General features: G+C 62.4%; 47 protein-coding genes, 2 pseudogenes and 1 riboswitch (1 of these 50 only partly in view). Of the genes and pseudogenes, 27 read left to right on the top strand and 22 right to left on the bottom strand.

Features of this window, described 5'->3' with window-relative positions; genetic code table 11:
* Positions 1-404, bottom strand: partial view of an HAD family hydrolase gene (locus K6M89_RS14575; RefSeq protein ID WP_222139910.1) — the 5' portion only. Its footprint begins 307 nt before the window's first position; the window shows 404 of its 711 coding nt (coding positions 1-404); it begins with the start codon at positions 402-404; the stop codon falls past the left edge of the window.
* Between the two features lie 231 nt (positions 405-635).
* On the opposite strand from K6M89_RS14575, the gene rpiA reads away from it, so the two are divergent.
* The 3 genes from rpiA (at position 636) to K6M89_RS14560 (ending at position 2,393) form a co-directional block, all read left to right on the top strand.
* Positions 636-1,334 carry a ribose-5-phosphate isomerase RpiA gene (rpiA, locus tag K6M89_RS14570; RefSeq protein ID WP_038692596.1) on the top strand — a complete coding sequence of 233 codons (699 nt, stop codon included), beginning with the start codon at positions 636-638 and terminating at the stop codon, positions 1,332-1,334.
* Positions 1,335-1,349: 15 nt separating this feature from the next.
* Positions 1,350-1,907, top strand: coding sequence for a DUF2059 domain-containing protein (locus K6M89_RS14565; RefSeq protein WP_183837829.1), 558 nt, complete (start codon positions 1,350-1,352; stop codon positions 1,905-1,907).
* A 204-nt stretch (positions 1,908-2,111) separates the two neighbouring features.
* A complete protein-coding gene (locus K6M89_RS14560; protein ID WP_222139909.1) occupies positions 2,112-2,393 on the top strand; it encodes an acylphosphatase in 282 nt (93 codons plus the stop codon).
* A gap of 49 nt (positions 2,394-2,442) precedes the next feature.
* On the opposite strand, the gene K6M89_RS14555 is transcribed toward K6M89_RS14560, so the two are convergent.
* Positions 2,443-2,661: a hypothetical protein gene (locus tag K6M89_RS14555; protein ID WP_039620082.1), complete on the bottom strand. Its 219-nt coding sequence runs from the start codon at positions 2,659-2,661 to the stop codon at positions 2,443-2,445.
* A 231-nt stretch (positions 2,662-2,892) separates the two neighbouring features.
* Between K6M89_RS14555 and gor the strand changes: the two genes are divergently transcribed.
* Positions 2,893-4,278 (top strand): glutathione-disulfide reductase, encoded by a 1,386-nt coding sequence (gene gor / locus K6M89_RS14550; protein ID WP_222139908.1) that lies wholly within the window; start codon positions 2,893-2,895, stop codon positions 4,276-4,278.
* An 11-nt stretch (positions 4,279-4,289) separates the two neighbouring features.
* Here the strand turns inward: gor and K6M89_RS14545 are convergent, their stop codons facing one another.
* Complete coding sequence (locus K6M89_RS14545) at positions 4,290-5,573, bottom strand: pilus assembly protein TadG-related protein (RefSeq protein WP_097579834.1); 1,284 nt, start codon at positions 5,571-5,573, stop codon at positions 4,290-4,292.
* A gap of 227 nt (positions 5,574-5,800) precedes the next feature.
* On the opposite strand from K6M89_RS14545, the gene K6M89_RS14540 reads away from it, so the two are divergent.
* Entirely contained in the window at positions 5,801-7,174 is a 1,374-nt protein-coding gene (locus K6M89_RS14540) for a class II 3-deoxy-7-phosphoheptulonate synthase (RefSeq protein WP_222139907.1), read from the top strand.
* A 202-nt stretch (positions 7,175-7,376) separates the two neighbouring features.
* On the opposite strand, the gene K6M89_RS14535 is transcribed toward K6M89_RS14540, so the two are convergent.
* On the bottom strand, positions 7,377-9,212 hold the full coding sequence (locus K6M89_RS14535; protein ID WP_222139906.1) for an ABC transporter ATP-binding protein: 1,836 nt from the start codon (positions 9,210-9,212) through the stop codon (positions 7,377-7,379).
* 295 nt (positions 9,213-9,507) lie between these two features.
* On the opposite strand from K6M89_RS14535, the gene K6M89_RS14530 reads away from it, so the two are divergent.
* A complete protein-coding gene (locus K6M89_RS14530) occupies positions 9,508-9,906 on the top strand; it encodes a GFA family protein (RefSeq protein WP_222139905.1) in 399 nt (132 codons plus the stop codon).
* Here K6M89_RS14530 and K6M89_RS14525 read toward each other — a convergent pair.
* Positions 9,903-10,433 carry a DUF1003 domain-containing protein gene (locus K6M89_RS14525; RefSeq protein WP_222139904.1) on the bottom strand — a complete coding sequence of 177 codons (531 nt, stop codon included), beginning with the start codon at positions 10,431-10,433 and terminating at the stop codon, positions 9,903-9,905. The genes K6M89_RS14530 and K6M89_RS14525 overlap by 4 nt on opposite strands.
* 187 nt (positions 10,434-10,620) lie before the next feature.
* On the opposite strand from K6M89_RS14525, the gene K6M89_RS14520 reads away from it, so the two are divergent.
* From K6M89_RS14520 to K6M89_RS14510, 3 genes are all read left to right on the top strand, one after another.
* On the top strand, positions 10,621-12,300 hold the full coding sequence (locus tag K6M89_RS14520) for an NAD+ synthase (RefSeq protein ID WP_222139903.1): 1,680 nt from the start codon (positions 10,621-10,623) through the stop codon (positions 12,298-12,300).
* A gap of 64 nt (positions 12,301-12,364) precedes the next feature.
* Complete coding sequence (locus tag K6M89_RS14515; protein WP_222139902.1) at positions 12,365-13,195, top strand: TolB family protein; 831 nt, start codon at positions 12,365-12,367, stop codon at positions 13,193-13,195.
* A gap of 383 nt (positions 13,196-13,578) precedes the next feature.
* On the top strand, positions 13,579-13,980 hold the full coding sequence (locus tag K6M89_RS14510) for a hypothetical protein (RefSeq protein WP_222139901.1): 402 nt from the start codon (positions 13,579-13,581) through the stop codon (positions 13,978-13,980).
* 341 nt (positions 13,981-14,321) lie between these two features.
* Here the strand turns inward: K6M89_RS14510 and K6M89_RS14505 are convergent, their stop codons facing one another.
* Positions 14,322-15,389, bottom strand: coding sequence for a 3-deoxy-7-phosphoheptulonate synthase (locus K6M89_RS14505; protein WP_222139900.1), 1,068 nt, complete (start codon positions 15,387-15,389; stop codon positions 14,322-14,324).
* Between the two features lie 374 nt (positions 15,390-15,763).
* Positions 15,764-15,949: riboswitch (cobalamin riboswitch) on the top strand.
* Between the two features lie 42 nt (positions 15,950-15,991).
* On the opposite strand from K6M89_RS14505, the gene bluB reads away from it, so the two are divergent.
* Entirely contained in the window at positions 15,992-16,681 is a 690-nt protein-coding gene (bluB, locus tag K6M89_RS14500; protein ID WP_222139899.1) for a 5,6-dimethylbenzimidazole synthase, read from the top strand.
* A 3-nt stretch (positions 16,682-16,684) separates the two neighbouring features.
* Here bluB and K6M89_RS14495 read toward each other — a convergent pair whose 3' ends face one another.
* Positions 16,685-17,785, bottom strand: coding sequence for a DUF2865 domain-containing protein (locus tag K6M89_RS14495; RefSeq protein ID WP_222139898.1), 1,101 nt, complete (start codon positions 17,783-17,785; stop codon positions 16,685-16,687).
* A gap of 204 nt (positions 17,786-17,989) precedes the next feature.
* Positions 17,990-18,586, bottom strand: coding sequence for a demethoxyubiquinone hydroxylase family protein (locus K6M89_RS14490; RefSeq protein ID WP_222139897.1), 597 nt, complete (start codon positions 18,584-18,586; stop codon positions 17,990-17,992).
* Positions 18,587-18,754: 168 nt separating this feature from the next.
* On the opposite strand from K6M89_RS14490, the gene K6M89_RS14485 reads away from it, so the two are divergent.
* The gene (locus tag K6M89_RS14485; RefSeq protein WP_222140063.1) at positions 18,755-19,288 is read left to right on the top strand and encodes a ribonuclease H family protein; all 534 of its coding nucleotides are present in this window, start codon (positions 18,755-18,757) and stop codon (positions 19,286-19,288) included.
* A 29-nt stretch (positions 19,289-19,317) separates the two neighbouring features.
* Here K6M89_RS14485 and K6M89_RS14480 read toward each other — a convergent pair whose 3' ends face one another.
* A complete protein-coding gene (locus K6M89_RS14480; RefSeq protein ID WP_222139896.1) occupies positions 19,318-21,630 on the bottom strand; it encodes an NADP-dependent malic enzyme in 2,313 nt (770 codons plus the stop codon).
* A 223-nt stretch (positions 21,631-21,853) separates the two neighbouring features.
* Between K6M89_RS14480 and K6M89_RS14475 the strand changes: the two genes are divergently transcribed.
* Positions 21,854-23,293, top strand: a complete 1,440-nt coding sequence (locus K6M89_RS14475) for an FAD-binding oxidoreductase (RefSeq protein WP_222139895.1) — start codon at positions 21,854-21,856, stop codon at positions 23,291-23,293.
* A 37-nt stretch (positions 23,294-23,330) separates the two neighbouring features.
* Here K6M89_RS14475 and K6M89_RS14470 read toward each other — a convergent pair whose 3' ends face one another.
* Positions 23,331-24,080, bottom strand: a complete 750-nt coding sequence (locus tag K6M89_RS14470) for a histidine phosphatase family protein (protein WP_222139894.1) — start codon at positions 24,078-24,080, stop codon at positions 23,331-23,333.
* A gap of 209 nt (positions 24,081-24,289) precedes the next feature.
* Between K6M89_RS14470 and K6M89_RS14465 the strand changes: the two genes are divergently transcribed.
* Together K6M89_RS14465 and K6M89_RS14460 are read left to right on the top strand one after the other, a co-directional pair.
* A complete protein-coding gene (locus K6M89_RS14465; RefSeq protein WP_222139893.1) occupies positions 24,290-25,099 on the top strand; it encodes a UDP-2,3-diacylglucosamine diphosphatase in 810 nt (269 codons plus the stop codon).
* A gap of 175 nt (positions 25,100-25,274) precedes the next feature.
* Entirely contained in the window at positions 25,275-26,495 is a 1,221-nt protein-coding gene (locus K6M89_RS14460) for an MFS transporter (protein WP_222139892.1), read from the top strand.
* On the opposite strand, the gene dgcA is transcribed toward K6M89_RS14460, so the two are convergent.
* Positions 26,447-27,430: an N-acetyl-D-Glu racemase DgcA gene (dgcA, locus tag K6M89_RS14455; RefSeq protein WP_222139891.1), complete on the bottom strand. Its 984-nt coding sequence runs from the start codon at positions 27,428-27,430 to the stop codon at positions 26,447-26,449. The two genes, K6M89_RS14460 and dgcA, sit on opposite strands and share 49 nt — an antisense overlap.
* Positions 27,431-27,528: 98 nt before the next feature.
* On the opposite strand from dgcA, the gene K6M89_RS14450 reads away from it, so the two are divergent.
* From K6M89_RS14450 to K6M89_RS14430, 5 genes are all read left to right on the top strand, one after another.
* Positions 27,529-28,698: an ABC transporter permease gene (locus K6M89_RS14450; RefSeq protein WP_222139890.1), complete on the top strand. Its 1,170-nt coding sequence runs from the start codon at positions 27,529-27,531 to the stop codon at positions 28,696-28,698.
* Between the two features lies 1 nt (position 28,699).
* Positions 28,700-29,539, top strand: a complete 840-nt coding sequence (locus K6M89_RS14445) for an ABC transporter ATP-binding protein (RefSeq protein ID WP_097605180.1) — start codon at positions 28,700-28,702, stop codon at positions 29,537-29,539.
* Between the two features lie 9 nt (positions 29,540-29,548).
* Entirely contained in the window at positions 29,549-30,919 is a 1,371-nt protein-coding gene (locus K6M89_RS14440; protein ID WP_097605179.1) for an MlaD family protein, read from the top strand.
* Between the two features lie 25 nt (positions 30,920-30,944).
* The gene (locus tag K6M89_RS14435; RefSeq protein WP_097579854.1) at positions 30,945-31,556 is read left to right on the top strand and encodes an ABC-type transport auxiliary lipoprotein family protein; all 612 of its coding nucleotides are present in this window, start codon (positions 30,945-30,947) and stop codon (positions 31,554-31,556) included.
* Between the two features lie 117 nt (positions 31,557-31,673).
* Positions 31,674-32,927, top strand: coding sequence for a sensor domain-containing diguanylate cyclase (locus K6M89_RS14430; protein WP_222139889.1), 1,254 nt, complete (start codon positions 31,674-31,676; stop codon positions 32,925-32,927).
* A 29-nt stretch (positions 32,928-32,956) separates the two neighbouring features.
* Here the strand turns inward: K6M89_RS14430 and K6M89_RS14425 are convergent, their stop codons facing one another.
* Positions 32,957-33,832: a D-alanyl-D-alanine carboxypeptidase family protein gene (locus tag K6M89_RS14425; RefSeq protein WP_222139888.1), complete on the bottom strand. Its 876-nt coding sequence runs from the start codon at positions 33,830-33,832 to the stop codon at positions 32,957-32,959.
* Between the two features lie 347 nt (positions 33,833-34,179).
* Between K6M89_RS14425 and K6M89_RS14420 the strand changes: the two genes are divergently transcribed.
* Positions 34,180-34,698, top strand: coding sequence for a P-loop nucleotide/nucleoside kinase family protein (locus K6M89_RS14420; RefSeq protein WP_222139887.1), 519 nt, complete (start codon positions 34,180-34,182; stop codon positions 34,696-34,698).
* Between the two features lie 22 nt (positions 34,699-34,720).
* Here K6M89_RS14420 and K6M89_RS14415 read toward each other — a convergent pair whose 3' ends face one another.
* Together K6M89_RS14415 and K6M89_RS14410 are read right to left on the bottom strand one after the other, a co-directional pair.
* Entirely contained in the window at positions 34,721-35,281 is a 561-nt protein-coding gene (locus K6M89_RS14415; RefSeq protein WP_222139886.1) for a cysteine hydrolase family protein, read from the bottom strand.
* Between the two features lie 105 nt (positions 35,282-35,386).
* Positions 35,387-42,493 (bottom strand): apolipoprotein A-IV repeat region-like domain-containing protein, encoded by a 7,107-nt coding sequence (locus tag K6M89_RS14410; RefSeq protein WP_222139885.1) that lies wholly within the window; start codon positions 42,491-42,493, stop codon positions 35,387-35,389.
* A gap of 464 nt (positions 42,494-42,957) precedes the next feature.
* Between K6M89_RS14410 and K6M89_RS14405 the strand changes: the two genes are divergently transcribed.
* The gene (locus K6M89_RS14405) at positions 42,958-43,341 is read left to right on the top strand and encodes an Hpt domain-containing protein (RefSeq protein ID WP_222139884.1); all 384 of its coding nucleotides are present in this window, start codon (positions 42,958-42,960) and stop codon (positions 43,339-43,341) included.
* A gap of 287 nt (positions 43,342-43,628) precedes the next feature.
* A complete protein-coding gene (locus tag K6M89_RS14400; RefSeq protein WP_010029491.1) occupies positions 43,629-43,949 on the top strand; it encodes a 2Fe-2S iron-sulfur cluster-binding protein in 321 nt (106 codons plus the stop codon).
* Positions 43,950-44,364: 415 nt separating this feature from the next.
* On the opposite strand, the gene K6M89_RS14395 is transcribed toward K6M89_RS14400, so the two are convergent.
* Positions 44,365-44,991 (bottom strand): DUF922 domain-containing Zn-dependent protease, encoded by a 627-nt coding sequence (locus K6M89_RS14395; protein ID WP_097605171.1) that lies wholly within the window; start codon positions 44,989-44,991, stop codon positions 44,365-44,367.
* A 102-nt stretch (positions 44,992-45,093) separates the two neighbouring features.
* Here K6M89_RS14395 and folP point away from each other — a divergent pair, with 102 nt between their 5' ends.
* Genes folP through folK form a run of 3 tightly spaced genes read left to right on the top strand, consistent with a single transcriptional unit; the run spans position 45,094 to position 46,836 of the window.
* Entirely contained in the window at positions 45,094-45,963 is an 870-nt protein-coding gene (gene folP / locus K6M89_RS14390; RefSeq protein ID WP_222139883.1) for a dihydropteroate synthase, read from the top strand.
* Positions 45,960-46,325 carry a dihydroneopterin aldolase gene (gene folB / locus K6M89_RS14385; protein WP_009986496.1) on the top strand — a complete coding sequence of 122 codons (366 nt, stop codon included), beginning with the start codon at positions 45,960-45,962 and terminating at the stop codon, positions 46,323-46,325. The genes folP and folB overlap by 4 nt, the downstream gene beginning before the upstream one ends.
* The gene (folK, locus tag K6M89_RS14380) at positions 46,318-46,836 is read left to right on the top strand and encodes a 2-amino-4-hydroxy-6-hydroxymethyldihydropteridine diphosphokinase (RefSeq protein ID WP_222140062.1); all 519 of its coding nucleotides are present in this window, start codon (positions 46,318-46,320) and stop codon (positions 46,834-46,836) included. Before folB ends, folK begins: the two co-directional genes overlap by 8 nt.
* 422 nt (positions 46,837-47,258) lie before the next feature.
* Here folK and K6M89_RS14375 read toward each other — a convergent pair whose 3' ends face one another.
* The 4 genes from K6M89_RS14375 to K6M89_RS14360 all read right to left on the bottom strand — a co-directional run bounded on the left by K6M89_RS14375 (position 47,259) and on the right by K6M89_RS14360 (position 51,199).
* Positions 47,259-47,810: a hypothetical protein gene (locus K6M89_RS14375; protein ID WP_064685405.1), complete on the bottom strand. Its 552-nt coding sequence runs from the start codon at positions 47,808-47,810 to the stop codon at positions 47,259-47,261.
* Positions 47,811-48,020: 210 nt separating this feature from the next.
* Complete coding sequence (locus K6M89_RS14370; protein ID WP_222139882.1) at positions 48,021-49,100, bottom strand: YcjF family protein; 1,080 nt, start codon at positions 49,098-49,100, stop codon at positions 48,021-48,023.
* Positions 49,097-50,572, bottom strand: coding sequence for a YcjX family GTP-binding protein (locus K6M89_RS14365; RefSeq protein ID WP_222139881.1), 1,476 nt, complete (start codon positions 50,570-50,572; stop codon positions 49,097-49,099). Before K6M89_RS14365 ends, K6M89_RS14370 begins: the two co-directional genes overlap by 4 nt.
* A 132-nt stretch (positions 50,573-50,704) precedes the next feature.
* Positions 50,705-51,199 (bottom strand): SixA phosphatase family protein, encoded by a 495-nt coding sequence (locus K6M89_RS14360; protein ID WP_222139880.1) that lies wholly within the window; start codon positions 51,197-51,199, stop codon positions 50,705-50,707.
* A 276-nt stretch (positions 51,200-51,475) separates the two neighbouring features.
* Between K6M89_RS14360 and dksA the strand changes: the two genes are divergently transcribed.
* Positions 51,476-51,895, top strand: coding sequence for an RNA polymerase-binding protein DksA (gene dksA / locus K6M89_RS14355; RefSeq protein ID WP_008525884.1), 420 nt, complete (start codon positions 51,476-51,478; stop codon positions 51,893-51,895).
* Between the two features lie 201 nt (positions 51,896-52,096).
* Here the strand turns inward: dksA and K6M89_RS14350 are convergent.
* Both K6M89_RS14350 and K6M89_RS14345 read right to left on the bottom strand, forming a co-directional pair.
* A pseudogene (locus tag K6M89_RS14350) lies at positions 52,097-52,734 on the bottom strand (DUF1062 domain-containing protein).
* 408 nt (positions 52,735-53,142) lie between these two features.
* Entirely contained in the window at positions 53,143-54,171 is a 1,029-nt protein-coding gene (locus K6M89_RS14345) for a flagellar biosynthetic protein FliO (RefSeq protein ID WP_222139879.1), read from the bottom strand.
* A gap of 304 nt (positions 54,172-54,475) precedes the next feature.
* Here K6M89_RS14345 and cckA point away from each other — a divergent pair, with 304 nt between their 5' ends.
* Positions 54,476-57,079, top strand: a complete 2,604-nt coding sequence (gene cckA, locus K6M89_RS14340; protein ID WP_222139878.1) for a cell cycle histidine kinase CckA — start codon at positions 54,476-54,478, stop codon at positions 57,077-57,079.
* 214 nt (positions 57,080-57,293) lie between these two features.
* Here cckA and K6M89_RS14335 read toward each other — a convergent pair.
* A pseudogene (locus K6M89_RS14335) lies at positions 57,294-57,393 on the bottom strand (IS110 family transposase); the annotation flags it as partial.

Genomic DNA, 57,393 nt, shown 5'->3' with positions numbered 1-57,393 from the left:
GTGAGGTCGAGCTTGTCGAGCAGGCCGAATGCAAGGCTTTCCATCTTGTTGGTGCAAACGGCGAGGCGGTAGCCTGCCGCTTTCAGCCGGTCCATTGCAGCGACCAGGCCGGGATAGGGTTCGGTGTGGCCTGGCATATTGCCGGCATAATGGGCGACGAAACGTTCGACCAGCGGCGGGACGGCGTCGCTTTCGAGCGGATGGCCGCGCAGCCGGCAGGCGCGTTCGATCATCACCCGCGCGCCCTGGCCGACGAGATGGGTGAGGTCGTCATAGCTGACCGGCTCGAGGCCGAGGGCTGCGATCGTATGGTTCAGGCTTTCGACCAGGTCCGCATGGGTATCGAGAAGGGTGCCATCGAGATCGAAGACGATCAGTGCCGGGCGAACGGGGGCAGGGGTCAAGGGCTTGCCTTTTTGAGCGATGGGTCTCCGGGAAGCGACGGTTCGCGCCCGGGGACGAGGGATTGTGCCTGAGGTAGGCGATCCCGCCGCGGAAAGCAACGTCCTGTGATGGCCGGGGCGGCCTCAGGCATTTGTTTCGGCTTTTCATTTTCCGTGATGATTTTGACTTTCGTTTGCCAAGCGAGCCGTGTAAACAGCACATCCAACGCAATAAATCGGAGCTGGCGGCGCATGGATGCCCGCGAAATGAAGATTAAGGCCGCCGAGGCCGCACTCGCCCATGTCGAAGACGGGATGCGCCTCGGGATCGGGACGGGCAGCACGGCGGAAGAGTTCGTCCGGCTGCTGGCGGAAAAGGTTGCTGGCGGCTTCAGGGTCGAAGGTGTTCCGACCTCCGAACGAACCGCGCGGCTCTGTGTCGAACTCGGCGTGCCGCTGAAATCGCTTGACGAATTGCCGGCGCTCGATCTGACGGTCGACGGCGCCGACGAGGTCGATCCGGCGCTCAGATTGATCAAGGGTGGCGGCGGCGCGCTGCTGCGCGAAAAGATCGTCGCCGCCGCTTCTGAGCGGATGATCGTCATCGCCGACGAAAGCAAGCTGGTCGATACGCTCGGCGCCTACGCGCTGCCGATCGAAGTCAACCCGTTCGGTCTCGTCTCGACGCGGATGGCGATCGAGAAAGTCGCGGCCCGGCTCGGCCTTTCCGGCGAACTCAGCCTGCGCCAGTCGGGTGACGGAGAGTTTACCACGGATGGCGGCCATCACATCATCGATGCATCTTTTGGCCGCATTCCTGATGCAGAGGCGCTTTCGAGCGAGCTGAATTCCATACCCGGCGTCGTCGAACACGGGCTCTTTATCAATATGGCGGCACTTGCGATCATTGCCGGTCCTGCGGGTGCGCGCACGCTGCAGGCAAACAGATAACAGGAGCATACACTCATGATGAACATTGCAGGTCTTGGCCGTTTTGCCGCTGCGACCATCGTTCTTTCCGGGCTTGCCTTCGGCTCCGCAGTCAAGGCGCAGGAGGTTTCCGACGAGCAGCTGAAGGCCGCGCGCGCCGCTGTCACCTCGATCGGCGCCACCGCCGCCTTCGACAACATCCTGCCGGGTCTAGCCGAGCGCCTGAAGGCCGGCCTGATTCAGGATTCGCCGAACTACCAGGACGTCATCTCGTCGACGGTCGACGCGCAGGCGCTTGCGCTGGCGCCGCGCCGCGGCGATCTCGAGAAGGAAGCCGCACTTATCTATGCCAAGACCTTCACCCTCGAAGAGCTGAAGACGATCGCCGATTTCTACAATTCCGACGTCGGCAAGAAGCTGCTGCGTGACGGCCCAGTCGCCTTACGCGAGATGGGGAAGGCCGCCGATATCTGGGGGCAGGGGATTTCCCGCGATCTGGAAAAGCAGAGCAACGCCGAGCTTTCCAAGGTTATCAAGGCACCGCCGCCGGCAACCGACAGCCCGGTTGCTCCGGCACCGGCCGCCCAGCAGTAACGACTGCCCGCCAGAATTTGCGAAAGCCCGGCCTCGTCCGGGCTTTTTTGTTATGATGCGCCAGAGCATGCCGAAAAGTGTGAGCGGTTTTCGGACGACATCACGCTCTAACTCTTTAATTTAGAATGGGATTCAGATTTTTGGCCGACCGGCCTAAAATCATCCTGTTCTAGATCCTTGGCGGCGAAGGTTGGTGAGGCAGATATGTCCGAGCGTGACGAGGCTGTGCGAGTACGAATATCAGGTAAGGTCCAAGGTGTGGGTTTTCGCATGTGGACGCGCGATGAGGCGCTGCGGCTCGGGCTGACCGGCTGGGTGCGCAACGAGGCGGACGGATCCGTCGCCGCCTTGGTCGCGGGGCCGGACAATGCGATCTCGACGATGATCGAGCGTTTGAGGCGCGGGCCTGCGGGGGCGTCGGTTTCTGGCGTGGAGACGGAAGCGACCCGGCTTGAGACGATGCCGACGGATTTCCGCATCACCTGACGATAGCAGCAGTCCGGCAATGGACCGGCTGCGCGGATGCGCCTGACGCTCAGCCCCAATCCTTCGAGCTCTTGGCCAATTGCCATGCGCCTGTCTCGTCCGGCTCGACGCGCTTGTTGCCGCGGTAGAAAATCGGCAGTCCGGTTTTCTTGTCCATCGCAAAGCGGCTCGGCGTGAATTTCTCGTCTTCGTGGCCCTCGATGGCGAGATTGAGCGCCTCCTTGAATTTGCCGGCCTTGCACAGCTTGGCGAACAGAGTTTGATCCATCTTTTGCTCCGGCATCCTATTCCGTCTCAAGCAATGCCCTGCCAGCCTCCGCCGACTGGGTCAACTGTAAACGCTGACCGGATCAACCGCAGCTCAACCGTAAGGGGGACCGCTTCAGATCAAGATTCGGCAATGGAGAGCGGGAAGAGGCAGGCGCGGGGCTTTTGTTTTGATGAGGATCGCCCCTATATCAGGAACGTCCTTTCCTGCGATTCCCTTCCGGAGTTCCTCATGTCTTCCTACGACTACGACCTCTTCGTCATCGGCGGCGGTTCCGGGGGGGTGCGCGCCGCCCGGGTTGCCGCCTCGCTCGGCAAGAGGGTGGCGATCGCCGAGGAATATCGCTATGGCGGCACATGCGTCATCCGCGGCTGCGTGCCGAAGAAGCTCTTCGTCTATGCATCGCAGTTTCATGAGCATTTCGAGGATGCGGAGGGCTTTGGCTGGACCGTCGGCGAAAGCAGTTTCGACTGGAAGAAGCTGGTGGCGGCCAAGGATGCCGAGATTGCGCGGCTGGAAGGCCTCTACAAGAAGGGGCTCAGCGGCGCCAATGCCGACATCCTGGAAACACGCGCCGAACTGGTCGATGCTCATACGGTCCGGCTGATGAAAACCGGACAGACGGTGATGGCCAAGACCATCGTCATCGCCACCGGCGGAAGGCCGAACCCGCATGCGGCCCTTCCCGGTTACGAATTCTGCATCTCCTCCAACGAGGCCTTTCATCTCGAAGAGCTGCCAGAATCGATCGTGATCGCTGGCGGCGGCTATATCGCCGTCGAGTTCGCCAATATTTTCCATGGTCTCGGCGTCGAAACGACGCTGATCTATCGCGGCGCCGAAATCCTGTCGCGCTTCGACGAGGATCTGCGGCGCGGGCTGCACGAGGCGATGGTCGCCAAGGGCATACGCATTCTCTGCCACGACACGCTGCAGAAGGTCTCCAAAGGCGAGGACGGGCTCACTCTCGAGACGATGAATAATGGCACGCTGCAGGCAGGCGTCGTCCTGCTGGCGCTCGGGCGCGATCCCAACACCGAGGGCCTCGGTCTGGAGGCGGCCGGCGTCGCTGTCGACGAGCGCGGCGCCATCATCGTCGACGACTATTCCCGTACCAACATCGAAAACATCTATGCCCTCGGCGATGTCACCAACCGGGTACAGCTGACGCCGGTGGCGATCCACGAGGCAATGTGCTTCATCGAAACCGAGTACAAGAACAATCCGACGCGGCCGGACTATGAGCTGATCCCGACCGCCGTCTTCTCGCAGCCCGAGATCGGCACCGTCGGCCTCTCGGAAGAGGAGGCAGGCAAGCGTTACGGCGAACTCGAGGTTTATCGTGCCCAGTTCCGTCCGCTGAAGGCCACGCTTTCGGGGCGGGCCGAGCGGATGATCATGAAGCTGATCGTTGATGCGGCGAGCCGGAAGGTGGTCGGCGCCCACATCCTCGGCCACGATGCCGGGGAAATGGCGCAGCTGCTCGGCGTCACGCTCAAGGCCGGCTGCACCAAGGATGATTTCGACCAGACGATGGCGCTGCATCCGACGGCCGCCGAAGAGCTGGTCACCATGTATGCGCCGAGCTATCGGATTCGCGAGGGAAAGCGCATCTAAGTCCCAGTTCTTTAGCTGGTGATCCGTGGCGCGCGGATGACCTTGAGGAAAAGCGCCTTCATCGCATCGGTGATACCTTCGGTCGGCGACACCTCGAAATAGAAACCGGGCGAGGCGCATGCCTGCATTTTCGTGGGGATCTCGCTCTGGAAGGGCTTGATCCAGGTATTGTACCAACTGTTGCTCGGCAACGGCAGATAGGTGGTATAGAGCACGGCGATCTTGACCCCCCGATCCTTCAAGGGCTTGCAGAAAGAGGTGTCGATCGGCTCCTGACAGCGGCCACCGGTCGTCTTCTTGGTGCATGTGGACGGCTTGTAGCTGTCGCCGACGCCATCGGATACGAAGAACAGGATTTTTTCGGCGCTGGTGTTCGACGTGCCGTCACCGGCCGGGTCGATGATGGTGTTCATCTGCGTCATGGCGCTGTCGAAGTTGGTGATCTGGTCGTTATTGTAGTTCTGATAGGGAATGGTCATCAGATCGACCGCGTCGGTATAGTTCTTCACCTTCGTCAGGTCGGAGGTAAGGCCGGAGATCGTCGTCAGCTTGGCGTCCTCGGCCTTGGTGCCGAAAGTGTAGACGCCCATCCGGAACTGGTCGCTGCTGATGCGCTCGGTCTTGGCCGTATCGGTCAGCGCCTGGGTCGCCTGGCGCACCACGTCGATGCGCATGGCCACACCGAGGCTTTTGGCTATGGTGTAGTTGTTGGTGCTCTTGTCCTTCTGGTGGCAGGCAAAGGCGCAGCCTGTCTTGGCCTCCAGCTTTGAAACGTCGCTCGGCGTCGCGCCGACGCCCATGGAGGGCGTATTGTCGAGCAGGATATAGAAATCCATGAAGGCGGCGGTCTGGTATTCGGCAGTCGCCGTGCCGGAGATCGTAATCGAGTCCCGGCCAAAAATCTGCATGAAGGTCGTCGGCACCGTGGCGGTGAAGGAAACCTGAGAATTCAGCTTGTTGGCGGTCTTGGTGACGTCGATGCCGAGATCGACGTGAACCTCGGCCAGTTCCCCCGACACTTGGGACATGAAGATGTTGCGCGCGTCGGTCTTGCCGAGCGAGATCGTGCCGTTGCCGTTCATCGCCATCGCAGCTGCGACCGCGCCCGATTTTTCGGCGATCGAACCGACGGCGGCGGCATCGGCTGCGGCATATAGCTGGGTTCTCAGGCTCAGCGCATGGGCGAAGTCCACCGCCATGCCTGCCGTCCCGACGAGCGGCACCATCAGCAATGCCGTCATGATGCCGAAATTGCCCGAGCGGTCCGATATGAAACCGGGCGGAAGGATCGCCATGCCATGTCCCCGATGTTGAAACTCTTTCCGGTTCTACATTCAAAGTCTAAAATATGGGGAAATCGACATGGTATATGCCGGTTTAACCGGTCAATGGCCGACTGCCGCGGCCAGACGAGACGCTTTGGGCGATTGATCTTTGCAAGCCGGATCTAAAGGGCTATAAGCCGCCGGATTATCAAGGGTAGGCCGCATTCCAGGAACTGGGGCGAGAACAGGTGAGTGACATGGCAGACAATTGGACCCCGAGCAGCTGGCGGCAGAAACCGATCCTGCAGGTTCCCGAATATCCGGATGCAGCCGCTTTGGCGGCAACGGAAGCAACGCTCGCCAGTTATCCGCCGCTCGTCTTCGCCGGCGAGGCGCGCCGGCTGAAGAAGCATCTCGCCAATGTTGCCGAAGGCAACGGTTTCCTGCTGCAGGGCGGCGACTGCGCCGAGAGCTTCGCCGAACACGGCGCCGACAATATCCGCGACTTCTTCCGCGCTTTCCTGCAGATGGCCGTCGTGCTGACCTTCGGCGCGCAGCTGCCGGTCGTCAAGGTCGGCCGCATTGCCGGCCAGTTCGCCAAGCCGCGTTCGTCGAATGTCGAAAAGCAGGGCGACGTGACGCTGCCGGCCTATCGCGGCGACATCATCAACGGCATCGAATTCACCGAGGAGTCGCGCATTCCGAACCCGGAACGCCAGGCCATGGCCTATCGCCAGTCGGCCGCGACGCTCAACCTTCTGCGCGCCTTCGCGATGGGCGGTTACGCCAACCTCGAAAACGTGCATCAGTGGATGCTTGGTTTCGTCAAGGACAGCCCGCAGGGTGAGCGGTACCGCAAGCTGGCCGACCGCATCAGCGAAACCATGGATTTCATGAAGGCGATCGGCATCACCTCGGAAAACCACCCGAGCCTGCGCGAGACCGATTTCTTCACCAGCCACGAGGCGCTGCTGCTCGGCTACGAGGAGGCGCTGACCCGCGTCGATTCCACCTCGGGCGACTGGTACGCCACGTCGGGTCACATGATCTGGATCGGGGACCGTACGCGCCAGGCCGACCATGCGCATATCGAATATTGCCGCGGCATCAAGAACCCGATCGGGCTTAAGTGCGGCCCCTCGCTGCAGGCCGACGATCTTCTGCAGCTGATCGATATCCTGAATCCGGCTAACGAAGCCGGGCGGCTGACGCTGATCTGCCGTTTCGGCCATGAGAAGGTCGCCGAAAACCTGCCGCGCCTCATCCGCGCCGTGGAGCGCGAGGGGCGCAAGGTCGTCTGGTCCTGCGACCCGATGCACGGCAACACGATCACGCTCAACAACTACAAGACCCGTCCCTTCGAGCGGATCCTTTCGGAAGTCGAAAGCTTCTTCCAGATCCACCGCGCCGAAGGCACGCATCCCGGCGGCATCCACGTCGAAATGACCGGCAAGGATGTGACGGAATGCACCGGCGGCGCCCGCGCCGTCACCGCCGACGATCTGCAGGACCGCTACCACACCCATTGCGATCCGCGCCTTAACTCCGACCAGGCGCTCGAACTCGCCTTCCTGCTTGCCGAGCGCATGAAGGGCGGCCGCGACGAGAAGCGCATGGTCGCCAACGGCTGAGGCCGGTTGATATGGATGGAGAAAAGCCCGGCTCGCCCCGGGCTTTTTTGTTACAAGGCTCACCCTTCACTCGGCGTCATCCTCGGCCTTGTGCGAGGATCTACCGCGCCGGCAGCAGATCCTCGGCACAAGGCCGAGGATGACGGAGCGTGTTGATGGCTTTCCAGCCATATCGACGCTCCGATGGTCGAGATGCCAAATTTTAAATGCTGGCCTGAACACTGTGAAGGTTGGCGTAAACGCCGCCTTGCGCCATCAGATCGTCATGCGTGCCCTGTTCGACGACGCCGTCGCCCGTCAGGACCAGGATGCGGTCGGCATGGCGGACGGTCGACAGGCGATGGGCGATGACCAGGGTGGTTCGGCCGTTCGCCAGGCTCAGCAGCGCCTGCTGCACCGCCCGTTCGCTCTCGTTGTCGAGCGCGCTGGTCGCCTCGTCGAAGATCAGGATCTCAGGATCCTTGAGAAAGGCGCGGGCGATGGTAATGCGTTGGCGCTGGCCGCCCGAAAGTTTGACCCCGCGCTGGCCGATATCGGTATCATAGCCCTGGGGCAGGGCCATGATGAAGTCGTGCGCATTGGCGGCCCGGGCCGCCGCTTCCAGCTCGGCATCGCTGGCGTCGGGCCTGCCGTAGCGCAGATTTTCCGCCACGGTGCCGGCAAAAAGGTAGACATCCTGCTGCACCACCCCGACATGGCGCCGGAGCGAGGCCAGCGTCACATCGCGGATATCGGTACCGTCGATGCGGATGGCCCCCGCCTCGACATCATAGAAGCGCGGTATGAGAGCGCACAGTGTGCTCTTGCCGACGCCCGAAGGGCCGACCAGGGCAACGAACTCCCCGGGCGCGATGGTGAGCGACAGTCGCTCCAATACGCGCGGACCATCGGCCTCATAGCCGAAGTCGACGTCGGAGAAACTGATCTCGCCCCTTGGTGCCGGCATCGGCCCGGCGGCCGGCCGGTTGGTGATGTCAGGGGCGATCTCCAGGATTTCCATGGCCCTGATGAAACCGGTATAGCCCTCCTGCCAGAGCCGCACGAAATTGGCGAGCCGCTGGACGGGATCAACCAGTACGGCGACGCAGAGCAGGAAGGTCAGCATATCCGGGACGGTGAGCTGCGCCGTTAGGATGCGTAAGCCCCCGACGACGATCACCAATATGGTGACGAGCTGGGCGAAGGTTTCCGTGCCGACCGAAAACCAGGCTTCGCTGCGGTAGCCCTCCGCGCGGCTTTGCAGAAAGCGCTGGTTCTGTGCGTCGAAGCGCTGCCTTTCCAGCGCCTCGTTGGCGAAGGACTGGACGACACGGATACCTGCCAGAGCATCCTCGACCCGCTCGTTGACGGCGGCGATCTGCTGCTTGCTGGCTTCGAGCGCACGGTTCATGCGCCGGTTGAAATAGAGCGCATAAGCGATCGCGACCGGCGTGAGAAGCAGGATCATGGTCGCCAAGGGCGGGTCGATGAAGAACAGCACCAGCATGGCGCCGGCATATTTCAGCACGGCGATGGCAAGATCCTCGGGGCCGTGGTGGAAGAGTTCGCCGAGCCAGAGGGAGTCATTGGTGATGCGGCTCATCAACTGCCCGGTGCGCTGGCGATCATAGAAGCTGAAGGACAGTTTCTGGCAATGCTCGAAGAGCTCCTGCCGTACCGTCGCTTCGATACGGGCGCCCATAACGTGCCCGCGATAATCGACGAAGAAGATCGCGGCGATCTGGACTGCCAGAACGGCCAACATGACGCCGCCCATCACCAGGATCTGGGTGAAGGCCTGCGGCGCATCGGGCAGGGCCAGAAGGCGGCTGGTGACGATATTGGCGCAGAGCGGCAGGGCGACCGCCGTGCCGGCAACGAGGATAGCGCAAAGCAGATCCGCCAGCAGCAGAGGCAGATGCGGGCGGTAGTAGGAAAGAAATTTTCGCATGCGCGACCAGCGCCGGCCGCGATCAGCGGCGGGGTCGTCGAGGAAGACTGTGAGGAAGGCGTTATGGCGTCGCGCGTTTTTCCTCGCGCGGGAGAACGGAATATTCATGAGGCAGAATGTCCTTGTGGGCGATGTTTCCTTTCTGTTTGGACAGGATCGCTCTCATGACAGTCTCCCAAAGGTTGAATGAATTGAACCCGTAGTATCGCCGAGAAGCAGGATCAATTCAACTTAGTGATGCGAGGAGATCGGTCGGTGTTGTCGACAGGCAACAGCGGAAGGTCGCGCCGGCCATGCTCATGCGAAGCGAGTGTGCTTCAAGTTTTCTGATCTCTCGTTGAACGGAATGGATTTGACGCCCGCAGCGATCGGCGGCAACTTCCTGCAAAATGGAGGAGTGGTCATGACCGAACGGCATACAGGCGGCTGCCTTTGCGGCGCCGTGCGATATTCGATTGCGGGCAAGCCCGGACCCGTCGTCGGCTGCCATTGCTCGCAGTGCCGGCGGCAGACGGGATTTTATTATGCCGCGGCCAACGTACCGCGCACTGCTCTTTCGGTGCAGGGCGCCGAAGCGGTCCGCTGGTATCGATCGAGCAGTGAGGCGCAGCGCGGCTTCTGCGGGAATTGCGGCTCGGCATTGTTCTGGCAGGGCGACGAATCGCCGGAGGTTTCAGTCCTGGCCGGAAGCTTCGATGAGCCGACCGGCCTTTCCTTCAGTCACCACATTTACTGCACCGACAAAGGCGATTTCTATGAGATCACCGATGGCCTGCCGCAATATGACAGGTTTCCCATCTAGCTTCTGGCGGAAAGCGCGGCGCTGAGGCGGGCTACGTCCTCGCGCAACGCTGTCAACTCGGTCAGCACGTGCATATCGATCTTCTGATGCAGGGAAAGCACTTCGAGTTCGGCCTTGAGATTGACTTCGTAATCCTTTGCAGCCTCGAAGCGGTCGCGCTCGGCCTGGCGATTCTGCGACATCATGATGATCGGCGCCTGGATGGCGGCGAGCATCGACAGGATCAGGTTCAGGAAGACGAAGGGGTAGGGGTCGAAGGCGCGGGTCGCCAGGAGGATGGTGTTGATTATCGTCCAGACGGCGAGAAAGGCCAGGAAGGCGATGATGAAGGTCCAGGAGCCGCCGACGCGGGCGATGCCGTCGGCGACACGCGCGCCGAACGAGGTCTCGGCGGAGAAGGCGGCATTGACATCGGTCGAGATAATCTTGCGCTCGTGCGCTTTCGCAAGGACGCGCTTTTCGATGTCGCCGAGTTCATCGGCCGGCTTATCGAAATGATGGTGTACGAAGTTGGAAATATTATACATGGCCTGTTTCCGATGCCGTTTCGCTGCGCTCGCTTTCGGCGCCAGTATTCCGCTCCATCGGTAAATTGCAATGCGTGTCGGTGCCGCGTCATGCTGTGTCGACCCTTCATAAAAATTTCGTCACCGCCGGGGCCACTTTGACCGCGGACGTGTTGCGGTAACGGAAGGCCCAGGCTAAATAAATGACATGACACAGGAAAACGCTCTTTCTGATATCTTCCGCATCGCCATCGGTCAGCTCAACCCAGCGGTCGGCGATGTGACCGGCAATCTTGCCAAGGCACGCGAAGCGCGCGCCGATGCGGGGCGGGAAGGTGCGCACCTGCTCGTCCTGACCGAGCTTTTCATCTCCGGCTATCCGCCGGAAGATCTGGTGCTGAAGCCGGCCTTCATCCGCGCCTGCTGGAAGGCGGTCGAGAGCCTGGCCGCCGATACTGCCGATGGCGGGGCGGGCGTCATCATCGGTTTTCCCCGGCAGGACGAGAACGGGCGTTATAATTCCGTCGCCGTGCTCGACGGCGGCAAGGTCATCGCGGTGCGCGACAAGGTCGACCTGCCGAATTACGGCGAGTTCGATGAGAAGCGCGTCTTCCATCAGGGCGCCATGCCCGGGCCGGTCAATTTCCGCGGAGTGAGGCTCGGTATTCCGATCTGCGAGGATATCTGGGGCGACCTCGGCGTCTGCGAGACGCTGGCCGAAAGCGGCGCCGAAATCCTGCTGTCGCCGAATGGATCTCCCTACTACCGCGGCAAGGTCGACATCCGTCATCAGGTGGTGCTGAAGCAGGTGATCGAGACCGGTCTGCCGCTGATCTACGCCGCCCAGCTCGGCGGCCAGGACGAGCTCGTCTTCGACGGCGCGAGTTTCGCATTCAATGCCGACAGGTCGCTTGCCTTCCAGATGAGCGAGTTCGAGACGGCGCTTGCGGTGACGACCTGGAAGCGCGGCGAAAGCGGCTGGCACTGCGCCGAAGGGCCGATGGCGCGGATCCCCGAGGGCGAGGAGGCTGATTACCGCGCCTGCCTGCTCGGCTTTCGCGATTACGTCAACAAGAACGGCTTCAAGACGGTCGTGCTCGGCCTTTCCGGCGGCATCGACTCGGCGATCTGCGCGGCCATCGCCGTCGATGCGCTCGGCGAGGAGCGGGTGCGCACCGTCATGCTGCCCTACCGCTATACCTCGGAGGATTCGCTGAAGGACGCGGCCGATTGCGCCAAGGCGCTCGGCTGCCGCTACGACATCGTGCCGATCGATCAGCCGGTGACGGGCTTCAGCAGTGCGCTTTCCGATCTCTTCGAGGGCACGGAGAGCGGCATCACCGAGGAGAACCTGCAGAGCCGCGCACGCGGCGTCATCCTGATGGCGATCTCCAACAAGTTCGGCGCGATGGTGGTGACGACGGGCAACAAGTCGGAAATGTCGGTCGGTTACGCCACGCTCTATGGCGACATGAATGGCGGCTTCAACCCGATCAAGGACCTCTACAAGATGCAGGTCTATGCGCTGGCCCGCTGGCGCAACGAGAATGTGCCGCCGAGTGCGCTGGGGCCGTCAGGCGAGGTGATCCCGCAGAATATCATCGACAAGGCGCCGTCCGCCGAGCTGCGTCCCGACCAGAAGGACCAGGATTCGCTGCCGCCCTATCCTGTTCTCGACGATATTCTCGAATGCCTGGTGGAGAAGGAGATGGCGGTCGAGGAGATCGTCGCGCGCGGCCATGACGTCGCGACCGTTCACCGCGTCGAGCACTTGCTCTATCTCGCCGAATACAAGCGCCGGCAATCGGCGCCGGGCGTGAAGATCACCAAGAAGAATTTCGGGCGTGATCGGCGTTATCCCATCACCAACCGGTTCCGTGATCGCTGAAGCGGTCGAGATCGCTAGCACAATCGAGATCGCTGAGGCGATCGAGATGTCAGGAGGAGCATCGATGCGCAGCTCGGTCGAGATCTACAATGTAAGGACGGGCAGGGCGCGTGAGGTGTGGCAGACCGATCGGCTGGTGGAAGCGCCGAATTTTGCTCCCGACGGCTCCTATCTCCTGTTGAATGGCGACGGGCTGCTCTTCCGGCTGCCGCTCGATGGCGGCGAGGTTGTTCAGGTCGATACCGGCTTTGCCGTCAACTGCAACAATGATCACGGCATCTCGCCCGACGGCACCGAGATCGTCATCTCCGACAAGACCGAGTTCGGCAAGTCGTCGATCTATATCCTGCCGATCGAAGGCGGCACGCCGCGGCTCGTTACGGAAAACCAGCCCTCCTACTGGCACGGCTGGTCGCCGGATGGCCGCCAGCTCGCCTATTGCGGCATCCGCGACGATCTCTTCGACATCTACACGATCTCGGTCGACGGCGGTGTCGAGACACGGCTGACGCATGGCGAGGGCCGTAACGACGGGCCGGATTATTCCGCCGACGGGCAATGGATCTATTTCAATTCCAGCCGCACCGGCTTGATGCAGATCTGGCGCATTCACCCTGATGGCACCGGGCTCGAGCAGGTGACATCGGACAATCAGGGAAACTGGTTCGCCCATCCGTCGCCGACGAACGACAAGGTGCTGATCCTGTCCTACGACCCCAGCGTTTTCGACCATCCGCGCGATCTCGATGTGCGGCTGCGGCTGATGGACATGGACGGCGGCAATCTGAAGACGTTGTTCGAGCTTTTCGGCGGGCAGGGCACGATCAACGTGCCCTGCTGGTCACCAGATGGTGACGAATTTGCCTATGTGCGCTATTTCCCGGCGAGATCTTGAGAGCGGCGCACCGCCATTTTTTTATGGGGTGGTGGTGGCCTTAAGCCTGACGCAACCCTTCTGGAATAGGCATTGGCCGCGCCCTGGAGAGACGCGAAGATGCCTTCAACATTAGCCACACGGCTGCGCCTGCAGATAATTCTTGTCCTGATCCTTTGCTTCCCAGGCATGGCAGCTGCAACGGCTCCGTGCCGTGACAACACGTTGGCGAAAGCCAAGGTCGTGGTCGAGGCACGTGTGAAATCGCTCTCGCCAGCATGCCACAAGGCGCCAGATAATGATGGGGCGGTGGGGACAGTATGTTCTCTATAGGGCTTCGTCATCTGATATGGTAATGGGCCTAGATAGTTCCCGCCAATGAGGTTAAAGGAAGTTACTCGATCGTGCGCGCCGTGTTGTTCGGGACATTAGCCATCATAACCTGCTGTCCTATTTTATTCTTTGCCGTGTTTCCGGTGGAGTACCTGCGGTTGTTCGGAAAATACCAAGAGTCTCAAGCTTTAAATCAGATGGCGGTTCCCATCGCCAAATTCTATATTCAGCACGATATAAGATATGCTTGCGGTAACGAGACGTACTTCAGGAATTATAATGCCATGAGCTTTTTCGATGACCTGCCGCTTTCGCCGGAAGAGGAGCTTATGCTCCAGTTACAGGACAAGATTGCGCTCCTGTTTTTAAGTGACGTCGTTTATGACGAGAATGAATATCTCGACTCTATTCGAACCGTGACCGCTTATAATATGGTCGTCGCCTCCAAGTGCCTGCACAGGCGCACGTCGTGAAAAGCCCTCACCGGCGATCGAGCCAACATTGATGACGGGGTGGTGGGTGGCGAGATTGTACTTTAACAATCACCGTCTCAAGTTTTGACCGAACAGGAAGCTTAATTTCAATGACACCTGGCCTCCATGTGTGTTCAGTATATGGATGATGGTCGAAACGGGCTGGTTCACAAGTCCATGAGTGCCGGCGAAGACGCGGTCGAAGTGCTGGCTTCCTTATGGTCTGGTCAAACCGGAACCATGGGGCGGCTTCTGGACCGATGAGGGCCTGCATCTTTTGGACGAGGATTGACCTGTGAATGGGCGGCGGGATATCTGCCCGCCGCGCTTGATAGTGCCGCTCAGGCCGCGACGGCGGCCTTGCGACGATCGCGGACGGCGTGGGCCAGATTATCGAGCACGTCGACCGACATATCCCAGTCGATGCAGCCGTCGGTGATGGATTGGCCGTAGACCAGCGGCTTGCCGGGCAAGAGATCCTGGCGGCCGGCCACGAGGTTGCTTTCGATCATCATGCCCTTGATGTGGCGGTTACCGGCCGCGATCTGTCCGGCGACGTCCTTGACCACATGCGGCTGGTTCATCGGGTCCTTGTTGCTGTTGGCATGGCTGGCGTCGATAAGGATGCGCGGGAGAACACCGAGCTTGACGGCTTCGCTGACCACCGCCTGGACATCGGCCGCCTCATAATTCGGGCGCTTGCCGCCGCGCAGGATGATGTGGCAGTCCTCGTTGCCCTTTGTTGAGGCAATGGCCGCCTGCCCGTCCTTGGTGACGGCGGGGAAGTGATGCGGCTGCGAGGCGGCGAGGATGGCGTCGAGCGCGACGCGTGCGCCGCCATCAGGGCCGTTCTTGAAGCCGATCGGGCAGGAGAGGCCGGAGGCGAGCTGGCGATGGATCTGGCTTTCGGTCGTGCGCGCGCCGATCGCCCCCCAGGTGACGAGGTCGGCAATGTATTGCGGCGTGATCGTCTCGAGGAATTCGACGCCGGCGGGCAGGCCCATCGCATTGACGTCGAGCAGCAGGCGCCTGGCAATCCGCAACCCTTCCTCGATGCGGTAGCTGCCATCGAGATGCGGGTCGTTCATCAAACCCTTCCAGCCGACGGTGGTGCGGGGCTTTTCGAAATAGACGCGCATGACGATTTCGAGATCACCGGAGAAGCGCTGCCGCTGCTCCGCCAACCGCTCGGCATATTCGCGCGCCGCAGCAGGATCGTGGATGGAGCAGGGACCGATGACGACGATCAGGCGGTCGTCGTCTCCCGCGAGAATCTTATGGATTGCATGACGGTTGCTGGTCACCGTCTCGCTGACGGCAGCGGTTCGGGGGATTTCCGCGATGATATCTGCGGGCCTGGTCAGCGGGGTGATCTCGAGGATACGCAGATCATCAATGGTATCGGGCACGGTGTGGCTCCTGTTTGGTCATACCGTGCGGAAACAAAAAAGCCGCCAGGTAGACTAGCGGCTGTTCGGGTTGTCGTCGTCTCGAATTCAGTTACGCACGGACCCGCATCCGCTGGGAGCAGCGGTACCAATAAAATCGCGAGGCGTAGACAGAAGTGATCGACATGCGGCGTGTTTAGCGTGGCGGCCTCCTGTTGTCACGCAGAATCTACGGCCTGAAAGAGGGCTCGGGCGGCCGCAGTCTCCAATGCATTTGCGAGCGTGGTCGCGACCAGTCGCCGCCTGTGCACCGGCACGTCGAGCGGCCAAATCGCTGTTTGGCTCACGGCCTCGTCAGGCTCTGCTGCCGGAGCTTGCCCGCTAAGCGCTTTCCTGAAATAGATGCTTCGTCAGGTGCCCGCTTTCACGCGGGAGAATCGGGAATCCGGTGCAAGACCGGAACGTGCCCAACGCTGTAAGGCCGACGCTTGCCGCTTCATCATGCCACTGGCTTTTGCCGGGAAGGCGGCGGCAGACGGATGACGCCAAGTCAGAAGACCGGCCTGGCAAGATAGACCCAACCCGCGCGGACGGCGGGCGGTTGCGTTGTTGGGGATTTGACGATGCGACCCTTTGATGAGGATGCCCTGTCGGCGGCATCCGGTTTTTCTCTCGCCGAACGCGAGGCCGTGTATCACGCGATCATGACGCGACGCGACGTGCGCAGCCAGTTCCTGCCGGATCCGGTGCCGGATGATGTCGTGGCGCGGCTCTTGACGGCCGCCCATCACGCTCCCTCCGTCGGCTTCATGCAGCCGTGGAACTTCATCCTGGTGAAAAGCGAGGCCGTGCGGGCGCGGGTAAGGGATGCCTTCGCCAAGGCGAATGAGGAGGCGGCATTGATGTTTGAGGGCGAGCAGCGGCAGGCATACCGTTCCCTCAAGCTCGAAGGCATCGTCGAGGCGCCGCTCGGCATATGCGTGACCTGCGATCCCACGCGCAGCGGCAGCGTCGTTCTGGGCCGCACGCACAATCCGCGGATGGATTCCTATTCGACGGTCTGCGCCATCCAGAACCTCTGGCTCGCGGCGCGGGCCGAAGGAATCGGCATTGGCTGGGTCAGCATCTTTCGCGAAGGCGAGCTGAAAACCATTCTCGGCATACCTGATCATATCGAGGTGGTCGCCTGGCTCTGCGCCGGGTTCGTCGACCGGCTTTACGACGAGCCGGAACTCTCCGTCGAAGGCTGGCGGCAGCGGCTGCCGCTCGAGGAACTCGTCTTCCACGACGGCTGGGGACGGAGCGAGCCGTAGCGGTCACTGCTGCTGCGGCTGCGGGCCTGGTGTTGCCGGGTTGGCAAGATCGATCGAACCCTGGTCGCCCGCCAGAAACTGCGGTCCGACCTGCCGGACCCTGTTTTGCGCAGGGTCATAGGGACGCTCCGGGACTGACGGCTGGGGTGCCGTTGGCGCAGCCGCGGTATCTTTCGCCGGTGGATTGGTGCGGATCGTGGTGATCGATCCCTGCTGCGGCGGTTCGCTCAGGGCCTGCTTGCCGCGCATCTCTTCGTAATAGGCGGCGAGATTGCAGGCGCAGGCATTTTTCTCGCCCGGCGCGCGGTTCTTGTAGGCGAAGGCGTTCTGCATGGCACCGTAGGGCGTGCCGGTTACCACCGAAATCATGTTCGAGGCTTCGGTGCTCCTCACGTCTCGATAGAAAAGCTCGGTCTCGATGCCGGGACACATCTTGGCGCAGGTCTCAGCATCGCGGCCGAAATCGACCGAGGTGGTGTTCGAACTGATCGGGAAGAAGCCGCCGTCGCAGCTGCGCACGCAGATGGTGCTGACCGGCGAAAGCATCTCGGTCCTCGGCAGGCCGTAACGCGGGTCGAACTCTTCATCGTCGCCGAGCGGAATGAAGGTGTCGGCGCGCATCGCCTGTTCCTCGATGCTCGGGGCAGGGTCGTTGGCGCTGCGCTCGGACGGGGCGTAGAAATTCTCGCTGTTGCAGCCATTGCGCTCAAGAGCAGCCATCAGTTCGCGGCGCCCGCCGTTATCACCGCCGCCCTGACCGCGCAGTTCGGCGCGGCGATCCTGGAGATACCGGATATTGTCGATCATCCGGGCTTCAGCCTGCGAGAGCTCGTCGCAAAAATCGGCATTCTCCCCGCCGATCACCACCATGCTGCCCGAGGTGCAGCCGTAGCTGCGCAGGTCGTTGCGGACCTTGCGCAATTCGAGGTTCTGCTCGGCTATGGCACCGGCAAACTGGCGCGCTTCCGGACCATTGCCGTTGCCGATCGATCGCGGCAGGTCGGCCAGGCGGCCGCGCAGGTCATCGCAGATGGCACTCGTCTGCGCGGCGACGGGCGTCGCGAAGGCAAGGAGAAGCGCAAGAGACAGGTTTCGGCGTTTCACGGCGTCGTCCCGGAATGAGCAAACGGTCGATGGGTCGAATGCGACGTCACTTCGCCGCGCGTTTCCTCTTAGCGTGTTTCTCTTAATAAGCTCAGAGAAATTCTTAGCGTATTTTCGCGATCTTATCCAGCAGAGGCCCGGCGATTCGCCGGATGGACCGCGTCGCGCCAGAAGTCGCTCGCGGACAGATCCGGTCGCGGACTGTCAGGTCTGCTTCGAGCGCGCCATTTCGGCACGCATCCAGCTTGAGTCTCCCCGTGTCGAGAGCCAGATCATCAGATCGGTGAGTGCGGCGACGACGGGCAGGAGCAGTGTGTGGCTCATTCCGCGTGCTGTCTGGTTTTTCTCGGCCTCCCTGAGATGAGCCAATTCTTCCTCTTGAATGGAGGCTATAAGGCCATGCAGCTCGGGGTCACCGGCCTCCAGAAAAGCCAATTGATCCTCAAGGTGACGGTGACCGGTGCTTTCAACCGCCTCGGTACAGATCCAGACCATGTTACGTCCACCGAGGGCTGTCAGGAAACCGAGCAGGTAACCGCCGAGGCTCCAGAATGCCATGACGCGGCATGGCCTGGCCTTCCTGGACGGCATCGCGTCGCAAAACAGGCGACAATGCTTGATCTCGTCGTCTCGCATTTCGCGGAGTGCGGGAACGATGTCAGGAAACAGCCTACGGGCCATCCAGATCTGTGCGCCATAAATGCGAATTGCGCCGAATTCGCCAGCATGATTGACCTTGAGAATACGACGAACGGTTACGCTTCGATCGCATTTACCGGCATTGCTCAACGGATTGTCCATGATCCACGCTGCCCCATAGTTCCCCCTCGGCAATAGGCACCACTGCCGCTACTATCGTCAATGGTTGACACAATCGACGGGGTGCATTCCGCGTCAGGCGGCGCGCAGACCGTCGCAATTCGCGCTGGTCTGGGCGGCGGGCGCAGCAAAGGCGAGGGCGGGGCGAGAATGATAGGCATCTTCAACGAACTCCGCTCGCCTGCAACAACCGGCGGGATGCGCGAAGCTCAACACGGCCTTCACATCTTCGTGGACGGTTGCTACGAACCCGGTTCCCAGCACGGCGGCTGGGCATTTGTGGCCTATCGCGATGCGGTGGAAATCGCTTCCGGATGCGGTGGCGTCCAGGAGTCGGCCAATAATTCGATGGAATTGACTGCCGTCCTGAAGGCCGCAGTCTGGATCAATAGCGAAGCAGCCGGCGAAGCTGCGACCATCTGGTCCGATTCCGTCTATGCCGTCAAAGGCTGCAACAGCCGGCGACATATCTGGAAGAACAATGGCTGGAAGAAAAGCAGCCCGAATGGATATGCTCGAAGGCGAACGATCGACAATTCGGACCTGTGGAAGGCAGTCGATCTTCAACTATCCCAGAACCCCCTGGTGACCGTTACCTGGTGCAAAGGCCATTCTGGCATTGCCGGCAACGAACGCGCCGATGCGCTCGCGGATCAAGGGCGCCTGTCGATCCGGGCCGTCTGATACTTCTCGCCGGGTTGCGAGCAGCCGGCTTATGCCGGCTGCGATGCCTCGACGACGGCCAATGCCGCCATGTTGACTACGCCGCGGGAGGTGACGGAGGGAGCGAGGATATGGGCGGGCATGGCGGCACCGAGCAAGATCGGGCCGACATGCAGTCCATCCGTCATCGATTTGACCACGCCGAGGGTGATGTTGGCGGCGTCGAGGTTCGGGAAGACCAGCAGGTTCGCTTCGTCGTGCAGGGTCGTGTGCGGCATGACGCGCTTGCGCAGGGCTTCGGTGATGGCGCTTTCACCGTGCATTTCGCCATCGACCTCGAGATCGGGGGCGGCGTCGCGGACGAGCTGCAGGGCATTGCGCATCTTGGTGGCGCTTTCGGATTCACGCGAGCCGAAGTTGGAATGCGAGACGAGGGCAGCGCGCGGGGTGATGCCGAAACGGCGGATTTCCTCGGCCGCCAGCACCGTCGCCTCGGCGATCTCTTCGGCGCTCGGATTGAAGGTCACGTAGGTGTCGGTGAAGAAGGTGGCGCCGCGCTGCGAGATCATCAGGCTGAGCGCGGAAAAATCACGCACGTCCTTGCGCTTGCCGATGATCTGGCGCACATCACGCAGATGCTTTTCATAGCGGCCTTCGAGGCCGCAGATCAGCGCATCGGCTTCGCCGCGCCTCAGCGCGAGCGCGCCGATGACTGTCGTGTTGGTGCGCACGATGGTGCGGGCGGCTTCCGGAATGACGCCGCGGCGGCCGACAAGCGAGAAGTAGAGATCGACATATTCGCGGAAGCGCGGGTCGTCTTCCGGATTGATGACCTCGAAATCCTGTAGCGGGCGAATGCGCAGGCCGTAGCGCTTGAGCCGGGTTTCGATGACCTGCGGACGGCCGATGAGGATCGGTTTGGCCAGCCCTTCCTCAAGCAGCACCTGGGCGGCGCGCAGGACGCGCTCGTCTTCGCCTTCGGAGAAGATGACACGCTTGCGCTCGGCGGCCTTGGCCGCGGTGAAGATCGGCTTCATGACGAAGCCGGAGCGGAAGACGAAGCGGTTCAGCTGATCGAAATAGGCGTCGAAATCCTGGATCGGGCGGCGTGCGACGCCGCTCTGTTCGGCGGCTTTGGCGACGGCCGGCGCGATGCGCAGGATGAGGCGCGGATCGAAGGGCGAGGGGATCAGGTAATCCGGGCCGAAGACCGGGGTCTCGCCGGAATAGGCGCGGGCGGCGACATCGGACGGCTCTTCGCGGGCGAGTGCCGCGATGGCACGCACGGCCGCCATCTTCATTTCCTCGTTGATCGTCTCGGCGCCGCAATCGAGCGCGCCGCGGAAGATATAGGGGAAGCAGAGGACGTTGTTGACCTGATTGGCGAAATCCGAGCGGCCGGTGCAGATCATCGCATCCGGACGGGCTGCACGGGCGAGATCCGGCATGATCTCCGGCGTCGGATTGGCGAGCGCCATGATCAGCGGCTTGTCGGCCATCTGTGCCAGCAGTTCCGGCTTCAGCACGCCAGCGGCCGACAGCCCGAGAAACACATCGGCGCCGCCGATGTTTTCAGCCAGCGTGCGCGTGTCGCTCTTCTGGGCGTAGACGGCCTTCCACTCATCCATCAACTCGGTGCGGCCCTCATAGACGAGGCCTTCGAGGTCATGGACCCAGATGTTTTCGCGTTTTGCCCCGAGGGTCACCAGCAGGTTCAAGCAGGCAAGAGCGGCGGCACCCGCGCCGGATGCGACGATCTTGACGTTCTCGATCGCCTTGCCGGCCAGTTCGAGCCCGTTCAGGATCGCGGCGGCGACGATGATTGCCGTGCCGTGCTGGTCGTCGTGGAAGACCGGGATCTTCATCTTCTCGCGCAGGCGCCGCTCGACCTCGAAGCATTCCGGCGCCTTGATGTCTTCGAGATTGATGCCGCCGAAGGTCGGCTCCAGCGAGCTGACGGTCGAGACCATCTGGTCGACGCTCGCCGCGTCGATCTCGATGTCGAAAACGTCGATGCCGGCGAACTTCTTAAAGAGCACGGCTTTGCCCTCCATGACCGGCTTGGAAGCCAGCGGGCCGATATTGCCGAGGCCGAGCACGGCGGTGCCGTTGGAGATGACGGCGACGAGATTGGCGCGCGAAGTATATTCGGCCGCCATTTCAGGATTGTCGCGGATGGCAAGGCAAGGGGCGGCAACGCCCGGCGAATAGGCGAGCGCCAGATCGCGCTGGTTGCCGAGCGGCTTGGTCGCCTGGATCTCCAGCTTGCCGGGGCGGGGGTAGCGGTGGAAGAAGAGCGCCTGCTCGTCGAGATCGCCGCTCGTCAGGTTCTTGTCCGTCTTGGATTTATCCTGGTGATCCATTGCCGCCTCCGTGCACGTCTTTTTCTGGAGTTCCCTCCATACATCAATCGGATACGGGCGACAGTATGGAAATGGGGGATGGGAGAAGTTTTCGTCAGGGTGGGTGTCGGTGGCAGAGGCTGCGGCGGCCAGCTAATCCTTTTGGGGAAACTTGTTTGACAAAGGCAGCAAGCGCAAAATGCCGCCTGCGACGGTGCGGGGCGCCGGTCGCAGGGAGGAAATCATGGACAATTTGAACCTGACGACCCTGCAAAGCGGGCAGACGATGGTCAATGACGTGGCCATGGATGCGTTTGCCGCCGGATTTCGCGGCAATCTCCTGACCGGCAAGGATACGGATTACAATGAGGCGCGGGCGATCTGGAATGCGATGATCGACCGCCGGCCAGGCCTTATCGCGCGTTGCGCGGGTGCGGCCGACGTCGTACGCGCGGTGCGGTTTGCGCGCGACAACAGTCTGCTCCTGTCGGTGCGCGGCGGTGGGCACGGCATTGCCGGCAACGCCATGTGCGAAGGAGGTGTCGTCATCGATCTTTCGCCGATGAAGTCGGTGCGAGTCGATCCCGAAACGCGCCGCGCCAGGATTGAGCCGGGCGCAACGCTTGGCGACATCGATAAGGAAACGCTGGCCTTCGGCCTGGTGCTGCCGACCGGCATCAATTCGACGACCGGCATCGCGGGGCTGACGCTCGGCGGTGGTTTTGGCTGGCTCACCCGTAAATTCGGACTGACGACCGACAATCTGGTTTCGGTCGACGTAGTGACCGCCGATGGTGAGCTGGTGAGGGCGAGCGAGACGGAAAGACCGGATCTCTTCTGGGCGCTGCGGGGCGGCGGCGGCAATTTCGGCGTCGTCACCTCATTCGAATTCCAGCTCAACCCGCTCCATTCCGAAGTACTCGCCGGACTGGTCGTGCATCCTTTCGCCGATGCGGAAACGGTGCTGAGGGAGTATCGGCAGGCGCTGGACGCGGCACCCGATGAACTGACCTGCTGGGTGGTGATGCGCCAGGCGCCGCCGCTGCCGTTCCTTCCGGCCGAATGGCACGGCAAGGAGATCGTGGTGCTCGCCATGTGCTATTGCGGAGATATCGCAGCCGGCGAAAAGGCGACGGCCAGATTGCGGGCGATCGGAAAACCGATTGTCGATGTCGTCGGTCCGGTGCCGTTTACCGGCTGGCAGCAGGCATTCGATCCGCTGCTGACACCTTGCGCGCGCAATTACTGGAAGACCCAGGATTTCGCCTCCCTCTCGGATGCGGCGATCGACGTGCTGCTCAACGCTGTGCGCAAGCTGCCGGGGCCGGAATGCGAAATATTCCTCGGCCATGTCGGCGGTGCCGCCGGGCGTATTCCCACCGAAGCCACGGCATTTCCGCAGCGCAGTTCGCATTTCGTCATGAACGTGCACGCGCGCTGGCGGGAACCGGGGATGGATGCAAGCTGCATCGGCTGGGCTCGCGAGCTCTTCGAGGCAACCAAGCCGCATGCTGTGGGCACCGCCTATATCAACTTCATGCCGGAGGATGAGACGGATCGGGTCGAGATGGCTTATGGCGCCAATTATGCGCGTCTCGCTGAAATCAAGCTGCGCTATGATCCGAACAATCTGTTCCGCATGAACCAGAACGTCAAACCGATGGCGGCTGTCCGGGCTGCCTGATCGATACAGAGTCGGCGGCTGTCACAACTGAGCAGATCTACTCGCCGGGCTTTGGCGTGATCGTCACGTCGGCACCATGGGCATCGCGTAACTGGCCCTCCTGTCCCGGCTGCCGGTCGACGGCCTGGTGCAGCAGGATGGACTCGTAGCCTTGTGCGCGCGTGCCCTCGATCAGGGTGATATCGGCATTTCCGGGATTGTCGGAGCGCTCGAACCACTCGACAGGGCGGTGCAGGAAGTTCATTTCGACCGCCCGGTTGGTGACGCCGTGGCCGACGATGATGACGTTTTCATCGTCATTTTCGGCGTCTCGCATGACCGTCTGGAGGAACAGGCGAACCCGCTGGGCCACATCCGCACGGCTCTCGCCATCCGGCGGCCGTGCGTAGAATTTGCCGCTATTGCTGCGCAACCTCGCCCATTTTTCGAATTCCTCGGGAAACTTCTGTTTCCGTTCGGCGTGGTCGTAGATTTCGGTGAAGAGACCGAAATCCTGCTCACGCAGCAGATAATCCTCCCTGATATCGCCAACGACGCTTGCCGGCAGGGCTTCGAGCACGGCGTCCTTGCTCTGCCGCGTCCTCAGGAATGGCGAGTACCAGATGTGCAGCTTGCTGAGACCGGGACTCGGCGCCGCCTGCAGATAGGCGGCGATCACACCGCCGGCCTCCAGCGCCTGCCGGTAGCCCCATTGCGTCAGCGGCACGTTGTGATCGCCGAATTGGCGGTAGGCCCGTTCGTCGATGTTGCCGAGGGATTCGCCGTGGCGAACGAGAAAGAGACGCATCAGCCATCCCGCAGTGTCGGATCTGGAATCGCAGTCATCATGAACGCGCACAAGAGGCAGGGCAAGATTGTCGCTGCGCCGTGCGACGGGGCGTCCCGCCAGCACGGCTTTTGCGGGGCTTTTCCCCAGTCTGTCATCTTCCTGAAACACGAGTCTGGTTTTGGAAGGCTATATGAAAGATGGGGCATGAGCCGTAGCTCGTGATAGACATGATGGAACCCAGACATTTCCGCACGCTCTTCATTTCCGATGTCCATCTCGGCTCGAAGGCCGCGAAGGCCGACTTCCTGCTGGATTTCCTGCGCTACCACGAGGCGGATACGATCGTTCTCGTCGGCGACATCGTCGACGGCTGGCGGCTAAAGCGCAGCTGGTATTGGCCGCAGGTCTGCAACGACGTCGTCCAGAAGCTCTTGCGCAAGGCGCGCAAGGGCACGCGCGTCGTCTATATCCCCGGCAATCACGACGAGTTCCTGCGCGATTTTCCGGGCATGCATTTCGGCGGCATCGAGGTCGTCGAGCGGATGATGCATGACGGCGCCGACGGCAAGAAATACCTGATCCTGCATGGCGACGAATTCGACGTCGTCGTTCGCAATGCCCGCCTGCTCGCCTACCTCGGCGACTGGGCCTACGATACGGCGATCCGCATCAACATCCTGCTGGCGGCCGTGCGCCGCCGCCTCGGCATGCCCTACTGGTCTTTCTCGGCCTGGGCCAAGCTGCAGGTCAAGCATGCCGTCAATTTCATCGGCGAATTCGAGCGCGTCGTCGCCGAAGAGGCGCGCAAGAGCGGTGCCGACGGGGTGATCTGCGGTCATATCCACCACGCGGTAATTCAGGACATGGACGGCATCCGCTACATCAATACCGGCGACTGGGTGGAAAGCTGCACGGCGGTCGCCGAGCACGAGGACGGCACGTTCGAATTGATCACCTGGCGGACGCTCGCCAGCACCGTGCCGGCGCTGACGGCGGTCGAGCGCGAAGCGGCAGAGCTGGCGCCTCAGGCCGCCTGATTTTGCCTGTTTGATCCAGCGTTGGCGCGTCTGCGTCCGCGCAACAGAAATTTAGCCGTTCCCCCCAGGCGACAGGCCCAATTTATTTTCTAAAACGTTTCAGGAGGCTATTCTCGCAATAGTTGCCTTCCGGGTGGCGTGTTAGGACAACGTCCAGTTTCCTGCAGGTCCACCCATGATTCCCGCTCAACATTCCCCGACGGGTGAGGGAGCGCCGCCGCGCTTCCGGTTGCTCAGCGCGCTTTCCTATTGTGCGCCGCTGCTGGTCAACGGCATCGTTCTGCCGTTCTTTCCCGTCTGGCTCGCGACCCACAGCTTCAGCGATCATGAGATCGGCATCATCCTTGCCATACCGATGGTGGTCCGCGTGCTCGTGGCGCCCATCGTCGCCATGATCGCCGACCGCTTGAAGGAACGCGCCGACGTGCTGCTCTGGTCGGGCGGCCTGTCGCTGCTGACGGCGATCGCGCTCTACTGGACGACAAGTTTCTGGCCGGTGACGATCGTCTATACGCTGCAGGGTGCCTCCTTCGCGCCCTATCTGCCGGTCGTCGAATCGATCGTCATCTCCGGCGTGCGCCGCTGGGGGCTCGACTACGGGTCGATGCGTGTCTGGGGCTCGATCGCCTTCATCGTGTCGACGCTAGTCGGCGGTCAGTTGATCAGCCGGTGGGGCGGTGAGATGGTGCTGCCGGTGATGGTGTTCGGCTTTGCCATGACCGTCGTCATGGCGATCTTTTGTCCGCGCATCGGGCCGACGCGGCGGCGTGGCCAGCCGATCAACATTCCCGCCGCCACCGGCAGCGGCCTGCGCGAGCCGCATCTGCTGCTGCTTCTGATCGGCGTCGCCATCCAGCAGTCAAGCCATGCCGTGCTCAACGCTTTCTCGTCGATCTACTGGCATCAGCTGGGCTTTTCCGGCGCTGAGGTCGGTCTGCTCTGGAGCGCCGGTGTCGCTTCGGAGGTGACGGTATTCTTCCTGTCGAAGCGTCTCAACCGGCGCTTCAATGCCTGGACGCTGATCCGCTTCGGCTGCGCCGTCAGCGTCTGCCGCTGGATCCTGTTTCCCATGAACGCGGGCCTTGCCGGCTTCTTCCTGCTGCAATGCTTCCACGGCTTTACCTACGCCTTCGTGCATACCGGCGTGCAGCGGCGGATCGTAGCGACGGTGCAGGAGACGCAGGAATCCTCGGCCCAGGGCGCCTATTTCTTCTATGTCGGCATGGCGATGGCTCTGATGACCATCGCAGCAGGTTATCTCTACGCCGCAATCGGTGTCGTCAGCTTTTACGTCATGGCGCTGGTCGCGCTCTGTGGCCTCGGCCTCGTCATCTCGGCCTATTACCTTCAGCCCCAGAGGCTGCCTTCGGGCGGAAAAACCAGGGAAGCGGCGTAACGCAGGCCGGGCTCGCGGTCGCGGGCGAGCAGCAGCGGGCCGTCGAGATCGACGAAATCGGCATTCTGGGCGAGCAGCACCGCCGGCGCTATGGCAAGCGAGGTGCCGACCATGCAACCGATCATGATGGCGAAGCCGATCCGCTCGGCTTCCGTCTTCATCGCCAGGGCTTCGGTGAGGCCACCTGACTTGTCGAGCTTGATGTTGATCGCGTCATAGCGGTCGGCAAGGCTTGCGAGGTCGCCGGTATGGTGGACGCTCTCGTCGGCGCAGACGAGGAGCGGGCGGCGGATCTCGGCAAGCAAGGCGTCGCGGCCGGCCGGCAGCGGCTGCTCGACGAGCGCCACACCCGCCTCCGCGGCGATGTTGAGGTGACGCTCCAGCGCCGCTTCCGGCCAGCCTTCATTGGCATCGAGGATGATTGCGGCCTCGGGCGCGGCCGCGCGGACGGCGCGGATGCGGCTTTCATCGTCGCCGGTGCCGACCTTGACCTTCAGCAGGGCGCGGCCGGCATGTTCGCGCGCCTGGGCCGCCATCACCTCCGGTTCGCCGAGCGAGATGGTATAGGCTGTCGTCAGCGGTCTCGGATCGGCAATGCCCAGTCGAGACGCGACGCTTTGGCCCGTCTGTTTAGCTTCCAGATCCCAGAGGGCGCAATCGACGGCGTTGCGGGCAGCGCCGGGCGGCATCGCCGACAGCAGGTCGCGCCGCGAGATGCCTGCCTCGATCAGCGGACGTGCGGCTTCGATCTGGGCAAGAACGCTCTGCATCGTTTCGCCGTAGCGGCGATAGGGCACGCATTCGCCATGCCCCTCAGCCCCTTCGTCCGTCAGCGCGCAGGTGATGACCTCGGCCTGCGTCTTTGCGCCGCGCGCAATGGTGAAGGTTCCGGCAATCGGAAAGGAATTCATCTGGATATCAAGGATGCGCGGCATTATTGCTGTCCTGCGAGCATGGAAATTGCACGTTGCTTCTGTATATTGACGCGCCGGGCGACGAACCGCTTCGCGAGTCGGCACTGTCGCTGTAAGCCTTGAAAGACACAAGTATCTTGAACGCCGAGAATCGCAACGCTGCCTCGCTTGCCGTGGACGACCAGTCCGATGGTTCGGGACAGCATGTGCGTCTGAGCGGCAACTGGCGCAGCGCCTATGTGCATCTTGTGCTGCGCGATTTCGAAAAGCTCCTGCACCAGAAGTCCGGTAACCTGACGGTCGATCTGTCTGAGATCACCGATATCGATACGGCGGGCATCTGGCTGCTGTGCCGGCTGAAAAAGGAAGCGGAGGCGGCCGGGCGGACGGTCCGCTTCGAAGGCACCAATCCGCATATCGAGGAAATGCTGGCGATGTTTTCCGAGGAGCCGGCCAAACCGGAGCCGGAGCCGAAGGAGAAGGTCTCCCTGGCCGCGCGCATCCTCGCACCGATCGGCAAGATGACCTACGACGTCTGGGACAATCTCGCCGCCGCCATGTACATCCTCGGCTCGGCGGTGCGCGGCGCGCAGATGAAGTTCGGCCGCGGCAGCGGCGTTTCGCCGGCCTCGATCGTCAACCAGATCGACCATATGGGCGTTCGCGCCGTTCCGATCATCCTGCTGATGTCATTCCTGATCGGGGCGATCATCGCCCAGCAGGGCGCTTTCCAGCTGCGCTACTTCGGTGCGGAAGTCTTCGTCGTCGATCTCGTCGGCATCCTGCAATTGCGCGAAATCGGCGTGCTGCTGACCTCGATCATGATCGCCGGGCGTTCCGGCAGCGCGATCACCGCCGAAATCGGCTCGATGAAGATGCGCGAGGAGATCGACGCACTGAAGGTGATGGGCCTGAACCCGATCGGCGTGCTGATCTTCCCGCGGCTGGTGGCGCTGACCATCGCGCTGCCGCTGCTGACGGTCTTGGCGAATTTCGCCTCGCTTGCCGGCGCGGCGGCCGTCGCCTGGGGCTATTCCGGCATCACCTTCGCCAACTTCCTGGCGCGCCTGCACGAGGCAGTGACACTGTCGACCGTGCTGTCGGGCATGATCAAGGCGCCGTTCATGGCGCTCGTCATCGGTATTGTCGCCGCCGTCGAAGGATTGAAAGTCGGCGGCAGCGCCGAATCGCTCGGCCAGCACGTGACGGCCTCGGTGGTGAAGGCGATTTTCGTCGTCATCCTGATGGACGGGCTTTTTGCGATGTTCTATGCAGCGATCAACTTCTAGCATGGCGGACCGCGTGAACGAGCAAGCGATCGAAAGCGAAGGACAGGGCAGGGATGTCGTGCTTTCGGCGCGCGACGTCACCGTCGCTTTTGGCTCGAAGGTGGTGCTCGACAATCTCAACCTCAATATCTATCGCGGCGAGATCCTCGGATTCGTCGGCGCGTCGGGTACCGGCAAATCGGTGCTGATGCGCACGGTGCTGAGGCTGCTGCCGCGCCGCTCCGGCACGATCAAGATCCTCGGCCAAGACTTCGACGAACTCGACGAACCGCAGCGCAACGCGCTCGACATGCGGCTCGGCGTGCTGTTCCAGCAGGGGGCGCTGTTCTCGTCGCTGACGGTCAAGGAAAACATCCAGGTGCCGATGCGCGAATATCTCGATCTGCCGCGCTCGCTGATGGATGAACTGGCGCATCTGAAGATCCGCATGGTGGGGCTCGCGGCCGATGCCGCCGACAAATATCCGTCCGAGCTATCCGGCGGCATGATCAAGCGCGCCGCCCTTGCACGCGCCCTGGCGCTCGATCCTGAACTCGTCTTCCTGGACGAGCCGACCTCAGGTCTCGATCCGATCGGGGCGGCCGAATTCGACGAACTGATCGCCAATCTGCGCGATAGTCTGGGACTGACCGTGTATATGGTGACGCACGATCTCGACAGCCTGTTTTCGGTCTGCGACCGTATTGCTGTGCTCGGAAAGAAGCGGGTAATGGTGGAAGGCACGATCGACGACATGCTGGCCTATGACGATCCGTGGGTGCAGGCCTATTTTAGAGGCAAGCGGGCGCGGTCGATCGTGCCGCAGGACGAAGGCGCACGCCACGGCAGCAGCGGGAAGTGACCGGATAAGATGGAAACCAAAGCCAATTACACAATTGTCGGTTTTTTCACGGTGCTGGTGATCGCGGCGGCCTTCGGCTTCGTTTACTGGATGGCCGAATATGGCCGCGGCGGCCCGATGACCGAACTGATCGTGCGAATTCCCGGTTCGGCGAACGGCCTCAGCGTCGGCTCGCCGGTGCGCTTCAACGGCATCCAGATCGGCTCGGTGCAGACATTGTCGATCGATGCCGACGATCCGCAATATTCGCTGGCTTTCACCCAGGTGCGCACCGATGCGCCGATCTATCCCTCGACCAAGGCCGCCCTTGAAATCCAGGGCCTCACCGGGGCTGCCTATATCGAACTGTCGGGCGGCCGCAAGGGTGAGGAGAGCATCCTCAAACATGCGATCGAGAATAACAAACGCGCCGTCATCGTCGCCGATCAGTCGAGCGTCACCAATCTTCTCGCCACTGCCGACAAGATCCTCGACCGTGCCAACGACGCCGTCGGCGAACTTCAGGGTTTCATCGAGGATTCGCGCGCGCCGCTGACCCAGACCTTCAAGAATGCTGAGACCTTCTCGGATGCGCTTGCCAAGAATTCCGACAATATCGACGCCTTCCTGCAAAGCGTCGGCGAGCTCTCCGATACGGTGAAGGCGGTTTCGGGCCGGGTCGATTCGACGCTTCAAGCTGTGGAATCGCTGGTCAAGGCGGTGGACGCCCAGAAGATCGACCGCATCGTCTCGAATGCCGAAAGGATCACCGCCAACGTCGCCGATGCCTCGGGCGATCTCAGGGGCGCGATCCAGAAGTTCGATGAGACGGCCACCACGTTCAACGATTTCGGCAAGCAGGCGCAGGACACACTCGACCGCGTCGATATACTCGTCGCCCAGATCGATCCGGCCAAGCTCAAAGGGTCGGTCGACGATATCTCGCAGGCGACCAAGGATGCCCGCGCTGCCGTCGCCTCGATCCGCGATGTCGCCAACACGGTTTCGGGACGCCAGAAGGATATCGACCAGACGATCCAGGACGTATCGCAGCTGGCCAACAAGCTGAACTCAGCCTCGACCCGCATCGACGGCATTCTCATCAAGGTCGATGCGCTGCTCGGGACCGACAATACGCAATCGATGTTCGCACAAGCGCGCGAAACGCTGGAATCCTTCAAGAAGGTCGCCGACAATCTGAATTCGCGAATCGGGCCGATCGCCGACAATTTGCAGAAATTTTCGAGCGGCGGCTTGCGCGACGTGCAGACTCTCGTCAACGACATGCGCGGAACAGTGAACAATCTGAACGAGACGATCACCAACTTCGACCGCAACCCGCAACGCCTGATCTTCGGTGGGGACACGGTCAAGCAGTATGACGGCCGGACGCGGCGCTAACAGGGGAAGTCAGGGGTAGCCTAATATGGTCGCATCGCATCTGTTGTCGCGCCGTTCATGGATCAGGGGAACGGTGATCGCGCTGCCATTGACGGCGCTGGTCCTTTCCGGGTGCGGCACCGCGGCCAAGAACGACACCTATGATCTGTCGGGCGCCGTCGACGGCGACGGACCCGCGGCCAAATCCCGCCAGATCCTGATTGCCGGCCCGACGGCGCTGAGGTCGCTCGACAGCGAGCAGATCGTCATCCGCGTCTCGCCTTCGGAGATCCAATATCTTTCGCGGGCGCAGTGGGGCGACAAGCTGCCGCGCATCGTGCAGTCGAAACTGGTCGAGGCCTTCGAGAATTCGGGCAAGCTCGGCGGCGTTGGCTTGCCGGGGCAGGGGCTGGCGATCGACTATCAGATCGTCACCGACATCCGCTCCTTCGAGATCGATGCGTCGAGCGGCAACCAGGCGGTGGTCGAAATCTCCGTCAAGCTCCTCAACGACCGCAACGGTTCGGTGCGCGCCCAGAAGGTGTTCCGCGCCACGGCGCCGGCCGGCGGGGACAATGTTGGCTTCGTCAAGGCTCTCGACCGTGCCTTCGCCACGGTTGTTTCCGAGATCGTCAGCTGGACGCTGCGCTCGATTTGATCCGTCCGGACGGCCCATCGCGCGGAATTGCTAATTATTAACGTCGGGACGGCCGTGGTATTCAATTTTTCATAAATTCGTGCAACGCATTATAGTCCCTTTCAGGAGGAGTGCTGCATGGTGGTTGCGCGAGTATTCGGGAAATCGTCGGCAGAGGCGATCCAGCGTGAAAATGACCGCCTGGCTGCATTGCAGAGCCTCGATCTGCTCGATACCCCAAGGGATCCAGGCTTCGAGCGGATCGTGCGTCTGATAAAAGAAGTGTTTTCCGTCGACATCGGCATCGTGTCCCTGATCGACGCGCACCGGCAATGGTACAAGGCGTGCTCCGGACTTTCGGCTGACGAGGTGGCGCGCGAAGACACGTTCTGCCGCTACGTATTGGACTGCGAAAGACCGATCGTCGTGCAGGACGCCACCAAGGATTCGCGGTTTTCGCAGCATCCAGCTGTGACAGGCGAGGACCATATCCGCTTTTATGCCGGGGTGCCGCTGAGAACCAATGCCGGACACATGATCGGAACGGTATGTGCGATCGACCGGAGGCCCAGATCGTTCGGCAGCCGGGATCTCGGCATTCTCGAAGAGCTGACGGGGGCGGCAATGGATCGCATCGAGCTCTTACAGTCGGCAGCCACCGACAGCCTCACCGAGGCGATGACGCGGCGCGCTTTCAAGCAGGAGGCCGATCAACTCATTTCACTCGCTCTGCGGCACCAGCATGACCTGTCGTGTATCGTCTTCGATATCGACCATTTCAAAAAGGTCAACGATACGCACGGGCATGCTGCGGGTGACGAGGTGCTGAAGGCGGTGGCATCCACCTGCAAGACGATCCTTCGCGCCGGCGATCTGTTCGGCCGTCTCGGAGGCGAGGAATTTGCCGTCATCCTTCCACATGTCGATCGGGAAGGTGCCCTAGCCGTCGCCGAAAAACTCAGAGCTGCCATTGCTTCGAAGACGATCCGCGGTGATCATGGCGCGCTGAACGTCACAGCCAGCCTCGGAACGTCGGCGCTTTCGATTGTCAGCAAGGATATCGAGACGCTGTTGGCTCAGGCCGATGCCGCAATGTATCAGGCCAAGCATGGCGGGCGGAACCGCTGCGTGTCGTGGAGCTCCATACACGCGGATCATGCCATGGGCGCTCGACGGCGGGTGCTGAAGGCGGGTTTGATCCTGTTCAACGATCAGCACTCGACCATCGACTGCACCGTCAAGTCCATCGGCTCGGAGAGTGCCGGTATCTCAGTTTCCAATACGGCCGGGATCCCTTCCGAATTCGTTCTTGCCATCAGAGGGGAAGGATTCGAAACGAATTGCAGGGTGATCGCGCAAGACCGCCAACATCTGGAAGTGGCGTTCAGATAGACCGGCGGCACGTTGCGCAGCCGGTGAGCCTACTTGGTCGGTTGCGTATCCGTCATCGTCGCTCCGGGCTGGGTGCCCGGTGTGGTGGAAGCCGTGGCGGTCGATGACGACGGCAGCGCGCTGTCCAGCAGACCTGCCATCTTGTCGTCGCGCAGGCTTGCCGTCTTCTCTCCCATGACGACGCCGACCACGCGGCGTCCGTCCTTCAATGCCGACGTCACGACATTGTAGCCGGATGCATCGGTATAGCCCGTCTTGATGCCGTCGACGCCGTCATAGCGATACATGAGATTGTTGTGGCCGCGCAGTTTCATGCCTCTAAACTGAAAGCCACGCATCGAGAAGAGCTTGAACTCTTCCGGGAAGTCCCGCATCAGCGAAACGCCGAGCGTGGCCATGTCACGTGCGGTGGTAACTTGCTCGGGGTCAGGAAGGCCCGAGGGGTTCTTGAAGACCGTATCCTCCATGCCGAGCTGCCGCGCCTTGTCGGTCATCGTTCTGGCAAAAGCCTGTTCGGAGCCGCCGAGCTGTTCGGCGATCGCCACGGCGGAGTCGTTGGCAGACAGTACGACGATGCTTTCGACCGCTTCACGCAGCGTCACCTGACGGCCGGCGCCGACGGCAAGCTTGAAAGGCTCCTTGCTCTCGGCATTTTCCGACATGGTGAGCTTCTGTTCCCATGTGAGGCGTCCCTCATGCAGAGCCTCGAAAGCGAGATAGAGCGTCATCATTTTGGTCAATGACGCCGGATAGTTCAGATCGTCCTGATGGGAGGCTTCAAGGACCTGACCTGACTGCGCATCAACGACGAAGCTTGCCTGGCCGGCCTCAGCTTCGGCGAACGCGCCCATCAGCAGGGCGGACGAGAGCGCGGCGGCACGGAGGCGGGAGATCGTCTTGGTCATCGGTATTACTGTCTCTGTCTTTGGACGGTCGGGTGAGCTGTTGGCTAAACGCAAGCCGATCAAGAAAGTTTGTGACGAAATGAAGGACAGGCGGCAATTAAAACGCCCTATCCACAGCTGATTCCTTTTGCGTTGCCGTCTTCGCCATCGGTCTCGATCGCTGCGTTTACAATTGGGACATGGCAGCCGATCGGTAAAAGACGGAAACCGGGACCGTATGGCCCCGGTTGCAACGGGTGACTGCTTCTGCTTGTGTTGCCATGCATCTCCTCTACAAGGAAGCGATGGACGAAGCCGGACAAGTCGGTCCGGCTTCGCTGCCGCATATTCAAAAACGGTGAGAGAGCATGCTGGTGATCTTCGGCGGCTTGCCGGGTAGTGGAAAGACGACGATTGCGCGCGCCCTCGCGAGACGGCTCGGAGCCGTGCATGTGAGGGTCGATACGATCGAGCAGGCGATCAGAGCGTCGGGTGACCCTTCCAATCACATCGGCCCGGCGGGTTATGTCGTCGCCTACGGCATTGCGGAGGATAATCTGACGCTCGGCAGGATGGTGATCGCCGATTCGGTCAACCCGTTGACAATAACCCGCGAGGCCTGGCTGTCGGTCGCTGCACGCTCCGGCGTGATTGCGGCCGAGGTCGAGGTGATCTGTTCCGACAAGACCGAACATCGCCGCCGGGTCGAGACGCGGAAAACGGATGTGGAAGGTCTGGTTAAACCAACGTGGCAGGAAGTCGTCGAGCGAATATATGACGACTGGGGGCAGACACCGATCATTGTCGATACGGCTGCGAGGGATGTGCCAGAGATCGTCGAGGCGCTGATCGTCAAGCTGAGGACCGAGCGCCTGCTTCCGATTTGAAATCGGCTGTTGCTACGGTGCTTTATGAAAAGGCGATGTCGGCCGCGGGGCGGATTTCCACCGCCGCCTTGCCCGCGTCGAACCCGTCGAGCGTTTCGTTGTGGTGGGCGACAATTTCGGAGAAGGTGAGGGTTGCCGTATCGCCCGTGGTGTGGCCGTCCGCCACCAGCGTCACGTCATAGCCGAGGGAAACGGCGCGCCTGACGGTCGTGTCGACGCAGAATTGCGACATGCAGCCGCCGACCACGAGGTGCGTGACCTCCCGTTCATTCAGGCGTTCGGCAAGATCGGTCTCGAAGAAAGAATCGGCACTTTGCTTGCGCACGACGATCTCGCCTTGTCTCGGCGCAATCTCCTGGCGCAGTTCCCATCCGGGCGTGCCGACGGCCAATCGATGGCCGCTGCCGCCGTCATGCTGCACCAGCACGACCGGCGCGCCGGCCTGTCGCGCCTTTTCCTGAAGCGATGCAAGCCGAGCGACGGTCTCATCCAGCGCAGAATCGACCTGAGACTGCCGCTCGGGCGTGGCCTTCCCGAAGAGAATTGCATTCTGCACGTCTATGATCAGCAGGGCCTTGGTCATTCGTTCGCGGTTCCGGGAATAGGGAGCAGATCTTGTCGGCATCATAAGTGAAAGCCGCCTGACACAGGTTCAGGCGGCTCCAGGTCCAAGGCGTCGGCCAGGCTTCTAGCGGAGCCTGCCCGCTGCGTGGGCGAGCATGGTGTAGACCTTGCCCGTATCCGAAGTGAGGTAGGACTGGGTGACAGTCTGGTTCGGGTCGGTGCGGGCGACGTCGGCAAGCAGTTTTTCGAAATCGCCGATATAGCGGTCGACGGCGGTGCGGAATTCCGGTTCGCGGTCGTATTTGCGTTTGATCTCGTCGAAGGTCTGCTGGCCCTTCAGCGTGTAGAGGCGGCGGGTGAAAACATCGCGCTCGCCGCGCTGGTAACGGCGCCAGAGATCGACCGAGGCATCGTGGTCGATGGCGCGGGCGATATCGACCGAGAGCGAGTTCAGCGATTCCACGACATGGCGCGGATTGCGGCTGTCGTTGCTGCGCGTGGCCGGTGCGGCGGTTTCCGCCGGCCGGGCCGGGGCCCGGGCAGGCGCCTCCTCGGCGGCTTCGTCACGGGATGCGCCGCGCAGGAGATCGCTGATCCAGCCGCCGCTTTCCCGCGCCGGTTCCTGGCGCCCTGAGTCCTGGCGGGCGGGGGCCGGCTGCGGGGCGGCGCGCTGAGCGGCGACGGCCGGAGCCGACGGCGCGATCGTTCCACGCAGGCCCGTCGCTTCGATCGGCGGCGGTGCCGCCGGCTGCGGCGGCTGAGCTGCGACCGGCTGAGCGGGGCGCGGCGCCGGCTGTACCTGGGCAAGCGAGCGGGCGACGGGCTGGGAGATTTCAAGCTGCTGGCTCGAGCGGCCGACGAGCTGGGAAATATCCTGAAGCGCCTTGATCTGCTCGGCGACGGCGCGGCGCATGGCCGAGGCGCTTTCCTTGGCTTCCTCGGGCAAGTCGAAGGCGCCGCGTTTCAGTTCGGCGCGGGTGGCGTCGAGCTCGCTGCGGATGTCGGCGGCGGAGCGGCGGATATCCTCGGTGGCGCCGGAGAAGCGTCCGACGGCATCCTCGATCGCCTCGCGCAGCGATTCGCGCATGTGCTGAGCGGCACCGTCGGAGGCGCGGCCGGCCTCGCCGAGCATGCGCTCGACTTCCGACAACGAGGCGGTGAGGCCGCCGCGAATACGGTTGGAGAGGTCGCCGGAACGGCGCTCGACATTGGCGAAGGTGCCGTCGATCGTCGTGTTGGCTTCCTCGCCGGCGCGGGTGATCGCCTCGCGCATCGTCTCGGCCGCTTCCTGGGCGCGCTTTTCGGTTTCGGTCAGAATACGGCCGATATCGGCGAAGGAGGACTGTACGCCCTGGCGCAGATTGCCGGTGACCTGGTTGGAGCGCTGCTCGGCTCGCTCGAACACGGTCTCGATCATGCCGCCGAGGCCCTGCATGGTCTTTTCGATCTCGGCGGAGCGCTGGACCAGGCTGACGGAGAGCGCCTGCAGCGCGCCTTCACGCTCCTCGAGCGTCGAGGCAAGGTTGGACTGGGCGGCACCCAGAAGCTGCGAGGCCTGAGTCAGAACCTTGGAATGTTCGTCGAAACGGCCGATGATGCCGCCGACCTGGGCCAGTGTCTGGCCCGATATGTCGGAGAGGCGGTCGACCTTGCCTTCGAGAAGCCGGGTCGAGGCATTGACCATTTCGGCGGCCTTGGTGGCGGAGTCGGCAAAGCGCGTCGTGGTTTCCCCGAGACGTCCGTCGACGCTCGTCAGCTGCTCGGCGGCGCGGTTCATCATCATGGCCATCGCCGCGCTGCTTTCCGACATGCGCTGGACCAGACCGTTGACATTGCCGACCAAGCTGTTCTCGATGGCGCTGACGGCATTGGCGACATTCTCTGTGCGGGCAGCAACCGCGCTGGCGAGCGCTTCGTTTTCGGCGCGCAGACGGTCGGCGCTGAGGTTGGCGGCGGCGGTGATGCGGGCGGCGGCCTGCTCGCCGGCATCGGTATAGCGGTCGATGATCGGACGGGCGGTTTCGTCGAGGATGCGGGTCAATTCGACCGAACGGCCAGCGAGCATCGAGTTGAGGTCGCGGGTGCGCTCGTCGAGTGTCGCGCGGATCGAATTGCCGCGCGCTTCGAGCGCCCGGTCGATGCCGGAGAAGGTCGTATCGATCTCGCGGGCGCGCTCCTCGAGATTGGAGCGGATAGCGTTGCTGCGGGCTTCGAGCGCCCGATCGACATCCGCCATGGTGGCGGAAATCTCGCTGCCGGCCCCTGACAGCGTCGAGCGGATGGCGTCGCCGCGTGTTTCCAGAGACTGGCCGGCATCCGACAGCGCCTTGGAGATGGCATCGACCTGCGTGCCGACGATCGTCTCGGCCTCGGCGACCTTGTTGACGATGGCGTTGCCGGCTTCCGAGAAGGTCTGGGCGACGGCAGCGGCCTGGCTTGCCAGACGGTTCTGGGCTTCGGCGACGCGGGTGACGATCTGCGACGAACGCTCATCCATAGTGCGGGTGAATTCGTCGCTTTTTGCATTGAGATCCTCGGCGAATTGCTGGCCGGTCTTGCCGAGCAGTTCGGTGGTTCTCGTCGCTTCGCCTTCCATTCCCTGGGCCGCTTCGGCCACGGCGCTGCGCAGCGCCGAAGCGAGGCCGGCGGCCTTGCCTTCGATGGTGCGATTGACGGCTTCGAGGCCGACGGTCAAAGCGCGATCCATGGTCGAGAGCCGTTCCTCGATGCGCTCGTTGCCGCGGTCGAGGGTTTCGCCGAGGCTTGCCGTGCGGCCCTCGATGGCGCCGGTCAGCGTGGTCGTGCGGCTGTCCAGCGTCTCGGCCAGATTGGCGGTCCGGCTGTCGATCGCCTGGGTGAGATTTGCGGCGCTGCCTTCGAGCGTCGCCGAGATGCGTTGGGTTGTGTCGTCGCCAAGCGCGCCGAGACGGGAAATGCCGTCGGCGAGCACGCCGGACAGCTGGCTGCTGGCCGCTTCGACCTTGTCGGCAACGCCGCCGACGCCGTCACGAATGCGGCTCTCGATGGCAGTCAGGCCCGCTTCCATACGAGAACCGGTTTCTTCAAGACGTCCCGCAAGGCTTGCGACGGACTGGTCGAGATGGGCGGAAAGGCCCTGGGCGGAGCTCGAAATCGTGTTGGCCGCCTCCTGGAAGCGACCAGCGATCTGACCGGCGCCGGCATGCATGCGATCTTCCAATGTCTGAGCGCCGGAATCGATTGCGTGACGGATCGAAACCTCGCGGTCTTCCAGCGACATCTCGAGCATGCTGATGCTCGTCGCCACCGATGTGCCGATGCTGGTCGCCTGTTCGGTCAGCGTATCGCTGATCAGCCTATGAGCCTGGTTCAGCGACAGATCGATGGCATTGGCGCGATCCTCAAGCGTCGTGCGCATGCGCTCATGGGCAGAATCCAGTCCGCTCTCGATGCGCGCTGCGGCCTCCTCGGCAAGGCCTCCGAGCCGCGCATGGGCATCGCTCAGGCGGCCTTCGATGCGGCCGGTCAAGCCGCCGACGAGATCCTCGAAGCGGGCGCCGCCTGCATCGAGAACGCCCGAGAGGGCTGCACTATGCTGCGAAAGCGCATTTTCGAGCCGCTGCTGATTGTCGGCATAGGCGTTGTGGATGGCATCGGTCTTGTCGGCAAAGGCGCCGGCGACGCGCGCCTCGGCACTGGCGACGGCTTCCATGATGGAATTGCTGCGGGCTTCGAGCGCGCTGTCGAAGCGGCTCTGATTGTCGTCGAGCGAAATGGCGAGCGCCATGGTCTTTTCGTCGAGCGTATCGGTGAGCCGGTCGTGGCTTGCCGTCACAGCGCCGATGATCGCGGCGGTGCGGTGCCCCAAAGCTTCCTCGATGCGGACCTGGCCCTCGTTCAACGAAGCGGCCAGCGCGCTGGCCTTTTGGTCGAGCACGCCGTTCAGGCGTTCATGCGTGCCGGAGACCGCATTGGTGATCGCATCGGCACCTGATGTCAGCGTCTCCTCGAGGCGGCTCTGGCTCTCGTTCAGCGAGATGGCCAGCGCCATCGCCCGATCGTCGAGTGTCTCGGACAGCCGATCATGGGTGGCGGAAACCGCGTTGAGGAAGGATTCCGAGCGCGTCTCCAATGTATCCTGCAGTCGCCGTTGGCCCTCGTTCAAGGTAGCAGCGAGCGCCGATGTATTCTGGTCGAGCGTTTCGGAGATACGCTCATGTGTGCCCGAGACGGCGTTGAGGAAGGCCTCGGAGCGGGTCCCCAACGTGTCTTCGATGCGTGCCTGGCTCTCGTTGATCGAGATGGCAAGCGTCATCGCCTTCTCGTCGAGCGTTTCGGAGAAGCGGTCGTAGGTGCCGGAAACGGAATTCAGCAAGGCCGCGGAGCGGGTTTCCAGCGTATCCTCGATGCGGGCCTGGCTCTCGTTGAGCGAAATGGCAAGCGCCATCGCTTTTTCGTCCAAGGTTTCGGAGAGGCGGTCATGGGTGCCGGAAACCGCATCCATCAGGGCGGCGGAGCGGGTTTCGAGCGTATTCTCGATACGGGCCTGGGTCTCGCTGAGCGAGGCGGCGATGGCAGACGCCTTACCGTCCAGCGTCTCGGCGAAGCGGTCGTGGGTGCCGGAGACAGCGTTCAGCAGGGCGGCAGAGCGGGTTTCCAGGGTGTCCTCGATGCGGGCCTGGCCTTCGTTCAAGGAAACGGCAAGCGCCATCGCCTTTTCATCGAGGGTTTCGGCAAGGCGGTCACGCGTGCCGGCGATCGTGCTGAGCAGCGCTTCGGCGCGTGTCCCGAGCGCATCCTCGATGCGGGCGTGCCTCTCGTCGAGGGACGTCGTGAGCGCCGCTGACTTCGTATCAAGTGTTTCCGACAGCCGCTCATGCGTGCCCGACACGGCATTGAGGAAGGCTGCGGAGCGGGTTTGGAGCGTGTCCTCGATGCGGCTCTGGCTTTCGTTCAAGGAGATGGCGAGCGCCATTGCCTTCTCGTCGAGCGTCTCGGACAGTCGGTCATGCGTGCCGGAAACGGCGTTCAGCAGGGTGGCGGAGCGGGTTTCGAGCGTATCTTCGATCCGGGCCTGGCTCTCGTTCAAGGAGATGGCAAGCGCCATGGCCTTCTCGTCGAGCGTTTCGGCGAGACGGTCGTGGGTGCCCGTGACAGCGTTGATGATCGCGTCGGAGCGGGTGGTCAGCGCTTCCTCGAAGCGGCCGTGATGGCTGGTCAGCGCGTCGACGAGCGCGCCGCCGCGCTCTGCCATGACGCTGTCGATGCGTCCATGCGCGGCGCCGAGCGCCTCGCTGATTTCGGCAGTGCGTGCCGTAAGCACGCCGCTCAACGCCTCGGCGCGGCCGCCGAAAGCGGTGGTCACCTCTTCAGTGCCGGCGGCAACGGCGGCGGTCAGCTCGGTGGTGGTGGTGCGCAGCGTGTCGCGGAACTCGGCGGAGCGAGCCTGGAGATTGTTCTGCAGGTCGGAAGTGCCCGATGCAAGCGCCAGCGCGATGTCCGACGTCGCGTTCTTCAGCGCCGAAGTCAGCTCGCCGGTGCGGCTGGTTAGCGCGGTGGTGATTTCTTCGCTGCGGGTGCCGAGCGTGTTTTCCAGCACTTCGTGGCTGGTGGCGAGCGCGGTGGCGAGCGCCAGCGAGTGATCCGTCATCGAGGAGCCGATGCGGTCGATGCCGGAGCTAAGGATGCCGTCGATCGAATCCGAGCCGCCGGTCAGAGTCTCGTTGATGCGGGCAAGGCTTTCCATCAGCTTCGTGTCGAGCGAGCCGGTGCGCTTGTCGAAAGCGCTGGTGAATTCGGCTACGCGCTCATCGAAGGCAGTTGAAAGCTGGGCGACGGTCGTCTGCAGCCGCTCTTCGAAGAATCCGGAGCGAAGGTCAAGATCCATGACGGCGTCGTCGGCGGTGCTCTGCAGGCTCTGGCGGAAGCTTGCGCCCTTTTCATCAAGCGCGCTGTTCAGTTTCGACAGCACGTCGTCGAGCGTGCCGCCGATGGTGCGTTCGCCTGACGTCAGGCTTTCGTTGATATCGCGGGTGCGGGCGATCAGGATTTCGTTGAGCTGGTGCGTGCGCTCGTTCAGTGCTGCGTTCAGCTTCTCGGTGCTGCTGTCCATGGTCGAGGCGCGCGTCTCGAACTGGCTGAGAAGCTTTTCGCCGTGTTCGTTGAGGTTGACGGAGAGCGCTTCGAGGCGGTTGTCGAATTCGGTGGCCAGCGCGAAGCCGGATGCGTTGAGCGTCTGGAGCAGGCTATCGGTCTTGGCGGCGAGCAGGCTGCCCATCGACTGCAGGGCACTGTCCGATTTTTCCAGGATCGTCGCTGCGCGCGTGTCGATCAGTGAGGCGAAGGCTTCGCCCGATGTGGCGAGACGCACGGCGATCTCTTCGGTCGCAAGCGACAGTTCTTCCTTCAATTGGTCGTGGACGCTGCCGATCGAGGTGCGGATGCGGTCCGCATGATTGACGATCGCCTCCCGTTCGGAGCCGAGTTCGTGGACAAGGCCGCGCACGCGCAGTTCATTGTCCGCATAGGAACGCTCCAGCGCGTTGACTTCGGAATGGACCAGCGTTTCCAGCTCGGAAGCGCGCGCGATGGTGCGCTCAATGCCTTCGTTCATGGCCGAGACCTCGCGGCGCACCGCCTGGCCTACAGTCATGATGCGTTCGGAGGCGATGGTTTCCGGCTCTGCCAGGCGCAATGCCACCTCTGCCATGGAGCGGGCGGCGTTGCGCATGTCCTGGGCGCGGGAGATCATGATGGCGAAAGCGTAGAACATCATCACCGGAATGATGATGCCGACCAGGCCGGCAATGACACCGGGCAGGGCGACGAGGTCGGCCAGCGACCGGATCTGCCAGATCTGCGGCGCGTAAAGCAGCGACATCAGGCCGAGGCCGGCCATCACCCAGAGCACGGAAAACAGGGTGGCGGTGCGCATCGCCGAGCGGCTGGAGGCGCCGTCGAAAGATTTCAGGATAGAGGCGGGCGTATTGCGGCTGGCATCATTTGCGGGTGCGAAGGCCGGAGCCCTGGAAGCCTGCTCGCCGTTGGCGCCGCGGCGGTTGCGGCGCTGCGCTTCTTCCTGGGCTTGCTGATTACGCACATTCGATGGATCAGACACATTCCCCTCCGGCGCCTCAGGCGCGTCGCCGCGGCGAGACGGCACATTATCCTTGCCGAAATCGATCTGGAGCGCCTCGTCCAATGCCTTGAACGCCTTGTCCTCTATCGACTCATTGTATTTGTTATTCGCCATTCGGTTACGCCTCGTTACTGTCGGCCGGTCCGCCAGCGCTGCCCAGGCTTCCGCCTCACCCCGGAACAACTTTGCCGTTACGGCCTTCCATCCCAACCGCGGACGGATAAGCATGTTATTTCAGAGTAGATAGCCGCTTTTTCAAACGGAAGGTATCAAAACACTACCATTATCCACTCACTCGGCAAAGGCGCGTACCATAAACCCGCTCCACCAGTATCGTAGTGACACATCTGGGCTCTTCACACAATTAATGAAGGCTTGAGATTTGCGGCTCGTTAACCCGTTGTTAACAATTTTGAATCCTAGACCCCGCTTAAAAACCAATAATTTAGGGATATTTAACGGACATTAACCATACGCCGAGATTTCGGCGCCCGCTGTGCCGGAATTTAACGTGATGGCCACCCTCCTGACGCAGAACTGTTGCAAGTGCGGACGACGTGAGACGGGAGAATTGGCAAATGGCGGCCCAGATGGCAGCATTGAATATCGTATTCGAGGCGCCGGACAATGCAAAGGGACCCTGTCCCTCGAAGGTCCGGCCGATCGACCTGGTTCATCTCGCAAAGCAGACGATGGGCGACAAGACGCTGGAAATCGAAGTCCTTCAGATGTTTGCCCGTCAAGCCCGCGCCTGCCTTCAGGATATTGCGAGCGGCGAGACCGTGCGTGTCGGGGCCGCCGCGCACAGGCTGAAAGGCGCGGCAAGTTCGGTCGGCGCATTCCGCGTGTCGCAGACGGCGGAAGTCATCGAGGCGACCGGCGGCGATGCCGGCACGATGGCGGCGCTGGGCGCTGCCGTTCTCGACGCGGAGAATTTCATCCTGAAGCTCTGCCGCGGCTGATCGCTCTTGCGCTCGCTCGAGCCGCGGCGCCGCCCGTCTATTCAGGCACGCAAGCGACGCTGTGGCAGCTTGAATGGCGGTATGATCTTATCCTTAAGCAATCATGCGGCAGGCCCGTTGTTCCATTGCGGAACCACGGGTCTTTTTGCGACGTCCGATATGACGCATTGAAGACGGCGGGCGACGGCCTGATCTGCGAGGTTATGGCGAATTTCCGAATGTTGACTGACGCGTCGAATTGTCGGAAGTAAAGCCGCCCACCCATTTCAAGACCGGAAATAGTGCTGATGCCCAAACTTACCATCGTCGCCTTCGACGGCACGCGCTTCGACCTCGACGTCGATCAAGGCTCCACCGTGATGGAAAATGCCGTGCGCAATGCGGTGCCCGGCATTGAGGCCGAATGCGGCGGCGCCTGTGCCTGCGCGACCTGTCACGTCTATGTCGACGAAGAGTGGACGGAGAAGGTTGGCCAGCCGGAAGCGATGGAAGAGGACATGCTCGACTTCGCCTTCGATGTGCGCCCCACCTCGCGGCTCTCCTGTCAGATCCGGATGAAGGCCGCCTATGACGGGCTCGTCGTGCACGTGCCGGAACGCCAGGCCTAAGGCCGGCGCCCAAAGCGCCTCGCATCAAATTTGATTCATGCGATGCGCTTTAGCTTTTTGTTTTTATGCATGTCATTGTCCCGGAACCGCTGCACACTTCCGGGCGACAGGCATTCGCCGCGTTCGCTGCCATAACCACAAAAAAGACGCCTCGCGCGCTGGTGCGAGCGAGGCGAGGCGGGCGCATTACCTACGGATGAGGGAGGAACATCCGCGGCTTCGGAACGCGCCAGGAGAACCCAACGATGAAAGCCCAGATGCCGTAGCTGAACTTTCGAATGTGTTCATATTAACGCGTTCCGGTTGAGTCTGCCAGGATGAAAAATGACCATTGAAACGCTGGGGAGGGGGCAAATTTCGCACAAGTTTCGTTGCGCAGCTAAGTTTTTCTGCTCGTAACCAGCTTGAAAAAGCCTTATTTTCCGCCGGCTCGGCCGTTGATTCGATTATTCAGCAATCGCAACATGCGCTTCTGAAAATTGACCGCTTCAACCCGGTCGAATCGGGCCTGCAGCCGATCGTGCTCCTCTATACCGCGAGCTGATTCGTTGGAGACGAGCTCCTGCATGGCCTCGCAGCTGCGCTGCTGCGGCAAAGCGCGGATAGCGCGCTCCATGGCGCGGGCCTGATCTCTGGCGATCTCGGCATGGCGCTCCTCGTGGCGCTTGATATCGCTCGACAGCGCGTCCCAGATCATCGACAGCTCCTTGCTGGCACCACGGCGGCTGTTCCAGCGCGGCAGAATGATCTGGGTGTGGACCGTGACCTTGACGTTGCCGACGCGGCAGCGGCCGTCATCCTGAATATAGGTGGCCTCGCCGCCGAAGCGGATTTTGGTGGCGCCGGGATGGCGCGCCGAGGAGCCGCTTGCCGTCGGGCCGCGCCGGCTGAGTTCCTGGTCGAGCTCCTCGGCGGTTTTGCCGCGGATGTCGAAATAGGAATAGCTCTTCGTTGCGATCACTTCGGCTGCCGCTGGGCCGCTGAGAGAAAGGGCAATGGAAAAGGCGACAGGAAGGACCATATAACGCACTGCAAGCGGCATTCTGAACGCAATCCATGTTGAAATCGACAGGAGCTTGGGGCATAGCCACCGCAAGCGCAATATCGGATGGCGGCTTTTTTCGTCATCAATAGGATAAGTCTGGTGACAGGGCTCGAAGGCAGTTTATGGCGTGTGGGCCATGGCCGGGAGATCGAACTCGGCCGTCGTTCTCTCATAATGGCGATCATCAACGTGACGCCGGACTCCTTTTCCGACGGCGGACGCTTCAAAACCGTCGATGCCGCCGTCGAACACGCGCTGCAGGCGGTGAGCGATGGTGCCGCGATTGTCGACATCGGCGGCGAATCGACCCGGCCGGGCGCAGCATCGGTCAGCCCTTCGGAGGAGCAGGCGCGGGTGCTGCCCGTCATCGAGGCACTGCGCGGCCGCACCCAGGCGCTGATATCCATCGACACGTATCGCGCCGAGACGGCGCGGCTTGCGGTCAGCGCCGGCGCCCATATCATCAATGACGTCTCCGGACTGCAGAAGGAGAGCGGTATCGCGGACCTGGCCGCGGCGACAGGGGCGGGGCTCTGCATCATGCATACCGGCCGCGACAGGGTCAAACTTGCCGATGTGATCGCCGACCAGGTGCATTTCCTCGAACGGTCGCTTGATATCGCCGCTGCAGCAGGCGTCAACAGAGATCGCATCGTGCTCGATCCGGGCTTCGGCTTCGCCAAGGAAACGGCGGAAGAGAATCTCGAACTGATGGCGCGGTTTTCCGAACTTTCGCGCTTCGGCCTGCCGCTGCTTGCCGGCACCTCACGCAAGCGTTTCCTCGGCACCCTCACCGGGCGGGATGCGTCGGACCGGGACGTGGCGACGGCTGCGACGAGCGTGTTGCTGCGCCTCCAAGGGGCTGCGGTTTTCCGGGTGCACAATGTCGCAATCAACAGGGATGCGCTTGATGTCGCCGATGCTATGCTCAATGCGCGCCAGGAATTCGAGAGGAAGCGGCCGACATGACCACCTACACGATCACGCTGCAGAACTGCGCTTTCTTCGCGCGCCACGGCGTGCATGACGAGGAGGAATTCCTCGGCCAGCGCTTCTTCGTCGATGCCGAGCTCGATGTCGTCGCCGGCGAGGCGCTGAAAAGCGACTCGATCGACGATACCGTCAATTACGGCATCGCTTTCACCGTGATCGAGCAGATCGTCACCGGCAAGCGGCGCTACCTGATCGAAGCCCTGGCGCTCGATATCGCCAAGGGGCTCTGCGAGACATTTCCGCAGGTCCGGCGGGCGAAGATCACGGTGCGCAAGCCGAACGCGCCGGTGCCTGGCGTGCTCGATTTCGTGCAGGTGAGTGTTGAGCACTTTGCATGAGGCCGCCTCGCGATCAGCCACCCTCGGCCTCGGCGGCAATATCGGCGAGCCGGTGAAGGCGATGGCAGCGGCGCTGCAAAGGCTGGATGGGCACGACGATTGTCGAGTTACCGCCGTGTCGCGGCTCTATCGCACGCCGCCTTGGGGCAAGACGGACCAATCGTTCTTCTTCAACGCCTGCGCCGCCATCGAAACCCGGCTTCCTCCGGAAGCTTTGCTCGATGTCTGCCTGTCGATCGAACGCGCGATGAAACGCGAGCGTATCGAACGCTGGGGGCCGCGCACGCTCGATATCGACGTGTTGACCTATGACGACGTCATCCAGGACGCGCCGCGGCTGGAACTGCCGCATCCGCGGATGACAGAGCGCGGTTTCGTGCTGATGCCGCTTGCCGATATCGCCCCAGGCCTTGTCGTCAGGGGGCGGCCGGTCAGCGACTGGCTGCTCGACGCCGACGTGACCGGCATCGAGGTCGCCGATGACAGCGGCGACTGGTGGCGGAGCGCCTAGAGCCCTTCCTGGTTAGATTGAAGCATTCTGCCGGAGCAGGTTTTCGTCAAGGCAGAGGCGATTTGCGATGGGCATACCCCCAGGTACGTCCGAGCCGATCGCCTCTGATCCTGGCTAGAGATGCCCGGCCCACCGGCCGCACCGCTTCGCCGCGGCGAAGCGATCAGTGCGTCCGGCGATTCCCAAGTCTTACAGATTTGCCCGGCAAATCTGCGGGAGGGTTGGCTGAAACGGGTCGCCTGCTCGACCGGCCGGCTTGGCCGTAGAGCTGGGCTACGACGCGCGCCGGCCGGTCGACCATCCGACTCCGTTTGAGCCAACAGAATGATTCAATCTAACCAGGAAAGGGCTCTAAGCATGGATCCTGAAACGCGAAACGGCGGGAAACCCGCCGCTTCAGGAAAATCCGTCATGCGATCTGTCTACTGGATGGAGCCGACGGCCATTTCGTCGACCTGACGGGTCAATGTCAGGCCGATAACAGGGATCATCTGGCTTTCGACCTTGACCGAAACGGTGACGTTCATCGTCTTGTCGTCGCGTATGCGGGCGATCATCGCTCCGTTCAGTTTGGAGCGGTTGATGCCGACCACGACGGTATCCTCGGTGACGGCGCCGGAGACGACGTCAAGACCTTTGCCGGCGGCGCCGTCGAGAAACTTGCCTTTATAACTGGAGCCCGACTGCGAGATGACAGCGGTCATCGGCTGCTTGAAGACGCCGACGCGGCAGGTGCCATCGAGTTTGATGCCAGCGGTGCTGTCGCCGGTCGGTTCACCGGTTAGGTTGCAGGTGAATTTCGTGCCCTTGTACTTGCCGGCGACGATCTCGCCGGGGCCTTTCCAGGAGCCGGCGACGGATTCGAAGAAGGCCTTGTCACGGGTTGCGGCGGTGGCTGCCGGAGCGACATCTGCGACCGGAGACAATGCCGCGGCGGCGAGACCGCATACGAAGAGAAACTTGCGCGAATACATGGATTTTCCTTGGCAAACACCACTCACGAACTGGTGCCAAGTTTTGCCGAAAAATGGTTAATCCTTCCTTTCGACTGTGCCGAAATGCAAGGGATTACAGGCGTTCCATGCTGTACGGATTTCAATACCCTGCCGCTAATGTATTGAATCGGATACTATTTTCACAACTTCACGCTGGGGAAGGCGAAAGCCGCGGAATTGCTTCGTCGATTAAGGATTGTTGCTGCGCGGTGACATGGAGGGCGTGAGATCGCCGATGAAATCACCGATTCCCGGCCGTTTCAGCGCGCGGAAAGCCAGCGGCCGGCAGAGATCCATCGCCGCGATTCCGATGCGGGCGGTCATCAGGCCGTTGATGACGCCCTCGCCGAGTCGGGCCGAGAGCTTCGAGGCCAACCCATGGCCGAGCACCTGCTGGACGAGGCTGTCACCGACGGCGATCGAGCCGGTCACGGCAAGATGCGCCAGCACGTCGCGCAGCAGGCGGAACATGCCGAGCGTGCCGGGGCGGCCGCCGTAGAGTTCCGCCATGGCGCGGATAAGGCGGACGGCCTCGTAAAGCACATACAACAGATCGACGACGGCGCGCGGGCTGACGGCGGTGACGATCGACACACGCTTGGAGGCATTGACGATGAGGGCGCGGGCCTTGCGGTCGAGCGGGGCGAGCAACTCTCGTTCGGCCAAGCCGATCAGATGCGGGGGATCGATGACCTCGCCCTCGGTCGCCTTCAGCGTCGCGCGTCCCTTCGATGTCTCGGGGTTGACGGCAAGCAGCGTGGTGAGGCGCGCAACGACGGCGCGCGCCTTCGCCGGCCGGGTTTCGAGGATCGCGGCTTCCGCTTCGGCCTTGATCGTCTGGACGGCGGCAAGGCGCATCATGCCTGCGGTCTCGCGGATGACGAGGGCAAGCACGGCGAGGATGCCGATCGCCAGCGCGCCAAGGGCTGCGTAACCCAACCAGTCGGCGCGGGTGAAGAGATCGCGGATCAGCCGGTCGGTCCAGAGGCCAATGCCGAGCGACAGCAGGATGCCGAAGGCACCGGCGGCGATCTTGCCGAAGGAAGTCCGCCGCTTGCGCGGCGTGGCCACCGGTGCTGCGCCGATATCCCTGTCGGGATTGATGAAGGGATCCTCCTCATCGGGCGTCAAGACGATCTCTTCCGAGAAGCTTTCCGGTTTGCGCCGGCCTTGCTGCTGCCGGCCGTTGTCGCGCGGCTCGGACGGCTCATCGTCGTAAGCGAAGGCGGCGGGTGGGCGACGCGGCACATCGGACGGGGGTTTGCTCATGCGAGACGGTCTCCGAACAGGAACTGCATGGCGCGGTCGAGGCGGATATGCGGCACCGACAGCTTGATGCCGCCGCCGGTTTCCTCAAGATGCGGCGGGCGGAACCTGACGACATTGACTTCGGGCAGGGTCCCAGCGGCCTCGCCCGAAACGATGCGGTCAAATAGGCCTTCCGGATCCTCCGGCAGATCGCCGGGGAAGATCGCGGTCTTTCTCTGGCCGTCGAAGCGCTCGCCGGCAATGGTTTCACCCGCCATCGGCGTGCCGACGATGACGGGCAGGTCATGGCCGTCACGTTTGACCGATGCCTCCCGGGTAGCGCGCACGGAGGCGAGCGCCATGACATCGATGCCGGCGCCGGCCATGCCGATGCGGGCGATGGCGCGATCGACGAGGCGACGGGTCAATGCGTCGAGCCGGTCGTGGCTCTCGTGATGGAGATGGTCAGCCTTGGTGGCGGCGACCAGCACGCGGTCGATACGGCGGCCGAGCAGCGAGGAGAGCAGCGAATTGGTGCCCGGGCGGAAACAGGCAAGCACATCGGTCAGCGCGCGTTCCAGATCCTGGACGGCTTCGGGGCCGCGGTTCATCGCCTGCAGCGCGTCGACCAGCACGATCTGGCGGTCGAGCCGGGCGAAATGTTCGCGGAAGAACGGTTTGACCACCACCGACTTATAGGCTTCGTACCGTCGCTCCATCATCGCCCAGAGCGAGCCGCGATCGGGACGGCCGTCGGGCGGCAAGGCGAGCGGGGCGAAGGTCAGCGCCGGCGAGCCGTCGAGATCGCCGGGCAGAAGCAGGCGCCCGGGCGGCAAGGTGGAGAGCGAGCGCTCGTCGGTCTTGCAGGCCTTGAGATAATCGGCAAAGGCGGTGGCAAGCTCGCGGGCGATCATCTCGTCGGCGCCGGCATTGATATCGGCGGCACGTGTCAGCGCCAGCCATCCCTGCGACAACGCGGAGCGGACGCCGGTTTGCGCAAGCGCAATCGTCTCCTCGCAGAAGGTGCGATAATCCTTGCCGAGCAGCGGCAGATCGAGCAGCCATTCACCGGGATAATCGACGATATCGATCGACAGCCGGCCGGGCGAGAAAAGCCGGTTCCAGCCGCTGGCGCTCTGATAGTCGAGCGTGATGCGCAACTCGGAAATGGCGCGGGTCGAGTCCGGCCAGATGCGGTCCTTCACCAAGGCCCGGATATGATCTTCGTACTGGAAGCGGGGCACGGCATCATCCGGCTGCGGCTCGAGCCGCACGGCGGAAACGCGGCCGGATTGCACCGGCTCGAACAGCGGCAGTCGACCGCCATGCAGGAGATTGTGAACAAGCGAGGAGATGAAAACCGTCTTGCCGGATCGCGAGAGGCCGGTGACGCCGAGCCGCACGGTCGGATTGACGAGGCCGTTCGCCCGGTCGGCGAGATTGTCGAAGGCGATGCGGGCGTCGTCGGCAAGGGAGGTCAGGCGTGGCGGCAAGGCGCGATTCCGATTGTTGACTGCCGGCAATATAGGAAGGCGGCGTTGTGCGAAAAAGAAGTGGCGCGAACGCATTTCCGTTTTCCGCGGAAAGTGAAAACTTCTGCCGCTCGTCGAATTGCTCGGACGATGTCAGACGACAACGAAATCGGTCAGGCGCCAGGCGGTGACGGAAGCATCGAAATCGATGACGGCAAGGCCTGCCGTCGGAAAGCCGCGGGGAAGGGCGTCGACCATCGCCTTGTGGCCGATCAGTGCCTCCAGCACCTGCTCCATGGTCGGATTGTGGCCGACCAGCATGACGGCGGCAGCCTCCTGCGCATCGACGATTTCGAGATAGGTGCCGACGGTGGCGTCGTAGAGCGCATCGACATAGCGCACGTCGAGTCCGACGCCGACCGCCCGGTGGACGGCGTCGGCAGTGTCGCGGCAGCGAAGCGCCGTCGAACTGATCAGAAGATCCGGACGGTAGCCCTTGTCGGCTGCCTTGTCGGCGATGATCTCGGCATCGCCGTAGCCCTTTTTGCTGAGCGGCCGGTCGAAATCGCGCTGTCCGGGGTCGGCCGCAGCGGCCTGGGCATGACGCAGGAGATAGATGCGGTGGGGCGGAGGCAGCGGTACGGTCATGGGCAAATCCAGGATCGGGCGGGTCTTTTCAGTAGCGGCTGCGGTCAGCCGCCGTCAATCGCCAGCCATGCCGCAACTGTCTAAAACGTGGCTGACAACACGGCGTTTTGAAGGCGAAGCCAAAAACGGCAGCCGGAATAAGCATGACAAAATAGACCGTTAGCTTAAAATTGTAACAGATTTAAAAATCTGTTTACCTGTCGTATTTGGCTTGAATCGCGGCTAGCGCTTGGGATATACACCCGCCCAGATGAGATGTTCTTCAGGAGAATCGCGTTGAGTGAGAAGATCGATCTTAGCAATTACGTTCCCTCGGAAGAGGAAGAGTTCATGAACGTAAACCAGCGTGCCTACTTCAGGGCGAAGCTGGTCGCCTGGAAAAACGATATCCTTAGAGAAGCGCGCGAAACACTCGACCATTTGGCCGAGGAAAGCGCAAACCATCCCGATCTCGCCGACAGGGCGTCGTCGGAAACCGACAGGGCGATCGAACTTCGCGCCCGCGACCGGCAGAGAAAGCTGATCTCCAAGATCGACGCGGCCCTGCAGCGCATCGAAGACGGCACCTATGGCTATTGCGAGGAGACCGGCGAACCGATCGGTCTCAAACGCCTCGACGCCCGCCCGATCGCGACGCTGTCGATCGAGGCGCAGGAGCGCCACGAACGTCGTGAAAAAGTCTACCGCGACGAATGACATTTTCGATTTAGGCAGAGACACATTGGGCGCCGCGATCTGATCGCGGCGCCTTTTTGTCTACTCCCGGCTTGTCGATCGGTCTTGGTGCGCCGCCGATCAATGCGCGTCGCATCAACTTGATTCAAGCGACGCGCATCGGCCTTTGTTTTATGCGTGTCGTCGTCCCGGAATCGCTGCACACTTCCGGACGACATGCATTTAGAGCGGGCCACCTGCCGCCAGAGGTTTCCACAGTCGCTCCCGCTCTGCCTCCATGGCGAGATCGATCGTGAGGAGGGTGCCACTCCTGACCCGCCGCCGCATGATGTCTGCCCCGCCGGGGTCCGTTCGACATAGACCCTGATCGTGCAGAGCCTGCAGGCGCGAGCGCGACATTTTCAACTCCCCAGCCAGCAGCCGATCCAGCCGTATGTTTGTCGCGAACTGGGCTGTCAGTTCGATTTCCAGGCTTGTCCAGCCTGCGCTCTCGTGCCGTATCTCCTTGGCGATGTCGAATTCGGCGAACTCGTCAACGCGCTGTGCTTTGCGCCGCAGCCCATCGAGATTGAAGGTTTCCGCGCGAACCCAATCGGGGTCGTTGGACTGCAGCGCGTCGAGCGTCAACGGATCGATGTCGCGGAGAGACCGGCGCGCTCGAAGATCGGCCGGTTCCATGTCCTTTCGCAGATCAGGCATTTGTAGATCAGCCAGGCGTCGAGCTTGCGACCGTTGGCATTCAACCGGATCTTGCCGCTGGATCGGAAAGCTCTGAGGCCTCCGCATCCGCCACACGCAATCCATGGCTGGGGCGCTGTCTTGGGGATGATGGTCCATCGGACCCGAAGCGTCTTGCACATATCGTCTTGGTCTTCCGTTCGGAAGTCCACCAAGATGGTGCAGGAGAAACCCTTGCGGGCGCGGTGTGGCTATGTTGTGGGCGGCTGAAGAGCTGAGCAGCGGAGCTGCACATGGCACATTGTAACAATGCCAAACCGGTCTCTCGCCACCACCCGATGAACATGGTCGCATGCCGCCAGCGTCTCGCTTTGCGGCACTACGGGTGAAACTGGGGTGAGACCGGTATTTACTTAGGCAAAGTGTGACCTCGATGCGCCAAAGCTCTTCGCGTCCATTGATAACAAATGATCGACGCGGTGGGGAGGCCCGAAGAGCTCCAGGACCGAGAAGCCGCGGCATTGCGGCATTTCTGCAACTTCATGATGAGGTGAGGAATGCGCGCAACCGCGCCTGCGCCGGTGCGGCAGTCACTTGTCGCGATTGACGCTCATTTCGCCGAAAATGCGGGCAACTTCCTTCTGCAGCTCCGTGTCGGCGCCGGTGATCGGGGCAAGCTCGGGATCGCGGCGCGGCAGGTTGGCGGGCTGCGGCGCGGCGGCCTGGCGCGGGGTCTGGTTTGCCGGGGCCGGCACGATGCGCTCGGCCGTCAGATTGTTCGCCATCTCCTGTTCCAGCACCCGCTGGAAATCACGGCGAATCGCCGCTGCCGATTGCGCCGCTTCGTCCTCGGTCGTCGCGGGTGCGGAGCGCGGCGCCGGCATGTCGGGGGCGGAAACCTCGGGGTCGATGCGCTGCTGCGGCAGCACCCGCTGGCGGGCGGCGTCAAGGATTTCGGCGGCACTCGCCGTATCGTGATAGGGCGCGGGTTGCGCGACCGGCGGGGCAACCGGTTGTTCCGGCGGGCGCGGCTGGGGCGGAGCCGGGCGCGGAGAATGGTCGCGTTCGGCCGATAGCGGCGCCGTCGCGGGCTCCGCCGGAAGCGGGCTGGTGGCCACCGGCGGCGGCACGGCCGGCTGGGCCGGCGGTTCGGGGCGCGGGCGCGGCTCCGGTATGGCTGAGGCCGCGAAGGCGGGTTCAGCGGGCGGCTCGGCACGGGCTGCAAGCGGCGGACGGCTTACGGAAACGGGTGGTGTTTCGGGGCGCGGGACTGTTGCCGGCCGCTCCGTCGCCGGTTCCGCCCGTTTGACGCTTTCGGGCTGTTCGGCCGCCTCGGCCAGGATGCGGCTTTCGATGACGATGTCGGTCGGACCGCCGATCATGATCAGATGTTCGACGTCGTCACGGCGCACCAGCACCAGCCGGCGGCGGCTATCGACGGCTGCCGCATCCAGCACCTGCAGGCGGGGCTGACGGTTGCGGCCGCCGCGCACGAAGGGCGAGGGGGCGCGGCTTCGAATCAGCCAGAGCGCCAGAATGAGCAGGAGAAGCGCCAGGCCGACGCCACCGGCCGCAAGCAGGAAACGGCTGCCGTAAGCTCCGACAAGGTCATCGAACATAGTCACTCACTCCATTTCGCATTCGGCACATATTGACGACTTTTCCGTTCCTTAAACAAGGGCCGAAGGTCCTGTCCAGTGGCGCACGAAGGCGATTTCGTATTGTGCCGGATGACGGCTGCCGGCTTGCGCACGGGCAGCCGCGGCGGCTCGACAGGCAGATGGCGCTCTAGCCTGTGAATTCAAGCAGTCTTGCCGGTGACCGGTGTTTTTGCCGGCGTGGCAAATTGCTAAGAAGGAAAGAGTGCCTGATTCCTGCTTCGTGTTCGTGCTATGAAACGGGAAGGGCTTATGCGAGGAATACATGACGAAACCGCGTCAGGCCGACGATTATAACGCACCGCTTGTGGATCGTGGGGGGCGTTCTGGCACGGTTTTGCGCATCCTCCTGTTGGCGCTCGTGCTGATCGCGGCAGCCGGCGCCTTCGTCGTCTTCAAAAGATCACTCGACAACGAGATGGTGCTCGGCGGCCTCGGCGTGCTTGCCATGGTCGGCATCTTCTTCCTGGTGTCCTCGGTTATTGGCTTCATCGAGGTGATGCCGCAGCACCAGTCCGACAGCCTGGCGCGCGCCTTTCTCAACAGCCACCCGGACGGGACGCTGATCACCGACGACAAGGGACGGATCATCTATGCCAACGCTGCCTACGGCGCGCTGACCGGCGCGCGCAAGGCGACCGAGGTGCAGACGCTCGAAACGCTGCTGTCGCGCCATCGCGAGTCCAACGAGGCGCTCTACCGGCTGGTCAATGGTCTGCGCGAGGGCAAGGAGGGCCGCGAGGAATTCCGTCTGCTGCGCGCCGTCGGCCCCGGCTCCAACAGCTCGGGCGCGCATTGGTACCGGCTGAAGGCGCGGCTGCTGCATCAGGAGGATAATGGCGGCAAGCCGCTGCAGATCTGGCAGATCACCGACATCACCGCCGAACGCGACGATCAGGAGCGATTCTTCAAGGAGCTGCAGAACGCGATCGACTATCTCGATCACGCACCCGCCGGCTTCTTCTCCGCGGGCCGCAAGGGCGAAATCTTCTACCTGAATGCCACGCTTGCCGAGTGGCTGGGCCTCGACCTGACCAAGTTCCTGCCGGGCTCGATGTCGATCGGCGACCTGGTGGCGGGCGAGGGGCTGGCGCTGATCCAGTCGGTGCAGGCCGAACCCGGCCTGAAGAAAACCGTGACGCTCGATCTCGACCTGCGCAAGACCAACGGCCAGAGCCTGCCGGTGCAGATCATCCACAGCGTCACCTCGATGCGCGACGGCGCGCCCGGCGAAAGCCGGACGATCGTGCTGGCGCGCGAAAAGAGCAGCGAGAGCGGCCAGTCCGCTTCGGCCGCCGCCATGCGCTTCACGCGCTTCTTCAACAACACGCCGATGGCGATTGCCTCGGTTGATGGCGAAGGGCGCATTCTGCGCACCAATGCGCCGTTCCTGAAGCTGTTCTCCGGCGTCGTGTCGCGCGACGATCTCGAGAAATCCCCCTCTCTCGAAACCATCGTGCAGGAGAGCGACCGGCCGCAGCTGGCCGCGGCGCTGGCGGCGGCCAAGGACCGGCAGGGCGACATCGCGCCGCTCGACACCCGCACGCCGACTGACGAGGCGCGCTATTTCCGCTTCTATGTCAATGCCGTCATCGACCAGAGCGACGAGGCGCCCGAGGAAGCAGCGATCGTCTATGCGGTCGAGGTGACCGAGCAGAAGGCACTGGAAGCGCAGATGGCGCAGACGCAGAAAATGAACGCAGTCGGCACGCTTGCCGGCGGCATCGCGCACGATTTCAACAATGTGCTGACAGCGATCCTGCTTTCGTCCGACCATCTGCTGCTGCAGGCACGTCCTTCCGATGCGAGCTTCGCCGACCTGATGGAGATCAAGCGCAATGCCAACCGCGCCGCCGTGCTGGTGCGCCAGTTGCTTGCCTTCTCGCGCAAGCAGACGATGCGGCCCTCGGTGCTGAACCTGACAGATGTCGTCGGCGACCTGCGCATGCTGGTCGACCGGCTGCTCTCCGGCACCAACGTCAAGCTCGACGTGCAATATGGCCGGGATCTCTGGCCCGTCAAAACCGACCTGTCGCAGTTCGAGCAGGTGCTGATCAATCTCTGCGTCAATGCGCGCGATGCCATGCCGGAAGGCGGCACGCTGACGCTGCGCACCCGCAATCTGACGGCTGTCGAGGTCTCCGCCTTCAACTATTCCTACATGCCCGCCGAGGACATGGTGCTGGTCGAGGTCACCGATACCGGCACCGGCATCGCGCCTGAGATCATGGACAAGATCTTCGAACCCTTCTTCACCACCAAGGATGTCGGCAAAGGCACCGGGCTTGGTCTTGCCATGGTCTATGGCATCGTCAAGCAATCGGGCGGTTACATCCAGCCTGAATCCGAAGTGGGCAAAGGCACGACCTTCCGCGTCTTCCTGCCGCGCCATATCCCCGAGCCGGCGGTTGCCGCCGAAGCCGGCGCGATCGACAGCGCCATTGCCGCAGTCGGCACGCCTCCCGAGGCGCCTGCCGCGCAGCAGCCCGAGGACCTGACAGGCTCTGCCGTTGTTCTTCTCGTCGAGGACGAGGAGGCGGTGCGCCGGGGCGGCAAGCGGATGCTGGAAACGCGCGGCTACACCGTGCATGAGGCGGGCTCGGGCGTCGAGGCGCTGAGCATCATGGAAGAGCTCGAGGGCAAGGTCGACATCGTCGTTTCCGACGTCGTCATGCCTGAAATGGACGGCCCGACGCTGCTGCGTGAGCTGCGCAAGAACTATCCAGACCTGAAATTCATCTTCGTCTCCGGCTATGCCGAGGACGCCTTTGCCCGCAACCTGCCGCCGGATGCGAAATTCGGCTTCCTGCCGAAGCCGTTTTCGCTGAAACAGCTGGCTGTGGTAGTGAAGGAGACGTTGGACGGGTGAGGGGCGGTCAGAGAGGTCGTGCCGTGTGGTACCCCCCTCTGCCCTGCCGGGCATCTCCCCCACAGGTGGGGAGATTGGCTAGACGCAAGGGCTTCCCCAAAACAATTAGCGTCGCAGCTCGGCGAAACGTTGATGTGGCGGGAAGGTTCCGCCACTTGTCATCTCCCCACCTGTGGGGGAGATGCCGGGCAGGGCAGAGCGACTGTCTTGGAAGTCAAGCGTTTTGCCATGCTTTCTGGTCCCGGATGATTGCGTTGAGGATGGTGAGCAGCTTGCGCATGGCAGCCACAGTTGCGACGATCTTCGACTTGCCG

It is taken from the genome of Rhizobium croatiense, from assembly GCF_019793465.1.
GTDB classification, from domain to species: domain Bacteria; phylum Pseudomonadota; class Alphaproteobacteria; order Rhizobiales; family Rhizobiaceae; genus Rhizobium; species Rhizobium croatiense.
This window is presented reverse-complemented; position numbering and strand designations above follow the sequence as displayed.

What these genes read in the sequence shown, in the direction of transcription:
- K6M89_RS14435 (WP_097579854.1), top strand. Translation starts at nt 30,945, where the DNA reads ATGGTCGCATCGCATCTGTTGTCGCGCCGTTCATGGATCAGGGGAACG.
- K6M89_RS14420 (WP_222139887.1), top strand. Translation starts at nt 34,180, where the DNA reads ATGCTGGTGATCTTCGGCGGCTTGCCGGGTAGTGGAAAGACGACGATT.
- bluB (WP_222139899.1), top strand. Translation starts at nt 15,992, where the DNA reads ATGCGACCCTTTGATGAGGATGCCCTGTCGGCGGCATCCGGTTTTTCT.
- K6M89_RS14485 (WP_222140063.1), top strand. Translation starts at nt 18,755, where the DNA reads ATGATAGGCATCTTCAACGAACTCCGCTCGCCTGCAACAACCGGCGGG.
- K6M89_RS14400 (WP_010029491.1), top strand. Translation starts at nt 43,629, where the DNA reads ATGCCCAAACTTACCATCGTCGCCTTCGACGGCACGCGCTTCGACCTC.
- gor (WP_222139908.1), top strand. Translation starts at nt 2,893, where the DNA reads ATGTCTTCCTACGACTACGACCTCTTCGTCATCGGCGGCGGTTCCGGG.
- K6M89_RS14535 (WP_222139906.1), bottom strand. Translation starts at nt 9,212, where the DNA reads ATGAATATTCCGTTCTCCCGCGCGAGGAAAAACGCGCGACGCCATAAC.
- K6M89_RS14520 (WP_222139903.1), top strand. Translation starts at nt 10,621, where the DNA reads ATGACACAGGAAAACGCTCTTTCTGATATCTTCCGCATCGCCATCGGT.
- K6M89_RS14540 (WP_222139907.1), top strand. Translation starts at nt 5,801, where the DNA reads ATGGCAGACAATTGGACCCCGAGCAGCTGGCGGCAGAAACCGATCCTG.
- cckA (WP_222139878.1), top strand. Translation starts at nt 54,476, where the DNA reads ATGACGAAACCGCGTCAGGCCGACGATTATAACGCACCGCTTGTGGAT.
- K6M89_RS14490 (WP_222139897.1), bottom strand. Translation starts at nt 18,586, where the DNA reads ATGGACAATCCGTTGAGCAATGCCGGTAAATGCGATCGAAGCGTAACC.
- K6M89_RS14555 (WP_039620082.1), bottom strand. Translation starts at nt 2,661, where the DNA reads ATGGATCAAACTCTGTTCGCCAAGCTGTGCAAGGCCGGCAAATTCAAG.
- K6M89_RS14375 (WP_064685405.1), bottom strand. Translation starts at nt 47,810, where the DNA reads ATGTATTCGCGCAAGTTTCTCTTCGTATGCGGTCTCGCCGCCGCGGCA.
- rpiA (WP_038692596.1), top strand. Translation starts at nt 636, where the DNA reads ATGGATGCCCGCGAAATGAAGATTAAGGCCGCCGAGGCCGCACTCGCC.
- K6M89_RS14530 (WP_222139905.1), top strand. Translation starts at nt 9,508, where the DNA reads ATGACCGAACGGCATACAGGCGGCTGCCTTTGCGGCGCCGTGCGATAT.
- dgcA (WP_222139891.1), bottom strand. Translation starts at nt 27,430, where the DNA reads ATGCCGCGCATCCTTGATATCCAGATGAATTCCTTTCCGATTGCCGGA.
- K6M89_RS14560 (WP_222139909.1), top strand. Translation starts at nt 2,112, where the DNA reads ATGTCCGAGCGTGACGAGGCTGTGCGAGTACGAATATCAGGTAAGGTC.
- K6M89_RS14515 (WP_222139902.1), top strand. Translation starts at nt 12,365, where the DNA reads ATGCGCAGCTCGGTCGAGATCTACAATGTAAGGACGGGCAGGGCGCGT.
- K6M89_RS14430 (WP_222139889.1), top strand. Translation starts at nt 31,674, where the DNA reads ATGGTGGTTGCGCGAGTATTCGGGAAATCGTCGGCAGAGGCGATCCAG.
- folB (WP_009986496.1), top strand. Translation starts at nt 45,960, where the DNA reads ATGACCACCTACACGATCACGCTGCAGAACTGCGCTTTCTTCGCGCGC.
- K6M89_RS14565 (WP_183837829.1), top strand. Translation starts at nt 1,350, where the DNA reads ATGATGAACATTGCAGGTCTTGGCCGTTTTGCCGCTGCGACCATCGTT.
- K6M89_RS14480 (WP_222139896.1), bottom strand. Translation starts at nt 21,630, where the DNA reads ATGGATCACCAGGATAAATCCAAGACGGACAAGAACCTGACGAGCGGC.
- K6M89_RS14425 (WP_222139888.1), bottom strand. Translation starts at nt 33,832, where the DNA reads ATGACCAAGACGATCTCCCGCCTCCGTGCCGCCGCGCTCTCGTCCGCC.
- K6M89_RS14415 (WP_222139886.1), bottom strand. Translation starts at nt 35,281, where the DNA reads ATGACCAAGGCCCTGCTGATCATAGACGTGCAGAATGCAATTCTCTTC.
- K6M89_RS14440 (WP_097605179.1), top strand. Translation starts at nt 29,549, where the DNA reads ATGGAAACCAAAGCCAATTACACAATTGTCGGTTTTTTCACGGTGCTG.
- K6M89_RS14345 (WP_222139879.1), bottom strand. Translation starts at nt 54,171, where the DNA reads ATGTTCGATGACCTTGTCGGAGCTTACGGCAGCCGTTTCCTGCTTGCG.
- K6M89_RS14360 (WP_222139880.1), bottom strand. Translation starts at nt 51,199, where the DNA reads ATGACCGTACCGCTGCCTCCGCCCCACCGCATCTATCTCCTGCGTCAT.
- K6M89_RS14405 (WP_222139884.1), top strand. Translation starts at nt 42,958, where the DNA reads ATGGCGGCCCAGATGGCAGCATTGAATATCGTATTCGAGGCGCCGGAC.
- K6M89_RS14460 (WP_222139892.1), top strand. Translation starts at nt 25,275, where the DNA reads ATGATTCCCGCTCAACATTCCCCGACGGGTGAGGGAGCGCCGCCGCGC.
- K6M89_RS14545 (WP_097579834.1), bottom strand. Translation starts at nt 5,573, where the DNA reads ATGGCGATCCTTCCGCCCGGTTTCATATCGGACCGCTCGGGCAATTTC.
- K6M89_RS14445 (WP_097605180.1), top strand. Translation starts at nt 28,700, where the DNA reads ATGGCGGACCGCGTGAACGAGCAAGCGATCGAAAGCGAAGGACAGGGC.
- K6M89_RS14475 (WP_222139895.1), top strand. Translation starts at nt 21,854, where the DNA reads ATGGACAATTTGAACCTGACGACCCTGCAAAGCGGGCAGACGATGGTC.
- K6M89_RS14525 (WP_222139904.1), bottom strand. Translation starts at nt 10,433, where the DNA reads ATGTATAATATTTCCAACTTCGTACACCATCATTTCGATAAGCCGGCC.
- K6M89_RS14410 (WP_222139885.1), bottom strand. Translation starts at nt 42,493, where the DNA reads ATGGCGAATAACAAATACAATGAGTCGATAGAGGACAAGGCGTTCAAG.
- K6M89_RS14470 (WP_222139894.1), bottom strand. Translation starts at nt 24,080, where the DNA reads ATGCGTCTCTTTCTCGTTCGCCACGGCGAATCCCTCGGCAACATCGAC.
- K6M89_RS14395 (WP_097605171.1), bottom strand. Translation starts at nt 44,991, where the DNA reads ATGCCGCTTGCAGTGCGTTATATGGTCCTTCCTGTCGCCTTTTCCATT.
- K6M89_RS14465 (WP_222139893.1), top strand. Translation starts at nt 24,290, where the DNA reads ATGATGGAACCCAGACATTTCCGCACGCTCTTCATTTCCGATGTCCAT.
- K6M89_RS14370 (WP_222139882.1), bottom strand. Translation starts at nt 49,100, where the DNA reads ATGAGCAAACCCCCGTCCGATGTGCCGCGTCGCCCACCCGCCGCCTTC.